This window comes from Volucribacter psittacicida, assembly GCF_004339025.1.
Lineage (GTDB): Bacteria > Pseudomonadota > Gammaproteobacteria > Enterobacterales > Pasteurellaceae > Volucribacter > Volucribacter psittacicida.
In genome coordinates this window covers 639,638-697,308 of the sequence record NZ_SMFT01000002.1, presented here as the reverse complement: position 1 = coordinate 697,308, position 57,671 = coordinate 639,638, and the positions used below count along the sequence as shown (strand labels likewise).

General features: G+C 39.4%; 60 protein-coding genes and 1 tRNA gene (2 of these 61 running past the window's edge). 25 read left to right on the top strand and 36 right to left on the bottom strand.

What is annotated here, in order from left to right; genetic code table 11:
- On the top strand, positions 1 to 279 hold the end of the coding sequence (gene trkA, locus EV694_RS06745) for a Trk system potassium transporter TrkA (RefSeq protein WP_132690786.1). The gene continues 1,098 nt to the left of window position 1, outside the view; 279 of the gene's 1,377 nt are visible here — the last part of the coding sequence; its start codon lies off the left edge, out of view; its stop codon occupies positions 277 to 279.
- Between the two features lie 159 nt (positions 280 to 438).
- The gene (gene mscL, locus EV694_RS06740; RefSeq protein ID WP_132690784.1) at positions 439 to 846 is read left to right on the top strand and encodes a large-conductance mechanosensitive channel protein MscL; all 408 of its coding nucleotides are present in this window, start codon (positions 439 to 441) and stop codon (positions 844 to 846) included.
- Positions 847 to 899: 53 nt separating this feature from the next.
- Here the strand turns inward: mscL and EV694_RS06735 are convergent, their stop codons facing one another.
- Together EV694_RS06735 and EV694_RS06730 are read right to left on the bottom strand one after the other, a co-directional pair.
- Complete coding sequence (locus tag EV694_RS06735; RefSeq protein WP_132690782.1) at positions 900 to 1,697, bottom strand: ABC transporter permease; 798 nt, start codon at positions 1,695 to 1,697, stop codon at positions 900 to 902.
- A 9-nt stretch (positions 1,698 to 1,706) separates the two neighbouring features.
- Entirely contained in the window at positions 1,707 to 2,393 is a 687-nt protein-coding gene (locus EV694_RS06730; protein WP_132690780.1) for an ABC transporter ATP-binding protein, read from the bottom strand.
- A gap of 341 nt (positions 2,394 to 2,734) precedes the next feature.
- Here EV694_RS06730 and asd point away from each other — a divergent pair, with 341 nt between their 5' ends.
- The 3 genes from asd to EV694_RS06715 all read left to right on the top strand — a co-directional run bounded on the left by asd (position 2,735) and on the right by EV694_RS06715 (position 5,824).
- The gene (asd, locus tag EV694_RS06725; RefSeq protein WP_132690778.1) at positions 2,735 to 3,844 is read left to right on the top strand and encodes an aspartate-semialdehyde dehydrogenase; all 1,110 of its coding nucleotides are present in this window, start codon (positions 2,735 to 2,737) and stop codon (positions 3,842 to 3,844) included.
- A 57-nt stretch (positions 3,845 to 3,901) separates the two neighbouring features.
- The gene (locus EV694_RS06720) at positions 3,902 to 4,843 is read left to right on the top strand and encodes an alpha/beta fold hydrolase (RefSeq protein ID WP_132690872.1); all 942 of its coding nucleotides are present in this window, start codon (positions 3,902 to 3,904) and stop codon (positions 4,841 to 4,843) included.
- 69 nt (positions 4,844 to 4,912) lie between these two features.
- Positions 4,913 to 5,824 (top strand): mechanosensitive ion channel family protein, encoded by a 912-nt coding sequence (locus EV694_RS06715; RefSeq protein ID WP_132690776.1) that lies wholly within the window; start codon positions 4,913 to 4,915, stop codon positions 5,822 to 5,824.
- 62 nt (positions 5,825 to 5,886) lie between these two features.
- On the opposite strand, the gene glmS is transcribed toward EV694_RS06715, so the two are convergent.
- The 6 genes from glmS to EV694_RS06685 form a co-directional block, all read right to left on the bottom strand.
- Positions 5,887 to 7,719, bottom strand: coding sequence for a glutamine--fructose-6-phosphate transaminase (isomerizing) (gene glmS, locus EV694_RS06710; RefSeq protein ID WP_132690774.1), 1,833 nt, complete (start codon positions 7,717 to 7,719; stop codon positions 5,887 to 5,889).
- Between the two features lie 17 nt (positions 7,720 to 7,736).
- The gene (locus EV694_RS06705; RefSeq protein ID WP_132690772.1) at positions 7,737 to 8,498 is read right to left on the bottom strand and encodes a DeoR/GlpR family DNA-binding transcription regulator; all 762 of its coding nucleotides are present in this window, start codon (positions 8,496 to 8,498) and stop codon (positions 7,737 to 7,739) included.
- A 317-nt stretch (positions 8,499 to 8,815) separates the two neighbouring features.
- Positions 8,816 to 10,198 carry an ABC transporter ATP-binding protein gene (locus EV694_RS06700; protein WP_132690770.1) on the bottom strand — a complete coding sequence of 461 codons (1,383 nt, stop codon included), beginning with the start codon at positions 10,196 to 10,198 and terminating at the stop codon, positions 8,816 to 8,818.
- Complete coding sequence (locus tag EV694_RS06695) at positions 10,198 to 10,986, bottom strand: ABC transporter permease (protein WP_132690768.1); 789 nt, start codon at positions 10,984 to 10,986, stop codon at positions 10,198 to 10,200. The genes EV694_RS06700 and EV694_RS06695 overlap by 1 nt, the downstream gene beginning before the upstream one ends.
- Positions 10,980 to 11,930: an ABC transporter permease gene (locus tag EV694_RS06690; RefSeq protein ID WP_132690766.1), complete on the bottom strand. Its 951-nt coding sequence runs from the start codon at positions 11,928 to 11,930 to the stop codon at positions 10,980 to 10,982. The genes EV694_RS06695 and EV694_RS06690 overlap by 7 nt, the downstream gene beginning before the upstream one ends.
- Positions 11,931 to 12,071: 141 nt before the next feature.
- Positions 12,072 to 12,548: a type III toxin-antitoxin system ToxN/AbiQ family toxin gene (locus tag EV694_RS06685; protein WP_132690764.1), complete on the bottom strand. Its 477-nt coding sequence runs from the start codon at positions 12,546 to 12,548 to the stop codon at positions 12,072 to 12,074.
- Positions 12,549 to 12,935: 387 nt separating this feature from the next.
- Between EV694_RS06685 and EV694_RS06680 the strand changes: the two genes are divergently transcribed.
- From EV694_RS06680 to EV694_RS06660, 5 genes are all read left to right on the top strand, one after another.
- Positions 12,936 to 15,113, top strand: a complete 2,178-nt coding sequence (locus tag EV694_RS06680; RefSeq protein ID WP_132690762.1) for a TonB-dependent siderophore receptor — start codon at positions 12,936 to 12,938, stop codon at positions 15,111 to 15,113.
- Positions 15,114 to 15,187: 74 nt separating this feature from the next.
- On the top strand, positions 15,188 to 15,646 hold the full coding sequence (locus tag EV694_RS06675) for a DUF3290 domain-containing protein (RefSeq protein WP_132690760.1): 459 nt from the start codon (positions 15,188 to 15,190) through the stop codon (positions 15,644 to 15,646).
- Between the two features lie 5 nt (positions 15,647 to 15,651).
- Positions 15,652 to 16,284 (top strand): YetF domain-containing protein, encoded by a 633-nt coding sequence (locus EV694_RS06670; protein WP_132690870.1) that lies wholly within the window; start codon positions 15,652 to 15,654, stop codon positions 16,282 to 16,284.
- 8 nt (positions 16,285 to 16,292) lie between these two features.
- On the top strand, positions 16,293 to 18,056 hold the full coding sequence (locus EV694_RS06665) for an ABC transporter ATP-binding protein/permease (RefSeq protein WP_132690758.1): 1,764 nt from the start codon (positions 16,293 to 16,295) through the stop codon (positions 18,054 to 18,056).
- Positions 18,057 to 18,235: 179 nt separating this feature from the next.
- Complete coding sequence (locus EV694_RS06660) at positions 18,236 to 19,165, top strand: DMT family transporter (protein WP_132690756.1); 930 nt, start codon at positions 18,236 to 18,238, stop codon at positions 19,163 to 19,165.
- A 5-nt stretch (positions 19,166 to 19,170) separates the two neighbouring features.
- Here the strand turns inward: EV694_RS06660 and EV694_RS06655 are convergent, their stop codons facing one another.
- The 5 genes from EV694_RS06655 to EV694_RS06635 all read right to left on the bottom strand — a co-directional run bounded on the left by EV694_RS06655 (position 19,171) and on the right by EV694_RS06635 (position 23,137).
- Positions 19,171 to 19,905 carry an AAA family ATPase gene (locus EV694_RS06655; RefSeq protein WP_243645988.1) on the bottom strand — a complete coding sequence of 245 codons (735 nt, stop codon included), beginning with the start codon at positions 19,903 to 19,905 and terminating at the stop codon, positions 19,171 to 19,173.
- A 26-nt stretch (positions 19,906 to 19,931) separates the two neighbouring features.
- Positions 19,932 to 20,294, bottom strand: coding sequence for a hemocin immunity protein (locus EV694_RS06650; RefSeq protein WP_132690754.1), 363 nt, complete (start codon positions 20,292 to 20,294; stop codon positions 19,932 to 19,934).
- A 98-nt stretch (positions 20,295 to 20,392) separates the two neighbouring features.
- Positions 20,393 to 21,949: an ABC transporter substrate-binding protein gene (locus tag EV694_RS06645; protein WP_132690752.1), complete on the bottom strand. Its 1,557-nt coding sequence runs from the start codon at positions 21,947 to 21,949 to the stop codon at positions 20,393 to 20,395.
- A 158-nt stretch (positions 21,950 to 22,107) separates the two neighbouring features.
- Positions 22,108 to 22,554 (bottom strand): DUF2846 domain-containing protein, encoded by a 447-nt coding sequence (locus EV694_RS06640; RefSeq protein ID WP_132690750.1) that lies wholly within the window; start codon positions 22,552 to 22,554, stop codon positions 22,108 to 22,110.
- Positions 22,555 to 22,603: 49 nt separating this feature from the next.
- The gene (locus EV694_RS06635; RefSeq protein ID WP_132690748.1) at positions 22,604 to 23,137 is read right to left on the bottom strand and encodes an opacity family porin; all 534 of its coding nucleotides are present in this window, start codon (positions 23,135 to 23,137) and stop codon (positions 22,604 to 22,606) included.
- Between the two features lie 162 nt (positions 23,138 to 23,299).
- Between EV694_RS06635 and EV694_RS06630 the strand changes: the two genes are divergently transcribed.
- A complete protein-coding gene (locus tag EV694_RS06630; protein ID WP_132690746.1) occupies positions 23,300 to 23,686 on the top strand; it encodes a helix-turn-helix domain-containing protein in 387 nt (128 codons plus the stop codon).
- Between the two features lie 29 nt (positions 23,687 to 23,715).
- Here the strand turns inward: EV694_RS06630 and EV694_RS06625 are convergent, their stop codons facing one another.
- Genes EV694_RS06625 through EV694_RS06610 form a run of 4 tightly spaced genes read right to left on the bottom strand, consistent with a single transcriptional unit; the run spans position 23,716 to position 30,015 of the window.
- A complete protein-coding gene (locus tag EV694_RS06625; RefSeq protein WP_132690744.1) occupies positions 23,716 to 25,134 on the bottom strand; it encodes an efflux transporter outer membrane subunit in 1,419 nt (472 codons plus the stop codon).
- An 8-nt stretch (positions 25,135 to 25,142) separates the two neighbouring features.
- The gene (locus EV694_RS06620) at positions 25,143 to 26,267 is read right to left on the bottom strand and encodes an ABC transporter permease (RefSeq protein ID WP_132690742.1); all 1,125 of its coding nucleotides are present in this window, start codon (positions 26,265 to 26,267) and stop codon (positions 25,143 to 25,145) included.
- Positions 26,268 to 29,018, bottom strand: coding sequence for a ribosome-associated ATPase/putative transporter RbbA (gene rbbA, locus EV694_RS06615; protein ID WP_132690740.1), 2,751 nt, complete (start codon positions 29,016 to 29,018; stop codon positions 26,268 to 26,270). It lies immediately after the preceding gene.
- 40 nt (positions 29,019 to 29,058) lie between these two features.
- Entirely contained in the window at positions 29,059 to 30,015 is a 957-nt protein-coding gene (locus tag EV694_RS06610; protein WP_132690738.1) for an HlyD family secretion protein, read from the bottom strand.
- 147 nt (positions 30,016 to 30,162) lie between these two features.
- On the opposite strand from EV694_RS06610, the gene EV694_RS06605 reads away from it, so the two are divergent.
- A complete protein-coding gene (locus EV694_RS06605; RefSeq protein ID WP_132690736.1) occupies positions 30,163 to 30,711 on the top strand; it encodes a TetR/AcrR family transcriptional regulator in 549 nt (182 codons plus the stop codon).
- Here EV694_RS06605 and selB read toward each other — a convergent pair whose 3' ends face one another.
- Both selB and selA read right to left on the bottom strand, forming a co-directional pair.
- Positions 30,712 to 32,568, bottom strand: coding sequence for a selenocysteine-specific translation elongation factor (selB, locus tag EV694_RS06600; RefSeq protein ID WP_132690734.1), 1,857 nt, complete (start codon positions 32,566 to 32,568; stop codon positions 30,712 to 30,714).
- A gap of 13 nt (positions 32,569 to 32,581) precedes the next feature.
- Positions 32,582 to 33,967, bottom strand: coding sequence for an L-seryl-tRNA(Sec) selenium transferase (selA, locus tag EV694_RS06595; protein ID WP_132690732.1), 1,386 nt, complete (start codon positions 33,965 to 33,967; stop codon positions 32,582 to 32,584).
- Between the two features lie 231 nt (positions 33,968 to 34,198).
- Between selA and EV694_RS10900 the strand changes: the two genes are divergently transcribed.
- Positions 34,199 to 34,293: transfer RNA gene (locus EV694_RS10900), tRNA-Sec, on the top strand.
- A gap of 88 nt (positions 34,294 to 34,381) precedes the next feature.
- On the opposite strand, the gene EV694_RS06590 is transcribed toward EV694_RS10900, so the two are convergent.
- The 13 genes from EV694_RS06590 to EV694_RS06530 form a co-directional block, all read right to left on the bottom strand.
- Positions 34,382 to 34,810, bottom strand: coding sequence for a F0F1 ATP synthase subunit epsilon (locus EV694_RS06590; protein WP_132690730.1), 429 nt, complete (start codon positions 34,808 to 34,810; stop codon positions 34,382 to 34,384).
- A gap of 40 nt (positions 34,811 to 34,850) precedes the next feature.
- Positions 34,851 to 36,224 (bottom strand): F0F1 ATP synthase subunit beta, encoded by a 1,374-nt coding sequence (gene atpD, locus EV694_RS06585; RefSeq protein ID WP_132690728.1) that lies wholly within the window; start codon positions 36,222 to 36,224, stop codon positions 34,851 to 34,853.
- 19 nt (positions 36,225 to 36,243) lie between these two features.
- The gene (atpG, locus tag EV694_RS06580; protein WP_132690726.1) at positions 36,244 to 37,113 is read right to left on the bottom strand and encodes a F0F1 ATP synthase subunit gamma; all 870 of its coding nucleotides are present in this window, start codon (positions 37,111 to 37,113) and stop codon (positions 36,244 to 36,246) included.
- 21 nt (positions 37,114 to 37,134) lie between these two features.
- Positions 37,135 to 38,676 (bottom strand): F0F1 ATP synthase subunit alpha, encoded by a 1,542-nt coding sequence (gene atpA / locus EV694_RS06575; protein WP_132690724.1) that lies wholly within the window; start codon positions 38,674 to 38,676, stop codon positions 37,135 to 37,137.
- 12 nt (positions 38,677 to 38,688) lie between these two features.
- Positions 38,689 to 39,222 carry a F0F1 ATP synthase subunit delta gene (gene atpH, locus EV694_RS06570; protein ID WP_132690722.1) on the bottom strand — a complete coding sequence of 178 codons (534 nt, stop codon included), beginning with the start codon at positions 39,220 to 39,222 and terminating at the stop codon, positions 38,689 to 38,691.
- A gap of 12 nt (positions 39,223 to 39,234) precedes the next feature.
- Positions 39,235 to 39,705, bottom strand: a complete 471-nt coding sequence (atpF, locus tag EV694_RS06565; protein WP_132690720.1) for a F0F1 ATP synthase subunit B — start codon at positions 39,703 to 39,705, stop codon at positions 39,235 to 39,237.
- A gap of 87 nt (positions 39,706 to 39,792) precedes the next feature.
- Positions 39,793 to 40,047, bottom strand: coding sequence for a F0F1 ATP synthase subunit C (atpE, locus tag EV694_RS06560; protein ID WP_132690718.1), 255 nt, complete (start codon positions 40,045 to 40,047; stop codon positions 39,793 to 39,795).
- A gap of 91 nt (positions 40,048 to 40,138) precedes the next feature.
- Entirely contained in the window at positions 40,139 to 40,939 is an 801-nt protein-coding gene (gene atpB, locus EV694_RS06555) for a F0F1 ATP synthase subunit A (RefSeq protein WP_132690716.1), read from the bottom strand.
- Positions 40,940 to 40,963: 24 nt separating this feature from the next.
- Positions 40,964 to 41,365: an ATP synthase subunit I gene (locus EV694_RS06550; protein ID WP_132690714.1), complete on the bottom strand. Its 402-nt coding sequence runs from the start codon at positions 41,363 to 41,365 to the stop codon at positions 40,964 to 40,966.
- Positions 41,366 to 41,535: 170 nt separating this feature from the next.
- The gene (rsmG, locus tag EV694_RS06545) at positions 41,536 to 42,162 is read right to left on the bottom strand and encodes a 16S rRNA (guanine(527)-N(7))-methyltransferase RsmG (protein WP_132690712.1); all 627 of its coding nucleotides are present in this window, start codon (positions 42,160 to 42,162) and stop codon (positions 41,536 to 41,538) included.
- A gap of 7 nt (positions 42,163 to 42,169) precedes the next feature.
- Positions 42,170 to 44,059: a tRNA uridine-5-carboxymethylaminomethyl(34) synthesis enzyme MnmG gene (gene mnmG, locus EV694_RS06540; protein ID WP_132690710.1), complete on the bottom strand. Its 1,890-nt coding sequence runs from the start codon at positions 44,057 to 44,059 to the stop codon at positions 42,170 to 42,172.
- Positions 44,060 to 44,518: 459 nt separating this feature from the next.
- Positions 44,519 to 44,965, bottom strand: a complete 447-nt coding sequence (gene mioC, locus EV694_RS06535; protein ID WP_132690708.1) for an FMN-binding protein MioC — start codon at positions 44,963 to 44,965, stop codon at positions 44,519 to 44,521.
- Positions 44,966 to 45,055: 90 nt separating this feature from the next.
- Entirely contained in the window at positions 45,056 to 45,928 is an 873-nt protein-coding gene (locus EV694_RS06530) for an AraC family transcriptional regulator (protein WP_165865506.1), read from the bottom strand.
- Between the two features lie 92 nt (positions 45,929 to 46,020).
- Here EV694_RS06530 and EV694_RS06525 point away from each other — a divergent pair, with 92 nt between their 5' ends.
- Positions 46,021 to 46,356, top strand: a complete 336-nt coding sequence (locus tag EV694_RS06525) for a carboxymuconolactone decarboxylase family protein (RefSeq protein ID WP_132690704.1) — start codon at positions 46,021 to 46,023, stop codon at positions 46,354 to 46,356.
- Between the two features lie 14 nt (positions 46,357 to 46,370).
- Positions 46,371 to 46,691 (top strand): rhodanese-like domain-containing protein, encoded by a 321-nt coding sequence (locus EV694_RS06520; RefSeq protein WP_132690702.1) that lies wholly within the window; start codon positions 46,371 to 46,373, stop codon positions 46,689 to 46,691.
- Positions 46,692 to 46,766: 75 nt separating this feature from the next.
- On the opposite strand, the gene EV694_RS06515 is transcribed toward EV694_RS06520, so the two are convergent.
- A complete protein-coding gene (locus tag EV694_RS06515; protein WP_132690700.1) occupies positions 46,767 to 47,153 on the bottom strand; it encodes a MerR family transcriptional regulator in 387 nt (128 codons plus the stop codon).
- 129 nt (positions 47,154 to 47,282) lie between these two features.
- Between EV694_RS06515 and EV694_RS06510 the strand changes: the two genes are divergently transcribed.
- Positions 47,283 to 47,891 (top strand): cation efflux transmembrane domain-containing protein, encoded by a 609-nt coding sequence (locus tag EV694_RS06510; RefSeq protein WP_132690698.1) that lies wholly within the window; start codon positions 47,283 to 47,285, stop codon positions 47,889 to 47,891.
- 94 nt (positions 47,892 to 47,985) lie between these two features.
- Here EV694_RS06510 and EV694_RS11050 read toward each other — a convergent pair whose 3' ends face one another.
- Both EV694_RS11050 and EV694_RS06505 read right to left on the bottom strand, forming a co-directional pair.
- A complete protein-coding gene (locus EV694_RS11050; RefSeq protein WP_279386850.1) occupies positions 47,986 to 48,114 on the bottom strand; it encodes a hypothetical protein in 129 nt (42 codons plus the stop codon).
- A gap of 110 nt (positions 48,115 to 48,224) precedes the next feature.
- Positions 48,225 to 48,581: a winged helix-turn-helix transcriptional regulator gene (locus EV694_RS06505; RefSeq protein WP_132690866.1), complete on the bottom strand. Its 357-nt coding sequence runs from the start codon at positions 48,579 to 48,581 to the stop codon at positions 48,225 to 48,227.
- 128 nt (positions 48,582 to 48,709) lie between these two features.
- On the opposite strand from EV694_RS06505, the gene EV694_RS06500 reads away from it, so the two are divergent.
- From EV694_RS06500 to EV694_RS06485, 4 genes are all read left to right on the top strand, one after another.
- Positions 48,710 to 49,180: a putative hemolysin gene (locus EV694_RS06500; protein WP_132690696.1), complete on the top strand. Its 471-nt coding sequence runs from the start codon at positions 48,710 to 48,712 to the stop codon at positions 49,178 to 49,180.
- 140 nt (positions 49,181 to 49,320) lie between these two features.
- Complete coding sequence (locus EV694_RS06495) at positions 49,321 to 49,869, top strand: NAD(P)H-dependent oxidoreductase (protein ID WP_132690694.1); 549 nt, start codon at positions 49,321 to 49,323, stop codon at positions 49,867 to 49,869.
- Positions 49,870 to 49,879: 10 nt separating this feature from the next.
- On the top strand, positions 49,880 to 50,515 hold the full coding sequence (locus EV694_RS06490; RefSeq protein ID WP_132690692.1) for a glutathione S-transferase C-terminal domain-containing protein: 636 nt from the start codon (positions 49,880 to 49,882) through the stop codon (positions 50,513 to 50,515).
- A gap of 184 nt (positions 50,516 to 50,699) precedes the next feature.
- Positions 50,700 to 51,392, top strand: coding sequence for a pirin family protein (locus EV694_RS06485; RefSeq protein ID WP_132690690.1), 693 nt, complete (start codon positions 50,700 to 50,702; stop codon positions 51,390 to 51,392).
- Positions 51,393 to 51,673: 281 nt separating this feature from the next.
- Here the strand turns inward: EV694_RS06485 and gyrB are convergent, their stop codons facing one another.
- Complete coding sequence (gyrB, locus tag EV694_RS06480) at positions 51,674 to 54,103, bottom strand: DNA topoisomerase (ATP-hydrolyzing) subunit B (RefSeq protein ID WP_132690688.1); 2,430 nt, start codon at positions 54,101 to 54,103, stop codon at positions 51,674 to 51,676.
- Between the two features lie 194 nt (positions 54,104 to 54,297).
- Here gyrB and EV694_RS06475 point away from each other — a divergent pair, with 194 nt between their 5' ends.
- The 5 genes from EV694_RS06475 to EV694_RS06455 all read left to right on the top strand — a co-directional run.
- Positions 54,298 to 55,047, top strand: coding sequence for an MlaA family lipoprotein (locus EV694_RS06475; RefSeq protein ID WP_132690686.1), 750 nt, complete (start codon positions 54,298 to 54,300; stop codon positions 55,045 to 55,047).
- A gap of 27 nt (positions 55,048 to 55,074) precedes the next feature.
- Entirely contained in the window at positions 55,075 to 55,569 is a 495-nt protein-coding gene (locus EV694_RS06470) for a YfbU family protein (RefSeq protein WP_132690684.1), read from the top strand.
- A gap of 84 nt (positions 55,570 to 55,653) precedes the next feature.
- Positions 55,654 to 56,724, top strand: coding sequence for a uroporphyrinogen decarboxylase (hemE, locus tag EV694_RS06465; RefSeq protein WP_132690682.1), 1,071 nt, complete (start codon positions 55,654 to 55,656; stop codon positions 56,722 to 56,724).
- Between the two features lie 8 nt (positions 56,725 to 56,732).
- Entirely contained in the window at positions 56,733 to 57,323 is a 591-nt protein-coding gene (locus EV694_RS06460) for a YjaG family protein (protein WP_132690680.1), read from the top strand.
- 173 nt (positions 57,324 to 57,496) lie between these two features.
- Positions 57,497 to 57,671 carry the 5' portion of an HU family DNA-binding protein gene (locus EV694_RS06455; protein WP_132690678.1) on the top strand. 98 nt of this gene lie beyond the right edge of the window, so 175 of the gene's 273 nt are visible here — the first part of the coding sequence; the start codon lies at positions 57,497 to 57,499; its stop codon lies beyond the right edge, outside the window.

Genomic DNA, 57,671 nt, shown 5'->3' with positions numbered 1-57,671 from the left:
ATTGTTAAAGTCGCTTCCCTACGCCACGGTTTTGCCGAAGCATTAGAAGCCATTGCCCATGGCAATAGCAATACCTCAAATGTGATTGGACGTAGCATTGGCGAACTAAAATTACCCACTGGGGCAGTGATTGGTGCGATCTTACGGCAAAATAAGGTCATAATGGCACGAAAAAACGTCATTATCGAAGAAAATGATCACGTTATTGTCTATCTTAGCGACAAAAAATATGTCAACGAGATTGAAAGATTATTCCAGCCTTCAGTGTTTTTTATCTAAAAAGAAAAGACCGCCTACCAAAGTGCGGTCTATTTTTTCTTTATTTTTCATAATATTTTAAATTGGGACAACGATAATCTTATCTTTTACTGTACTTATCCCATAAAGCCTCTATAATACGCCCGGACTTAACAATCATTTAACTTTAGAGGAAATTTTATGAGTTTTATTAAAGAATTCCGCGAATTTGCCATGCGTGGTAATGTCGTTGATATGGCAGTGGGTGTGATCATTGGTGGCGCATTCGGTAAAATCGTCAGTTCATTAGTTTCAGACGTGATTATGCCTGTATTAGGGGTACTCACAGACAATGTTGATTTTAAAGACCTAAAAGTCGTATTAGTACAAGCTGTGGGCGATACCCCTGAGGTAGCATTAAATTATGGTGCCTTTATCCAAACAGTTTTTGACTTTATTATTATCGCTTTTGCTATCTTTATGATGATTAAAGCCTTAAATAAATTAAAACGTGAAACACCAGCAGAAGAAGAAAAACCTGCAGAACCGTCCACAGAAGAAAAATTACTTACCGAAATTCGTGATTTATTAAAAGATAATCGTAGTTAATTTCAGACTAAAAAAGCAGTGTTAAACACTGCTTTTTATCGCTTAAATTAGCATCATTCACGATGAGATTTTGTTATTAAACGCTGATATAAAAAACAGCTTTTTTTATCAAAGAAGCGTTTAAAGGTAAACCAAACCGCAAGCATACTTCCTAAGGCTGCAGCAGCACATAAAAAGAACATCACAATAATCTGATAACGTACCGCTTGTTCTGGATCACCTCCTGCAAGGATTTGTCCTGTCATCATACCGGGTAGGCTAACAATACCGACCACTGTCATACTATTGATGGTTGGCAACATACCCGCACTAATTGATTGACGTGCAAGGCTACGAAAGGCTTCCCAAGGGGTTGCCCCTAAAGATAAATACATTTCAATGTTACTACGTTGATCTGCAAGAGCTTGAGTAATACGGTTAAAGGTTAATGCCACAGCATTAAGGGTATTGCCCAAAATCATACCTAAAATAGGAATAACAAATTGTGGCGAATGCCAAGGTTCAATGCGTAACACAAGGTATAACCCGATACAGGCAACTAACCAAGATGTTAACCAAACCGCCAATAAGGCATCATAACGCAAGCCTTGATAATGATAACGACTTCTTCCGCCAGCGGAAAAACCTGCCACTAAGGTCATAATAAGCACAATAACCATAATCCATTGAGGATCATCGGTGGCAAAAATATATTTTAAAATCATACCGATAGCACTAAGTTGGATCACTGTGCGTAATGCAGCGATAATAATTTGTTTGGTTAATCCTAATCGCAGTAGGGTTGAAATAAAGAGACTAATACAAACTAAAATAGAGGCGATAGCTAAATCCCAAGCACTGATATTATGCATAATCTTTCCTTAAGGTTCATCAAAATAAAGTTTACCAGCGTTCATTTTCCATTGCTGGCTGGCGATACGTTGTAATTGATCTGGATTATGTGAAATCCAAATGTAAGCTCGTTGAGGGTTATTTTGTAACCAATGATTGATGAGTTGTTCCACTTGCTGGGTTGATTCAGGATCTAAGGCAGAAGTAGGCTCATCTAATAATAAAACTTGAGGAGAAAGTTGTAATATCCGCATTAGGCAAACTAATTGCCGTTCGCCTCCCGAAAGATTTTCGCTTTCTTGACGTAAAAAATCCTCTTTGCGTTCAATCTGTTGTAACATTTTCAACCATTGTTGTGGATCAGCCTGTTGTTGATGATAGACGGCTAATTGGTAAGGTAAGCGTAGATTGTCTTCTACGCTACCATTAATGAGATTAGCTTGCTGTTGAACATAAGCCACTTGGGTACGATATTGTTGTACTGCTTTACCACTAAGCTGTGAAATAGGTTGATCTTGCCAATAAATTTCGCCACTAGAGGGGCAATTTAATAAAGCAAGGGTACGCAGTAAAACACTTTTACCACTGCCTGATAAGCCATGTAAACCAATCCGATCCCCTTGATTAACACGAATATTTGTTGGGTGTAACAGAATACGGTCATCGCTGGTTTGATAGCTGAGGTTTTGAGTAGAAAGTAAGGTGGATCTGTGCATAATTTTTCCAATTATAGTCGCCCACTCTTTAAAGTGAGACGCTTATATTATTAAAGGTGCTGATATTATACGGCAATTTTTACTGAATTTGGTTTTAGCAAATTCTTCTCATTTCGGTTTATCAGCAAACTTATGGAAAAAATCTTAAAATGCACCGCACTTTAATAATAACTTTACATCATAAAAATACCTACTCTCCTAATAACCATATAAAAAAGAATAAATAAAAACCACCTTTTGCTAAAAATCAAAAAACTACTTGCATTTATCCTCTATATCTTGTAATTAGTTAACTCTATGCAAACATCGATTTTTTAACGTTTAACCATAAGGAATATATTATGAAAAAAGTGGGTTTTGTGGGCTGGCGTGGTATGGTTGGCTCGGTATTAATGGATCGTATGGTAGAAGAAAATGATTTCGCTAATCTTCAACCAACCTTTTTTACGACTTCACAAGCAGGACAAAAAGCACCAACCTTTGCTGGTAAAGAGGCTGGCGTATTGTTAGATGCCAATGACATTGAAGCATTAAAAAGCCAAGATATTATTGTAACCTGTCAAGGTGGCGACTATACCAATGCGGTGTATCCAAAATTGCGTGCCGCTGGCTGGGACGGTTATTGGGTTGATGCCGCTTCTGCATTGCGTATGGAAAAAGACGCTATTATTGTGTTAGATCCTGTCAATCAACACGTGATTACAGAAGGATTACAACAGGGGATCAAAACCTTTGTGGGCGGTAACTGTACCGTCAGTTTAATGCTTATGGCAATTGGTGGCTTATTTGAAAAAGATTTGGTGGAATGGGTATCTGTTGCTACTTATCAAGCCGCAAGTGGTGCTGGGGCAAAAAATATGCGTGAATTGCTTGAGCAAATGGGATTATTGCGTGATGCAGTACAAACAGAATTAGCCGATCCCGCGGCTTCCATTTTAGACATTGAACGCAAAGTAACTAGCACAATGCGTGCTGATGATTTCCCAACGACCAATTTTGGTGCAGCATTAGGCGGTTCATTAATTCCTTGGATTGATAAATTATTAGATAGCGGACAAACTAAAGAAGAATGGAAAGGTTATGCGGAAACCAATAAAATTTTAGGATTAAGTGATAATCCGATTCCTGTTGATGGGTTATGTGTGCGAATCGGGGCGTTGCGTTGCCATAGCCAAGCCTTTACCATTAAATTGAAAAAAGATTTGCCATTGGCTGAAATTGAGCAAATTATTGCCAGCCATAATCAATGGGTTAAAGTTATTCCAAATGACAAAGAAACCACATTGCGTGAATTAACTCCAGCAAAAGTCACAGGAACACTGAGCGTGCCTGTTGGTCGTTTACGCAAATTAAATATGGGACCTGAATATTTAGCCGCCTTTACCGTTGGCGACCAATTATTATGGGGTGCGGCAGAACCTATTCGCCGTATTCTTACCCAATTAGTTTAATCTCGTTTTAGTACCTTAAGCCATAATGGGCGTAGCAATACGCCCTTATTTTTGACAATGAAAAAGCCTGATAGCCATTTTTCCCAATTCGCCTTACAAACCTTACTCCCTTTTGCGGAGCAATTTCCCCTGCAATATTTTCAAGGCAAAAAGGGGATCAACATTGCTTATCGTCATTTTATTCATACAGAGAGGGCAACCAAACTACTGATTGTCGCAAATGGACGCGCAGAAAATATTCTCAAGTGGACAGAGGTGGCTTATGATTTTTATCAACAAGGTTATGATGTATTATTGTTTGACCATCGTGGACAAGGTTATTCAGATCGCTTATTAAAAGAGAGACACAAAGGCTATATTGATGATTTCCGCTTTTATGTGGAAGATATGGCAAATTTAATTGAAAATGTGACCGCCCTTTATCCTTACCCACAACAATATTTACTGGCTCATTCAATGGGAGCATTGATTAGCAGTTTCTACTTAGCCAATTATTCCCATCATATTAACAAAGCCGTTTTTTCCTCTCCCTTTTTTGCTATCCCTTATCCTCGTCCTTATCGTGATGAATTGCTCATTAATCTTATGATGTTATGCGGACAAGGAAAGCGCTATGTTTTTGGTAAAGAGGGCTATAAACCTGCAAACCTAAAAAGTAATCCTTTAAGCACCTGCCGTACGAGAATATGCTGGCATAATCGTATCCAACGCAAATATCATCATTTACGTCTTGGCGGCCCAACATTCCGTTGGCTACATCTCTCCGCCATCGCAATTAAACAACTTAATACTATTTTACCTCGTATTGAGATCCCAATAATGATCTTACAAGCTGAAAAAGACAAAGTGGTGAATAACAAAACATTGCCAGAATTGACCGCCCTTCTACCACAAGGACAATTACAAGATATTTCCCAAGCGAAACACGAAATTCTTTTTGAACAAGATAAAATTCGAGCTCCTATAATAAAACGGATTAGTGACTTCTTTGCATATTGAACAGCAACAAAATTATCTATACAATGCCGCTCAATCAACCATCTCGCCCATTAAATAAAAGAGGATAGAATGAGCACAGAAAACAGCACTGAACAATTACAAAATCTAAATATTCAAGCAGAAACACGAGAATTTTTGCATATCTTAAAAAATCTCGATATGAACACCTTAATTTTTGATTACATCATTCCTTATGGCACCAAAATTTTACTCGCCTTTGTCATCTATTTTATCGGCAAAATGTTTGCTCGCTGGTTAAGTAAAGTGATGGGAAGAATTGCATTTCGTTCTACGCGTGATGAAATGTTACAAGGCTTTGTGGTGTCTATTTCCTATTTTCTCTTTTTATTAATGACCATTATTGCGGCATTATCACAACTTGGTATCAATACCGCCTCATTAGTAGCATTAATTGGTGCCGCTGGTTTAGCTGTAGGTTTAGCCCTACAAAACTCCTTACAAAACTTTGCCGCAGGAGTAATGATACTCATCTTCAAGCCTTTTGGTAAAGGCGATTATATTGAAGCAGGTGGCACAGCAGGAACAGTACGCCAAATGGGATTGCTTACCCTTGAGCTACGTACTGGCGATAATAAATCCGTATTAGTGCCTAATGGTAAAATCCTTGCGGATAAAATTACCAATTATTCTAAAAATATGACTCGCCGTATTGATCTCATCTTTGACATTGCTTATGAGGCAGATATTGCCGAAGCCAAAGCCATTATTGCACAATGCTTAAAACAAGATGAACGTATCTTAACTACGCCAGAACCTTTAATTGCAGTAGGCGCTTTAGCCACAAGCAGCGTGCAATTATTTGTTCGCCCTTGGGTAAAAACTGGGGATTATTGGGGAGTTTATTACAATATTACCGAACAAGTAAAATTAGAATTTGATAAAGCAAATATCGCGATTCCTTATGATCAAGTGGATATTCACTTCCCAGATGAAATTACGGTAAATAAAAAGTCAGCATAATTCTATAACCTTATCGTCGTTTCAATTTAATGTATCATTTAAATTGAAACGACAATAAAATCTTATTCCACCGTTACCGCTTTCGCTAAATTACGTGGTTGATCCACATCAGTTCCCTTAATTAAGGCAATATGATAAGACAATAACTGCAATGGCACTGTATAAAGAATAGGGGCTGTAATCATATCCACCTTAGGCATTAAAATGGTTTTCATGCTTTCACTTGGTTGAAAACCTGCTCCCTCATCCGCAAACACATAAAGCTGCCCCCCTCTTGCACGCACTTCCTCAATATTGGCTTTTACTTTTTCCAGCAAGTCATTCTCAGGGGCAACCACCACCACAGGCATATCATTATCAATCAAGGCGAGAGGGCCATGTTTTAGCTCGCCTGCCGCATAAGCCTCTGCATGAATATAAGAAATTTCTTTAAGTTTTAACGCTGATTCCATGGCAATAGGGTAATATTCGCCACGTCCTAAAAAGAGGGTATGATGTTTATCGGCAAAATCTTCCGAGAGTTTTTCAATCGCTTTATCATACACTAAGGCTTGCTCAATTTGAGCAGGCAAACGTTGCAACGCGTGGACAATATGCTGTTCTTGTTGTTCAGAAAGATTGCCTTTTAAACGTCCAAGGGCGGCGGTTAATAATAATAAACAGGTTAATTGTGTGGTAAAGGCTTTGGTTGAGGCGACCCCAATTTCTACCCCAGCTCGTGTCATAAAAGCAAAATCCGATTCACGTACTAATGATGAGCTGGCAACATTGCAAATGGTCATGGCAGACATAAAGCCTTTTTGTTTCGCTAACCTTAATGCCGCTAAAGTATCCGCCGTTTCCCCCGATTGAGAAAGGGTAATTAATAGGCTATTAGGACGGGTAACGAACTGGCGATAACGATATTCCGATGCAATTTCTACATCACAACTTACCCCAGCAATCCCCTCAAGCCAATAGCGAGCTACCATACCTGCATTATAGGAAGTACCACAAGCTACGATTTGAATATGTTCCACCTTGCTGAGAATGTGTTGTGCTTGAGGCGCAATCGCCTCTAACACCACTTTACCATTAGCAATACGCCCCTCAAGGGTATTCATAATGGCGACAGGTTGCTCAAAAATTTCTTTTTGCATATAGTGGCGATATTGCCCTTTATCCGCCGCATCAGTTTCAAAATTCCCCTCGTGAATTTCACGTTCCACTTGTTGCCCCGTTTTATCCCAAATCGCCACTTGACGGCGAGAAATTTGGGCAATATCCCCCTCTTCTAAATAAATAAAACGGCGAGTAACACTTAATAATGCGAGAGGATCAGAAGCAATGAAATTTTCTCCCACACCCAATCCTATCACAATAGGACTGCCAGAACGTGCCACCACCAAGTGATCAGGATCATCTTGTAACATCACCACCATACCATAAGCCCCACGCAATTTTTCTACAGAATTTTGCACCGCACTTAATAGATTATGGGTTTGAGCATATTGCTGAGCCACTAAATGGGCTATCACTTCAGTATCCGTTTGTGAAACAAATTCATAGCCTTGTTGCTGTAATTGTGTACGCAGTTGCTCATAATTCTCAATAATACCATTATGTACCACCGCAATTTTGCCACTACGATGAGGGTGAGCATTGATTTCTGACGGCTCACCATGAGTTGCCCAACGGGTATGAGCAATCCCCGTCCCCCCCAACAAAGGTTGTGCCTCAAGGGCCTCCTCTAAGGCGTTCACTTTGCCAAGTCGGCGAACAATATGCAAATGATGTTGCTGATCTAAAACCGCCACCCCTGCTGAATCATAGCCACGATATTCTAAACGATGTAACCCATCAATTAAGATTTCTGCTACATCACGTTGTGCCACAGCACCCACTATTCCACACATAATTTAATCCTTAATGTTTAGGCACAAATCACTTCCACATGATGTGCTTCTATTTGTTTTTTTATTTCTTTATCCAACAAATCATCAGTAATTAACCGATCAATTTGTTGCCAAGCTAATTCCAAATTCGGCATTTTTCGCCCTATTTTTTGTGATTCCACCATCACAATCACTTCTCGCGACACTTCCGCCATAACTTGACTTAACCCCACCAACTCATTAAAGGTCGTTGTACCTCGAGCCAAATCAATACCGTCAGCACCAATAAATAATTGGTCAAAATCATAAGAACGCAACACCTGCTCCGCCACCTTACCTTGAAAAGATTCCGAGCGAGTATCCCAAGTTCCCCCTGTCATCAACAAAGTCGGCTCATTTTCCAAAGCGGATAATTCATTTGCCACCGATAAAGAATTTGTCATCACAATTAAACCCTGTTTATGATTTAATTGGCTAATTAATGCCGCCGTTGTACTGCCACTATCCACAATAATACGATTATGATCACGAATACGCTCTGCGGCCGCTTTTGCAATGGCTAACTTTTGTTTCGAAAGATGTTGAGATTGAGGTTCATATAATAATTCACTGGGCATTAAAACCGCCCCACCATAACGGCGCAATAAAAAACCATTGCTTTCTAACACACTCAGATCTTTACGAATAGTTACTTCAGAGGTATCAAATAAGCTCACAAGTTGCTCTACGGACACTTCCCCTTGCTCTTGCAAAAGTTGCATAATGGTATGACGGCGTTGTTGAGTGTTACGTTTTGACATATTTTTATTTCGGTTAAGTTTTGAAACGAAATTCTATAGGGGAAAATATTAGATGTAAAGAGGGTTTAAAATTATTTTGGGTGGAGTGCGGTGGGTTTTTGAGATTTTTTCGATTTTGTTTCTGCCACAAATATATTTCAGCATATTCGTGCGGTTTACTTTCTTTACTTACACAAAGAAAGTAAACAAAGAAATTCCCCCTAGAAAAATTCTAGTCGCTCTACGTTAAAATAAGACAAAGCGGTACGGCGAGACGTACCAACGCTGTATCATTTTTAAATTGGAACGACTATATTTTAACTGTAATCCTATTCACACTATGTTCTATAATCCGTTAAATCAATCACTTGATCGCAATAATGTCTTACTAAATGGTGATCATGGCTGACGATAATCAAGGCACAACCTAAAGCAGCGCATTGTTCCACCAATAAATCCATGGTTTCTTGTTGGGTAATGGGATCGAGTCTTGATGTAACTTCATCAGCAAATAATAGGATCGGATCAAATAATAAGGCTCGTAAAATTGCTATACGTTGTAATTCTCCACCGGATACATTTTCCGCAGTACGTTGCAAAATGTCAGGGCTTAGTTTTAACTGCTCAAGTAAATAAGGGATACGGCTGCGATCAAGTCGGTGTTTATTAATCACATCATCAAGCAAAATACTTAATTTTATTTTCCCAGCAAAGGCGGAAGGCGGATCTTGATAGAGTTTTAATACTTGTTGTGGTTTAGGCTGAGTATGCCAGTGGATTTTGCCTTGACGTGGGGTTAATAAGCCACAAAGGGTGTCTCCCAATGAACTTTTACCTATGCCACTTTCGCCGACTAAACCTAGCACTTCGCCTTGACGTAAATGGAAATTAAGTTGTGAAAATAAGCAACCTTTGCCTCGCCCAACGCTCAAATCTTTTACGCTTAATAAAGGTGGCGTAGAGAGTACATTTTTTTGTCTTGCTTGCCAATTTTCTGGTGCAGCAGCAATTAATTGTTTGGCATAGAGGGAATGAGGGGCATAGAGTACCTGTTGGCTATCGCCTTGCTCCAAAAGTTTGCCTTTTTTCATCACCATGATATCGCCACCAAGTTGTTTAGCCACATCAATATCATGAGTGATGACTAACAATGCTCCGCCTTGTTGGGCTATTTGGGCTAATAATTGGATAACTTTTTGTTTGTTTTGTTCGTCTAGCCCTTTCGTGGGCTCATCGGCAATGACAATGTAAGCCCCGCAAGCTGTTGCCATGGCAAAAGAAGCACGTTGTGCCATACCACCAGAAAGCTGATGAGGGTAATAGGTCATAAATTTTCCCAAGCCAAGGGCGGTCAGTTTTTCTGATGTTTTTTGCTGTGCTTGTGCCTTATCCTGTTGTGCGACAAAATAGAAACTTTCCCAAACTTGTTGTTTAATGGACATGGTGGGATCAAGGGAGCGTGTAGGTTCTTGTGCTAACATTGCAATTTGTTTTCCCCATTGCCCTTGTGGTTTTCCTTCAATGGCTACCTCGCCTTGAACCATTAAACTGGTAGGCAATGCTCCCATAATCGCTTGTGCTAATAAACTTTTCCCTGAGCCTGTTTCGCCCAAGATAATCAAATTATTCCCTTTTTTTATACTAAGGCTAATGGGTTCAACCAAAACTTCCCCTGATTTTGTTTGCACTGATAAATGAGTGGTTTGAATAAGTACTGTCATTATCGCACCTTACCTGATAATAATTGAAAACTAAGCACCAATAAAAATACCGTTAAGATAGGCTGGATAAAAATCCAAGGGGCTTCATAGTAATAAGGAAATAATTCGGTCATCATTAAACCAAGCTCGGCGGTAGGCGGTCTTAACCCTACATTAACAAAACCCAAGGTGGCTAATGCCAATACGGCATTGCCTGCTGAAAACGCACTGAGGGTAAACACCACTGGCATAAGTTTAGGGAGAAAATGGCGTTTTAGGCAGTAAAAAAAGCCCATTCCCATTAATTGAGACGATTCAATTTCGCTACTGGTGGCAATGCTTCGGCTAATGGCACGAACGATGCGGAAAAACTCTACCCACATCACTAAGGAAATGCCAAGATATAAAGACCAAAATGTACCGGGGGCAATGGCTGCAAACAGTAAAATAAACAATAAACCCGGCAATGCCATAATAATTTCACTGATAAAATTCAATAGGCGATCAACCCAGCCACCTAAATAGCCTGCCATAATACCCAATAATAAGCCAAAGAATAGGGAAACACTGACTGATAATAAGATTAGCGAAAAAGATAATCTTATTGCAGCCGCAAGGCGAGCAAGCATATCACGTCCAAAGTGATCCGTACCGAACCAATAAAGTGCGGTCGGTTTTTGCAATGTTTTGCTAAGATTTTGCAATGCTTCGTCCATTGGGTAAAAGTAGGGTTGTAAATAGGCGAAAGCGAGTAACAAACATAATAAAAAGAGACCGCACTTTTGGGCTAAAGAAAAATTTTTTAACATAGGGCGTTTCCTTTGGCATTAATACGAGGATCAATCAAAGCGGTAAGTACATCAACCAGCATATTTAATAGGACAAATATTGCCCCCATAATCAATGCGGTACCTTGAATAAGAGGGATATCACGAGCAATGACGGCATGGACTAATGCATGCCCACTTCCCGGCCAAGCAAAAAGGCTTTCCACAATCACAACCCCTTCAACTAAATAAATGAGCTGTACGGAATGATAAGCCAGAATAGGGATCGCCACATTGCGTAAGCCATGGCGGTAGAAGCATTGCCATGGTGTTAAGCCTTTTAATTGTGCATATTGGTAATATTCTGTCTGTTTTACGCCCACCATAGCATGGCGACTGATCCGCACAGAAACGGCACTTAACCCTAAGGCTAAGGTTAAGGCTGGCAAAATAAAATGTATCCAACTGCCGTAGCCCGCGGCGGGGAGCCATTTCAATTTCACCGCAAAGAGGGTAATTAAACCAATACCAATAATAAAGGCAGGGATTGAACGCAATAGCGTACTTAATAATAAACTGGTTTTGTCTACCAAGCCATCAGGTTTGCGAGCTGCCCATAAGCCTAACGGCGGTCCAATAAAGAATGAAAGCAATAATGCCACTATCGCCAAGGCAAAAGTATGCCCAAATTGATGTCCAATTTCTTGCCAAACAGGGTGTCCACTAACTAGAGATTTCCCTAAATTTAATTGCAATAAATCCGCTAACCAAGAGAAATAACTTTGCCACCAAGGTAAATTTAAACCTAATTCAGACCGCACCAGTTCCGCTGCGACGGTATCCGTTTGATCATAACCATAACGGCTCGCGGCAATACGATAAGCCATATCGCCGGGTAAACTTCTTGTGAGAATAAAGGTCAATGTGCCTACTGACCAAATGACTAATAGCAGTTGGATAAGTCGTTTTGTAATAATCTTTAGCACGCCAATACCCCTAATTTGTTATCAAAAAGGGGGACAATGTAGCATAGATGAGAATACTTTGCATTAATTATTTTTCATTAAAAAATAAGTTTATGCTGTTGCTGTTCTGTTTTGGGGTAAGGGCGGTGGTTTTTGGGACAACTATAGATATGTTTCCATTCTTTGTTCTAGTTTCACAAAATCACAACAGAATTTCTCAAAATTAAATCTTTTAGTGACTGCATTTTTATAAGTTTTTGCTGCTATTTCGTAAATCCTCTCTTTATGTTGATTTATAAATAAATCTTCATTAATAAGTAGCGCCGTATATTTTTCATCTAATTTATATTCTTTTGTATAATCAATTTCAATTAATGCTTTTTCAACAATAGGGAACATATAAGCAAAACGAATACTAGATTTTTCTTCATCGCCTATTTTAATTTTAAAATCCGTTTGTCCTTTAGCTCTTTTAGATGATAGAGGGGCGATATATTTCATAGAATTAATAGAAAAAACGATACCAACAAAAGGTCTTGATTTACCATTATCTTTATTCATTGGAATTTTAGGTTCAATTTCTCGTAAAAAATTAAGGTAATCTTCAGAGATCCTATACAATCTTAGTCTATCGCTCATTATTATTTCCTCAAATTTAAATCAAAAAAAAAGATGCCTACAAGCATCTTTTTTTTCAGCACTACGGTAGCTTACACCTAATTAAGTAGCACTTATGGCAGCTTACGCCCAATTTAAGTAGCACTTATGGCAGCTTACGCCCTATGTATGCAATATAAGGTTTTCAGTGAATAATTGCAAGCGCTTTATAAAGAAAGTACATCACCAACGGCAACCCCTTTAGCCATTAACAGAGAAAATAACGAAAAAATCCAAAAAACTCACCGCCCTTTGCACTAAATAGCGCGAAAATGACTATTATTTACACAATATTTTCTTGTGATTGAGAATGATTTTCTATATACTCACGCCAATTTTTTGTTTAATCTTTAACCTAGGAGCGTCTTTATGAATAAGTTTAGTTTTAATCTTATTTATCTTTCCCTATTTGCTGGGATTTCTTTTCCCACCTTTGCTGAAACGAATCAGGTAGGAGATAGTACCCCTAATACTCAAAGGGTCAGTGAGTTAGAAAAAGATGATCAATTAGATGAAATTACAGTGTCAGAAAATGCCTTTGATACAGGTTTACAACAAAATGGTTATCAAGTTACAGGAACGTCCATTATGTCAAAAGCTGATGTGCCTATCCTTGATACCCCTACCACAGTGAATGTGGTTTCCAAACAGCTTTTACAAGATCGCCAGCCTACCGAATTAATCGATGCCTTATCTAGTGTGAGTGGTGTTAGCCAAGCCAATACCTTAGGCGGTATTTTTGATTCTATTCAAAAACGTGGTTTTGGGGGCAATCGTGATAATTCCATTATGCGTAATGGGATCCAAGCAGGTCCTTCTCATAATTTTGGACCGACAACAGATACCGTAGAGGTCTTAAAGGGTCCTGCGTCAGTGCTTTATGGTATTCAAGATCCAGGCGGTGTTATTAATGTGATTACCAAAAAACCCCTTAATCAGCCTCGTTATGTATTAAGTGGTACAGTGGGTAATCATAATATGTGGGGAACCCAATTAGATTTAACGGGTCCATTGGGTAACGGTTTCTCTTATCGTTTTATCTATGATAAAAATAAGAAAGATTATTGGCGTAATTTTGGGCAGTTTAAAAATACAACCTACGCACCGTCCTTAGCTTGGGAAAATGAAAATACTAAAGTATTGGTAGCTTACGAGCATTTAGATTATAAACAGCCTTTTGATCGTGGTGCGAATTTATTAACCTCAACAGGACAATTACCTGATATTCCTATTGAACGCCGTTTAGATGAACCCTATGATGTAACCAGTGGTAAAACAGATAATATTCAAGTCAAGATTCAACATCGTTTAAATGATAATTGGAAATTAAATGTAGATTATGGTTATGCTCGGGCAATTTATGATTATAATCAAGCGAGAATTACGCAAATTAATACTACTACTCGAACTGCAAGACGAACTATTGAAGCAATTCGTGATGCCGATCAACGTGTTCATTCAGGATCAATTAATACGGTTGGTGAATTTGCGATTGGTAATATTGCAAATCGGGTTGTCATTGGGGTTGATGCTACTCGTAATTATCGTAATTTAAAACGTTATCAAAACTCAGGTACATCAAGTATTGATATTGATAATCCAATCTATACCGATCCAACCATTACTTACACTGTAGCAAGTAACACAAACCAAACAAATAATGTTAAAACAGTAGGTGTTTATCTACAAGATACCGCATATTTAACCGATAAATTAATTGTTACGGGTGGGTTACGCTATGAATATTTTGATCAATTAGCGGGACGAGGATTACCTTTAACGGTCAATACGGATCAACATGGTGGTAAATTATTGTATCAATTAGGTTCTGTGTATAAGTTTACGCCAAACTGGACAGTATATGGCAACTATGCGGAATCATTCCGTCCGCAATATAGTATTGCCGCCTCGGTTAATTCAAGTTTAAAACCCGAAGAGGGTAAATCCTTTGAAATTGGTTCCAAATATGAAAATGCCTATCTTAGTGCGACTTTGGCATTATTCAATATTGATAAGAAAAATGTTGGTGAAACCAGAAATAATGTTCTCTATATTGTAGGAAAACAACGCTCAAGAGGGGTTGAATTAGATATTGATGGACAATTAACCGACAATCTCAGTGCCTCTCTTAGCTATACTTATACACGAGCAAAAACCTTAGAAAATGATGAATACCCTTTAGCAGTAAACAGCCAAATTTCGGGGGTACCAGAACATCAAGCTGCGCTATTCTTGGGGTATAATCTCGGCGAATTTAGTTTTGGTAGTATCCGTTTAGGTGGTGGGGCTCGTTATTTAGGTAGTTGGAATGCTTATAATTCAGATTATAGCAGTACTTATAAAATTCCTCATGCCGTAGTCGCTGATGCTTTTATCAATTATGCTACTAAAATTGCGGGTAAAAACGTGAGTTTCCAATTAAATGGGAAAAACCTATTTAATAAAACCTATTATCCATCAACCTCAGGAGATGCAACAGATTATGTTATCCCTGTGGCAGTAGGTTATAAACGAGAAGTATTTTTAACCGCAAAACTTGAATTTTAAGCTATAATTAACCACTTAATGATTGGAATAGAAGGGCATATTGCCCTTCCTTTATATCAATTTATTTAGGATTTATGAACTTTTACACCTACTTATACCTACAAAGCCAAACCTATTTTCAAGGATATATAAAATATCTCGCTATTTTTATTGCACTAATTATTATGTTAGTCGCCAATTTCCTCTATTTACGCCATAGAATGGAAACGAAATATCGAGATTTAAGTATTATTTTTCTCTTAATCGTTATTTTTCTGCTTGGCGTGCAATATAACTACTACTCGCTGAATATTTCCTATGCGACTGATAGCTCTCGTATGATCGCTTTTTTAGACTCGGTCATTCATAATCAGCAAATAGATAATCAAGATATTATGGTTAATAGCCGCACCCCCTCTAATGGTATGATTTTATCTATTAAAGATAATTACTATGAAGTACATTTTAATAATGATTTTTCGGCTTACTCCTTAGCTCCGATTAATTTAGTTAATCCTCATATTACTATCATTCAACCTACTACAGGGCATTAATGATGATCGAATCTTATTATTTACTCAGCCTAAAATTACTTATGGGCATTCTTGGTCTTGTATTACAAATTAATCTGATGGGAAAAGGTAACCTTGCTCCGACCTCTGCGATGGATCAAGTACAAAATTATGTCCTCGGCGGTATTATTGGTGGCGTAATTTATAACGATAATATCGGCGTTTTACAGTTTTCCCTTGTCTTAGTATTATGGACATTGCTGATTTTTTCCCTCAAGTTTATTAAAAACCATAATCATTTAATCAAAGGCATTATTGATGGTAAACCTGTTTGGGTCATTATGAATGGTAAAATTCAAGTGGGCGAATGTATGCGTAATGGAATTTCTGCCCACGATTTAATGTTTAAACTTAGATCGGCGGGTATTTATGAAATTGCTACTGTAAAACGTGCTGTATTAGAGCAAAATGGTCAACTTTCTATTATCCAATATGGCGATAAAAGTTTACGTTATCCTCTCATTCTCGCTGGGCGAATTGATAATGATATTCTAGATATTATTGGTAAAGATGAACAATGGGTTGAGCAACAACTGGAGCAACAACATACCAAATTAAATCAAGTCTATATTGGCGAATACTTAGATGGCAAAGTCGTTACCCATTTATATGAAGATTAATGAAGTAAATGAACTGGCAAACGGAACTTAATGATAGCTTTTATTGGCTAATTTCTTCACTTTTTTGGGTAAGCCTAACCCTAAGCCTTACCGCTTGGTTATTAAAATCTACGCAATTCGGCAAAAAATTTTGGTTAATTACCCGCCCTTGTGTACAGCAAAGCGGTGGCTATAAAATTTTGCTGATGATTGTTCTGTTGCTGACGCTGATTTTGCTTGAAGTCCGTATCAGCGTCCTTAATTCATTCTTTTATAATGGCTTATATAGCTCATTACAACAACAAGATGCCAATGCCTTTTGGTTCTTTGCGGGGATTAATGCCCTTTTAGTGTTAGTCAATATCACACGCTCCATTATCAACGATTTAGTCCGTCAAGTTTTTGAAATCAAATGGTTAGAGAAACTCAATGCGGTAATGTTGCAACGTTGGCTTGCGAATAAAAATTATTACCGCCTAAAATACGAAAAAACCTTGCCTGATAATATTGATCAGCGGATCGAGCAAGACGCACGAGAATTTATTACCGTTACCGTAGATATGGTGCGAGGGGTCATTAATGCCATTGTGTCCACCATTGAATTTACCATTATTTTATGGGGATTATCTGGTTTATTAGTATTATTAGGCGTTGCGATACCTAAAGGCGTGGTCTTTTTTATTTATATTTTTATTATTATTGCCACCGCCCTTTCTGTCTGGATTGGACACCCATTGGTTAAACTTAACTTTAATAAAGAAAAATTAAGCGGTAACTATCGTTATTCACTTATTCGGGTCAGAGATCACGCTGAAAGCGTTGCTTTTTATGCAGGTGAACAACAAGAACATCATTTACTCAAGGACAAATTCAATCAAATTATTAAAAATCGTTGGAAAATCGTATTAAAAATGTTGGGACTTGACGGCTTTAATACAGGGGTAACGGAAGTCGCCAAATTATTGCCCTTAATGTTACAAGCCCCTCGCTTTTTTGCTGGGCAAGTTACCCTTGGCGATATGCACCAAACGGTACAATCCTTTAACCGCCTAATGCGAGCCTTATCTTTTTTCCGTTTATTCTACGAAGAATTTACCCTTTACCAAGCACGATTAAACCGTCTATCAGGCTTTCTCGCTAAACTTGACGAATTAGATGATAACCAAATTTATCAGCCTACCGCTTGTGGCAACCAAGTTAAACTTTGCCAGTTTGGAATTAAAGACCAAAACGGTAATATCTTGCTTGCTAATCTGAATTTACAACTTAACGCAGGTGATGCTCTGTTAATCCAAGGCCCGTCCGGCACCGGCAAAACCACACTACTCAAAGCCATCGCAGGCATTTATCCCTTTGAAACGATGGGGTATGTGGAAACCCCTTGTGGTTGCCGTAGTTTATTCCTACCGCAACGCCCTTATATGCCACAAGGCACCCTATATCAATCTATTTGCTATCCTGATATTCAAGCCAGCAAATCCCAAGTTTGCAGTATGATGAAACGTTGTAAACTGGAAAAATACCTGAGTCATATTGATCAAGATCTTGATTGGCAAGCCACCCTTTCCCCTGGAGAATTACAACGTGTGGCTTTTATCCGTATATTACTTAGCCAACCTAGCGTGATTTATTTAGACGAAACCACCTCCGCCCTTGATGAACCTACAGAACAATGGCTTTATTCCTTAATTCGCACCGAGTTGCCACAAGCCATTATTATCAGCATTGGACACCGAGGCACATTACAAAAATTCCATAATAAACGCTTTGATATTACGGAAAAGTGCGGTTGATTTTTGAGAAGTTTTTTAATAAGAATAATATGATCGCTATATTTTCGTTATAACTCATAGCGTTACCTACCATATTAATAAAACATATATCTCATATCAGAATTTGTTATTAGACAAATCTTTCTCCCCTTTGGATAATGATCATCATTTCAATTCCAAATAAACCAAGAGAAAGATTTATGTTACTCATTTTCGGCATATTTATTGGTATGGGGCTTTCACTACAAACACTGATTAATTCTCGTTTACGCAGTTACAGCGAATCGCCCTTTATTGCCTCGCTAATTTCCTTTAGTATTGGGACGTTATTTTTGAGCTTGCTATTATGGTTTTATCCCCATTCATCAGACATCTCATTGAACCAACTTAGCTCCTTTCCTTATTGGGTATGGATTGGTGGGGCGTTAGGCGTGGTCGCTTTAACCACTAATATTTTGCTTTTCCCCTATTTAGGCGGCTTACAAACCGCCATAATGCCGATTTTGGGGCAAATTATCATGGGGCTAATCATCGATCAATTTGGTTGGTTTAATAGCCCTGTTCACCCCATTAATGGAATAAAATTCTTTGGGATTATTTTGGTACTGAGTGGTATTTTTTGTGCCGTCATATTACCGGAATTAAGACAACTCATCCGTTCATCAAATCAACAAACCAAAATGATCTGGTTATGGCGAAGTTTAGGCATTATCGCAGGTATGCTCAGCGCTACTCAAGCCAGTGTGAACGGAGAATTAGGGCGTTTATTGCACTCACCACTACAAGCTGCTTGGGTTTCCTTTAGTGTAGGCACATTGATTTTATTATTATGGGTCATCTATCAAGGAAAATTACCTAAACTCCGTCAATTACCTGTTCACAATATGCCAATTTGGGTTTGGACAGGAGGATTATTAGGCGGAATATTTGTTTTTGGTTGTAGCTTACTTGTTCCACAAATCGGCACAGGACAAACTGTTATCGCCACATTATTAGGTATGATTATTGGAGGATTAATTATTGACCATTTTGCAATATTAAATGCACCACAACGCAAAATCAAACCCATTCAATTATTGGGTATCCTGATACTTCTTACTGGCGTGATGTTTATTCGGTATTACGGATAATGCCATTAATCAAGATTAAGAATACTTTGTAAATAATCCGCCCCTTTATCCGACATAAGCTCACGATAAAGGTAATAAATATCTGTTTCAGCAAAATTAACCTTGTTTATCCCTTGCGGGGTAATTTGTAATAAATCCACCTCTGGCATTAACATTAATAATGGCGAATGAGTAGCAATAATAAATTGGCTACCCATTCGGCTTAATTTAATGATTTTCTCAATAAATTGAAGTTGATTGTGTATGGATAAGGCGGCTTCTGGCTCATCAAGAATATACAAACTCTCTGGATAAAAACGATGATGATATAAGGCTTTCATTGACTCACCATGGGACAAGGTATGCAAATCTTGATGACCATAATAACCATTAATTTTTGCCCCGCCCACCACTTCGCTATCTAACTTACGCATTTCGCTCATAAACGTATAAAAGGTTTCCGAACGATAAAAAAAGACATCTCTGGCTTGCTTATAGCCTTTGGTTACTCTTAATTGCGCAGAATAATCCAAATGGGTATCTTCCGTTTTAAAGTTGAAGTTTCTTGAGCCACCTTCCGCAGGACACCCCAAATGCACCGCCAAAGATTCAAGAATGGTTGACTTGCCAACACCATTATCGCCAATAAATAAGGTAATGGGTTTGGTAAAATAAATAGGATAAAGATGATTCACAAAATCATTTTGTTCAATCGGTGCTAATAACGCCATTTTTTGAATAAAAAGTGCATCAATATCCATGATTTTTCCTTTAAGAAATCGTTATTTTAATTTGAATTTGAAATTGATTTAAGACTATGTTGAACGAAATATTCTATATCATCAGGATGATAACCAAGCAAAGCACCGATTTTTCTATCAGCCTCTATATCTATACGAAAAGCACTTAATCTTATTATATTTTCTAATTCTTTCGCTTTATTAATATGCTCTAACCGAAAAATAATAAAATAAGTAATATCAAATTCATCATTAGACAACGAAAATGATCTCACTTTAAATGTTCCATTATCAATAAAGGGAAAAAATTCTTCTGGAATTTCACTATCAGTATAAAAAAGTGCGAGATCTTTCTTAAACTGTAACATCAATTCTAACTCTTTACCTACATGAGGACCTATCACACCCATATAATCAATTTCTCCCCTGTCATTTTAAATTGAAACAACTATAAATTAGCCCCACAATCATCGTGGGGCTAATCATAACATTAAAACTAATAGGCTAGTTACCAACTTAACTTATTTAAGTTAAAACTCCGCTCAAAAGGATCAAGCTCTAACCCTTTTAAATTTTTATGTGATGCCACATTTTGTTGATAAAACACAACTGGCGTAATTGGACGTTCTGTATAAATAATCTGAGCAATTTGCTGTTTTAACTCTCGTTGTTGGCTTGGATCAAAGGTCGTTTGTAACTGTTGCAAAGCCTGTGTTAATGACGAGTTTTGCCAATTCATTACCCCCCAATCTCCCCCTTCTGGTGCGAAATCTGTCAGTAAAGTCGCCATAGGATCTGGGATCATGCCATAATTACGTGCAAATAATGCCATCTCCAATGAGCCATCTTGATGCCCTGCAGGAATTTCTGAGAAATTACCAATAGACACATCCACATCAATGCCAAGCTGTTTCCATTGATTTTGTAACGCTGTCGCCACTAAAGGTAATTCTGGACGATCAGAAAAAGTACGCAAGGTAAATTTCACAGGTTTACCCTCTTTTTCTAATACCCCTTGTTCATTAAGCTGAAAACCTAAATCCAATAATCTTTGCTGTATTTGGCGATAATCAGGTTGCTGATAAGCAACATCTAAACGCCAATCGGCGAAAGCAGGTGGGAAAATTTGATCCGCCACACCTTCCTTAATACGCAATACCGATTGAGCAATACCTTGTCGATCAATGGCATCACTTAAAGCCTGTCTTACCTGAACATCAGCAAATAAAGGGTGAGCAACATTCACTTTATATTGAATTGTGCGAGCAATAGACTTTGTTTGCACCGATAAATTAGGATCTTGCTGTAACCGATTCACACTGGCGGCATCAAGATTAAACACCAAATAATTCGGCTTACTTTGTGCTAATAAGGTACGTGTTTCACTACGGCTATTCGCTAAATAATCAACACGTTCAATTTTAGCCGGCTCGCCCCAATAAGACTTAAAAGCAATTTGTTCTATTTTTTGAGGCGGCTCAATCTTAACCACTTGATAAGGACCTGTCCCAATAATTTGATGAACATTTTGTTGCTGATCAAAAGAGGATTTCGCCAAAATAATTGTGGTCGAATGGGCAAGATAAGCTGGGAAAGACACCAATCCTTGTTTTAAAGTAATTTGTACTTGTAAAGGATTAAGGGCTTTAATCTCCTCAATAAATGCTGATTTCAATGCGGTTGGCTTAGTTAAAGCCACTTGTAAACTATTAACCACATCATCAGCCGTTAATGGCGTATTATCGTGGAATTTTACCTCAGGACGTAGGTTAAACACCCAAACGGAAGCATCATCATTATGTTGCCAATCAGTAGCTAATCCCCCCACAAGACGTCCATCGTCCTCCACATCCACTAAGGTCTCCGCCAGTTGTAAACGTTGAAAAATATAGCCAGATTTACTTGGATCCGCTGAAGTGATTTCCCAAGGCGTAACCACCACTAAATGCTCGCTATTCTCCGTTATATTTTTATCCTCAAGGGTAGCAGTAACTTGTTGGCGTTGATCATCACAACCCACCAAGACCAACAATGCCGTTAAAATTGTGCAAAATACTTTTTTCATAATGATAAAAATCCTATTAGATTATTTATAAGTTATGGGCTAATAAAGAGTAACAGGCTAGCATAAAAAAGGGCATTATGCATTAATTATTTTTTAATAAAAAATAAGTGTTTATATTTTTGAATTGTTGATTGAATATATAAAACATTAGCATAATATTATTTTGCTAATGCTCTACGTAATTTGAAAATAGCATTTTTACCTTTTTCTTCAGAAACTTGTTCTAAATTTGCACCACCAACAAAAACCCCCATTCTAATATATTGACGAATAAAATAGTTTTTTCCAGATTCAGTATGAATACTTAAATCATTATTACTAAATTCTGATTCCGTAGAAATTTTATGAGGGCCTGCTTTAACTTGTTTATAAAAATAAACTTTCGGAGCAGACTCTCCGATAAAATCATCATCAATATATAGGTTCTTTTTTAATGCAGCACCAAAATGAGAATCACGATAAATATAGATACCAGACATACCTGTATTAGGTGTTTCAAATTGTTTAGCTTTCGCATCATTTTCAGCACTATCCATTACAGTGGTCGCACAACCTGTTAGTAACAAAGATAAGCTAATCAATAATATAGAGAAGAATTTTTTCATATTAAATCCTTAGAAAGTAAGGGTCTGCTTAAAACAGACCTCTATATCATTAGAAATTATAACGTAAACCCACTTGTCCACCGAATTGCCCAAAATCGGAGGCTAAGCGATTATATTCTAACCCTAAATTTAATGCGAGATTGTCCGCTAGTTTCATTTGTACGCCACCTAACACCCCAATACTACCACTGGTTTTACGTTCTGTTTCAGAAAAATAAAAATCATAATCAGTAATTTTAGCAATAGAATACCCGACTCTTGCACCAACATAAGGGGTAAATCTGGAACTATTACGGAAATCGTAAAAACCGCTAACCCCAAAAGATTGAATTTTAAAACTTACATCATAATCATCAAACTTAGCTTTACCAAAATTGGTATAATCCACCGCAATACGGAAACGCTCAAAGTCGTAACCTACGCTGATACGTTGAGTAAACACTGCTTTATTTGGAAGATCGTTATCTTCGGTATCAATAATATGTAAATTAGAGACGCCTAAATCCCCTTGTACATAAAAACCTTTGGCACTTACAGTTAAAGGTAATGCTGCTAATGCTGCGATAACAAATAATTTTTTCATAATAACACCTCTTTATAAAATTAGTTAAATGTGTAGAATAATTGGATACCTTGGTTTAAAGGTGATGATATTGTAAATTTGTTTAAATATATCCACTAGTATCAAATAAGGCGTATAACATACCGATTTCATCATTAAAATTGTTCTATTTGTGAGGGTAAAATGGAATTAAAAGAAAAAATTAGAATGTTTCGAGAGCTACATCATCTTTCGCAAGAAGAAATGGCAAATCGTATGAATATGTCATTAAGTGGTTATGCAAAATTAGAACGAGGAGAAACGAAATTACATTATGATAAATTGGTACAAATTGCCCAAATTTTTAATATTGATATAGTAGATTTGATCGATTCTCAAAAAGGCGTTGTCTTTTGTATGAATGAAAATAGTGATTATATTTATACCAATTATAACAATGCCAATGACTCGCTTGCCTTTGAAAATGAGAAATTAAAATTGGTTATTGCTCACAAAGATGAACTTTTAGCACAACAGCAAAAAGAAATTAAATCCTTGCAGAAAATTATTCAGTTATTAGAGAAAAAATAAAAAGTGCGGTAAAAACTACCGCACTTTTTTTATTTTCCATTGCCCCCCTCTTCCAACCACCCTCCTCCTAAGGCTTTATATAATCCCAGTAAACTTTTGGCGGTTTCTAGTTGTGATTGAATGAGTTGTTGCTGGTAATGTAATACGGAAAGTTGGGCGGAGATGGTGTTGTTAAAGGTTTGATCGCCGTATTGGAATAGGCGTTTTGCGTCTTTGCTTTGTTGTTGTGCTTGTTGTAGTGCTTGGTTAAGTTTTTGATTTTGTTGGCGTAAGGCGTATTGTTGTTGGTAGGCGTTATCCACTTCTGCGAGGGCGGTTAGGAGGGTTTTATCGTATTGGATTAGGGCTTGTTGTAAGCGGGCATCGCTGGCGTCAATATTGGCTTGGATTCGTCCGTTGGTAAAGAGGGGGAGTTGTATGCCAAGGCTGAGGAAGCTGCCGATGCCTGATAAATAGGAGAGGTCGTTGTTTACGTCTATGCGTCCGCCTTGTCCTAAGAATTGTAGGTCAAAGCGTGGCAAGAGGTCGGCTTTGGCACTGGCAAGTTTTGCCGCTGCCGCTTGTATTTGTTGGGCGTTGGCGGAGAGGTCTGGGCGGCGTGCTAGCACTTCTGCGGGCAGTTGTCCTGTGGGTATGGCGGGTAGGTTCACAAGGGGGTTGCCTTGTGTGGTTAGGCGGAATTGTTGTGGTGATTGTCCTGTGAGTGTGGCGAGTTGGCGTTGTATGCTGTCTCGTTGTGCTTGTAAGGTGGCTTGTTGGGCTTGTGCGCCACTGATTTGTTTTGCCACTTCTTGTTGTTCATAGGCGTTGATTTGCCCTGCTTGAAAACGTCCTGTGAGGTAACGTTGTAATTGTTGTAGGGCGTTAATTTGTTGTTTTAATAGGCTTTGCTGTTGTTCTATGGCGTAGATGGTGAAATAGCTTTCGGCGATTTGGGCTGTGATGAGTAGTTGGGCGGCATAAACTTGTTGTTGATAACTTAAGACAACGGCTGCGGCGGCATCACGATCGCTGCGTTTTTGTCCAAAGAAGTCGGGTTCCCAACTGGCGGTCAATCCGCCAAAGAGAGCGTGGCTGCGGCTGCTGTCTGGGTTGATGATGCCTGTATCTAGATTGTTATAGCCTATGCCTGCTGTTCCGCTGACACCCACATTTGCACCTAATTCGGCATTTGCCATGCGGCTTTGTGCTTGGGCTTCAGCCAGCCTTGCTTTGGCGAGGGCAAGATCGAGGTTATGTTTAAGCCCTTGTTCTATGAGGCGGTTTAGCTGGGGATCTTGCCAGTTTTGCCACCATTGTTGGATATTTTGCTGGCTTTGCCCTGCTTGCTGTTGGCTAAATGCCGTAGGGATTTCTATTTTAGAGGATAATTCCAGTTGGGTTTGGCTGCAACCGTTTAGCAGAATAAATGCACAAGCAAGTGCGGTCAGTTTTAGATTTTTTTTCATAATATTTTTTATCCTTGTCGAGAAAGCATGGTTTTAAATTGAATAAGGGCAAGGGCGAGAAAACCGCCACCTAATGCCGCCATTTGTAATAATTTTTGCCATACATATTGTATGCCTGCATCACGAAAGAGCACATCTTGCGTATAGGCGGCAAAAATGGTGGTGGGTGAAAACTGGGTGAGTTTTTGCACCAGTTCAGGCATATTTTCAATGGGGGAATTTGCCCCTGATAAGAGGTATAGCACAAGATAAGTAGGCACACATAATAAGCCAAATTGTGGCATGGTGGGGGCGATAATGGCTAATAATATCCCTAATGATGAAATAGAAAATAAAAAGGTGATAAATCCTATGGCAAATAAGGGGATTGAATGGTTATGAATAGGGACGGCAAGTACGCCTTTAATAATAAATATCAGTGAGAGAATGGCAACGCAAAGTAAGGCTAAGCCATTGGCAACAATTTTTGAGACGGCGATTTCACTGGCATTGACGGGCATCACCAGTAAATGTTCAATGGTGCCTCGCTCACGCTCACGAATGACCGCTGCCCCGACCAGCAATAATACCAACAGCGTGGAATTGCCAACGATAGTCATTGTCCCCATTAGCCATTTACTGGAATAATTGGGGTTGTAAAGCACATTGCTCACCACTTCCACTGGCAGCGCGCTTGCGGATTGTCCTAAAAATTGGCGAAGCTCGTCCGCAAAAATTTGACTAATATAAGCGGCGCCAATACCTGCTTGGGTCATTGCAGTGGCATCAACCAGCAGTTGTATTTGTGGCGATTGTCCCAATAAGATATTTTTTTCATAATTGGCAGGTATGGTCAGCACAAAGGTATATTTGCCTTGATCCATCGCGCGATCGATTTGGCTAAGTTCAATTTCTTCTACCGCTTTAAAACTGGGTTCAATTAAGCTGTCGCGTAACTGATAGGATAAATTGGAACGATCTAAATCCACCACCGCCACTGAGCCATTTTTCATTTCCGTTGTGGGCATATTGGCAATGGTAATCAATGCCACTGAAAACATATAAACAATTAACACCAATAGCACAGGATCAGAAAATAAACTGCGTAACTCTTTGCTGGATAAATAGCCAACATTTTTAAACCAACGTAACATTTATTTCTCCTGTTTCTTCAGAAATTGCGTGGCAAGCACAAGATACACCGTATAAATTGTCAAGAGGGCAAGATAGCTGTTGATAAAGTCCGCAAAGCCAAGTCCTTTGGTAAAGCCCCCTAAGCTAATTAACTGAAACCAAGCCCCCGGGAAAAGATGAGCAATAAGATACACATGAGTATCTAAATTGGCAGTGGGATACATCATGCCTGAGAAATTCATGGTCGGTACCATCATAATAATAGCGGTGGCGAATAAGGCGGCAATTTGTGATTTCACAAAACAAGACACCAATAAACCAAAGCCTGTTGAGGCAAAAATAACCATTAATGCCCCCAGAAACATCGCCCACGCCGAGCCTTTAATAGGAACACCAAAAATAAACATTGCCACTAACACTAAGACAAGATAGCTGATAAAAGCCAATGCCACATAAGGAAGTTGTTTTCCCAAGAGAAATTGTAGTTTACTGGCTGGCGAACCATAAAGGTTCATAATAGAGCCAATTTCTTTTTCTCGCACCACGCCTAACGCGGTCATAATGGAGGGAATCATTAACATGGCGAGCATAATGACCCCCGGCGTCATCGCAAAAATACTTTTAAAATCCTGATTATAAACAAAACGTGTGGCTAAAATATCAGAGGCTGCCTGAAAAGAATTTATCCCCTGCTGTTGTAAATAGTCATTGAGATATTGGGCAATCACACCATTAGCAGAGTTTTTGAGATTTTCGGCGGTTGAGGGAAACGCACCATCAATAAAAATCCCAATGGCAGGTTGTTCACCCTTGAGCAAATTTTTGCCAAAGTCGGCAGGGATTTCTAGCACCATTTTTGCCTCACTGCTTTGCAATACCCTATTGACTTCATCGGGTTGATAAAGGGTTGCCACATGAATAAAATACCTTGACCCCTCAAAATGCTCGATCAGCTTTTGGCTTTCGCTACTGTGATCAAAATCTAATACCGCAAACTTCATCGGATTAATATCAAAAGAGATGCTAGACGCCATGGCTAATAACAATATTGTCGGTCCACCAATGGCAAAAAAGAGACGGATTTTATCACGCAATAACTCCCTTCCTTCTCTTAAGGCAAAAGTCCAAACAATGGCTAACCATGCCCAAAAACCTTGAGTAACAGGGGAAAGTTCACCTTGTTGTTCGGCGGCTTTTTTTCTTTCCTCTTTACTTGGCATGGCGGTGGTTTCATCATCTTGTTCTTCAAGATAAGTAATAAAGGCTTCTTCTAATGTTTCCGCCTTTTTTGCTTTGCGTAATGCTTCTGGTGTGCCTACGCCTAATACTTTGCCTCGATGCATAAAGGAAATGCGATCACAACGAGCCGCCTCGTTCATAAAGTGGGTCGTAATAAAAATCGTGATTTTTTCCTCACGAGAGAGCTTGATTAAATATTGCCAAAACATATCTCGTGCCGCAGGATCAACACCAGAAGTGGGCTCATCTAAAATTAATACTTCGGGCTGATGTAAACAAGCGGCGGCCAGCTGTAAACGTTGACGCACGCCTAAGGATAAGGAAACAGGGGTAACATCAGCTAATTTAGTCAAATGAAATTGTGCCATTGCCCGTTCAACATAGTCATTCCATTGTGTTTTATCAATTTGATACAACTTGGCGTGCAGTTCTAAATTTTGTCGTACCGTTAATTCCTCATAAAGGGAAAAGGCTTGCGACATATAACCCACTTTTTTACGAGTTTCAATATCGCTTGCATCAATAGGTTGCCCTAATAATTGCGCGGTGCCAGAAGTGGGTTCTAATAGCCCTGTTAGCATTTTCATTGTGGTGGATTTACCACAACCATTTGACCCCAAAAAGCCAAAAATCTCGCCACGTGGAATGGTAAAACTCACATTATCTACTGAAACAAAATCGCCAAATTTTTTGGTTAAGCCTTCCGCCTCAATCGCTGGGGGTTCATTGGGATCAGGCTTAAAGGGCGGAATGGTTAAGCCGTCCTCAGCCCCACGTTTTTCCTTAGGCAATAGCCTAATATAAGCCTGCTCCAAAGTATCGCATTGGGTTTCAGCCATCACTTTTTTCGTGAAATCATTGGCGATTAATTTGCCATCGTCCATCGCCAATAAATATTCAAACCCCTCCGCCTCATCAATATAGGCGGTTGCCACCATCACCGTCATATTGGGCGATTCTTGGCGTAAATCATCAACCAACTGCCAAAATTGACGGCGAGAAAGGGGATCAACCCCAGTAGTCGGTTCATCTAAAATCAATAAATCAGGATGATGAATTAAGGCACAACATAAACTTAATTTTTGTTTCATTCCGCCTGATAATTTACCCGCCGCTCTATCCGCAAACGGAGCTAATCCTGTTGCCGCTAATAAACGTTGAATACGTTGTTGACGTTGCTCGGCAGGTAAACCAAATAAACGGGCATGAAATTCAATATTTTCGGTAATGGATAACGTCGGATAAAGATTTTTGCCTAAACCTTGTGGCATAAAAGCAATTTTGTGTGAAAGGCTTTCTCGTTGTGCGGTTTGGGCAATATCTTGATCAAATACACGAATTTCACCAGATTGTAAAATTTTTACCCCAGCAATTAAAGACAACAATGTGGATTTTCCCACACCATCAGGGCCAATTAACCCCACCGTTATGCCTTGAGGTATGCTCAAACTGATTTCATCTAATGCTTGCGTGTCGCCATAATGATGACTGACACCAGACACATCAACCGCCATTTTTTGCTGTTCTACCATCGCTTTCCTACTTCTTTCAAAGGCTTATTGATTAAACACATTATCGCAATGTTTCAGGCCACTCCGCTTCAGCCTGATACTTCACATAGCCCATCGCCGTCATTCCCCCTTTTAATAAAGACGAATGTTGTTGCACCACCTCGCGTGGAATTTGCAATTTAATTTTAAACATCAATTTTGTCCGCTCTTCCGCCGTTTCTACGGATTTTGGCGTAAATTGCGCATTAGCCGCCACATAAACCACCTTAGCAGGAAAGGCTTTATCCATACCGTCCACCAAAATACGTGCATCATCATTTAATTTGACCTGATTAGAAATGGGAGCTGGTAAGAAAATATTGATATAAACATCTTCTAAATCTAAAAGGCTGACCACTTTCGCCCCTGCTCCAATCACATTACCCATTTCCACTAAACGATATTCAACCCGTCCCGCCAATGGTGATTTAATGATCAAATCCTGATGAATATCCGCCACCTCATCAATTTGTGCCTGCGCTTGTAAAACATAAGCCTCCGCCTCAGCTTTCGCCGCCTTTGCCCCAGAGAGTTCCGCCTGTGCCGCTTGATAAGCTGCTTCACGACGTTCTAACTCCGTACTGGAAATTAATTTATCCTTGCGTAATTGTTGGGCATTCGTCCATTCTAACTTCGCCACATCAAGCTGCTGCTGACGAGCAAGCTCCTGTGCGTTGGCTCTTTCTACCGCCTGCTCCGCTTGTTTTTTCCCAGCTTGAGCCTGAGCCAACTTTGCCATCACTTGACTATCAGATAAGCGAACCAAAGGCTGATCTTTCTCAACATTCTCGCCCTCATCTACATAAACTTGTTCCACTCTCCCCGCATAAAGGCTTGCAACATCAATACGTTCTACGGTTAAACGTCCGTTCATAGCTGAAATGCCTGGGGGTAAATCATCTGCATTACGGTTGACTAACCAATATACGACACCAGCACCAATTATCACCAATAACACAATTAAAATGAGTTTTTTCATTAGCGTTTCCTGTTTAGAGATAAAAAATCTCATTCAGTGTAAATAATGTTGTTTTTATCTTCAATCATCAATAAACAATAAAATATTGCTTAAGCAACAAAATAAATTAAAATGTTGGTTATTTCACTTTAAAAGAATGGAATAAAAATGGAAAAAACGGATATTCGGATCATTAAAACCCAACGCAATATTAAAAATGCTTTTCGTCAGCTATTAGACAAAAAGAACTTTGAGGATATTACCGTACAACATATTATTGATTTAGCTGAAATTAATCGTACGACCTTTTATAAGCATTACCTCAATAAAAATGCCTTAGCAACCCAAGTCATCGATGAATTTAAACAACAAATATTTCTGCCCATATTAGAGAAACGTTTTTCTTCCTCTTCCTATGAATTTGCACAATATATGGCTACAGTGCTTGCGAATTTTAGACAAGAGCTTAAATTACTTTGGAAAATTAATACTCCTAAAATCCATCTAAAACAGGATATTTATCAAATCATTAAAGAAAAATATATTGAGGAATACAAAAAAAGCCAACCTAATGATGCGAATATTACCTTTCAGGCTCATATTTTTGCCTCAATTTCGTTGGCTGTAACAAATTATATTATTGAACAAGATACGCTTTCCTATCCACCAGAATTACTGAAGAATATACAATTTGTTTTTAATCGATTATTAGAATAATTAAAAATCAAAAATATCCTGATCACGCAATAAATGTTGATTGCCCTTGCGTCTTAAAAAGCCGATTCGGTCATAATATTCCATTAATTGTACGGTTAATTTACGCCCAAAGCCTAGCTTATCTCGTAGCTGGTTGACACTAATACTGCCCTGTTCAGCAATAATTTGTTTAATAAAACCAGCATAATAATAAATATGTTCGGTGAGAAAAAAACGGTCTTTGACGACGGCGGTTAAATAACCCAATTTTCCTGCTTTATACATAAAATTTCGCATTTGGGTTTCTTCTATGGCTAATTTCGTTGCAACTTCTCTTACCCATAATGCCTGCCCTTCTTTTTCCTCAAATAATTGAAATACTTGCTGCCATAATTGGTATTCATCGGGGGAAAATTGCAATTTGTGTTCGGGCAAATGTAGCCAACCTCGATGTTGTTGGAGCTGACCTTGTTGTAACATTTGCTCAATAAAATGATAAATTAATTTTTCTGGCTGTCCTAAACAGGCAATGCGATAGAGGCGTGCTTTGCCTAGCCCAAGTTGATCTGGGTGTTGTTGATGATAATTTTGTAAGGCATTAAGCAAATGCGTTTTTTGTTGTTGCATAAAATGTGAATTAAAACACCAATCTTGAAAATGTATATCGCCGTTTTGCTGTAAAATCTGTTGTAATTGTTGTGTGGTTAATTGTTCAATCCAACAAAGCTGTTGAAAAGAACGTGCTTGAGATTGTAAATATAACCCTATTCGTTGTGCGGCGTTCGCTGCTTGAATTAAAAATTTTAAATAATTCAACCGCTCTTCTTGTCGTTTATAACGTTTAGGCGAATCAATTTCCACGACTTTTGCCCCTGCAATCACTTTTTTGGCATCCCCACTACGCAAAATTAATTTATCGCCATAGGCTAAAAATAAAGGGGTATCGAGGATTAATTCTGCTAAGCCCTGTTGTTGGCTGCTGAGTTGTTTGTGGGTTAATAAATTTAAACGGGCGGTGGTTTTGGTTGCCGCATGATAAAGATGCACAGGTTGGCTTTCTGTTAAATTCTCTTGGCTATTAAGCCAAATTGTAATACGTTCCGTCGCTGAGCCAGGGCGGCAAAATAACCAGTCGCCACGCTGAATAGGGTAGCGATCTAAATCAATATGGAGATTTAAAGCTAAACGTTGTCCTGCCAATCCTTGTTGGCTCGGTTGATTTTGGGCGTGAATATTTTTTATTCTTATTTTTTGTCCAGTAGAAAGATAAAGTTCATCATTAACCGATACGCTCCCCGCAAAAGCTGTTCCTGTTACCACTGTTCCTGCCCCTTTGAGGCTAAATACACGATCAATGGCGTAACGAAAAGGTTTCTCAATTTGCCCTTGGTAAGAAAGATGTTGTAAATAATCTCTCAGTTGAGCAATGCCTTGTCCTGTGTGAGCTGAGGTAACAAAAATGGGGCTATGGGCTAAAACAGGGTAATTTTGCTTTAATTGGTTTTTTAATTGTGCGATTTGATTATCATCAGCACGATCCGCTTTGCTAATCACCACCATAATTTGCTCAATTTGCAATAAAGTTAAAATGGTAAGATGTTCTTGGGTTTGTGGCTGAATCCCCTCATCGCTTGCCACCACTAGCATGGCATAATCAATGCCACCTAGTCCTGCCAACATATTCGCCAGAAATTTTTCATGCCCCGGCACATCAATAAAACCAAGCACCTTATCCGCCACTGGCAAATAAGCATAACCTAAATCGATGGTCATTCCTCGTTTTTTTTCTTCGGGTAAATGTGCGGTATTTGTGCCTGTTAATGCTTGTAATAATGCAGTTTTACCATGATCTACATGACCTGAAGTAACAATAATCATTATACTGTTCCCACTAATTTATATTTATGTTTTCAACGCTATTTAATAATCCTTGCAAATCTGCCACGCTACGCAGATCAAGCCAAATTTTATCTTGTTCTAAGCGACCAATAATCGGCTCGGGTAAAGATTTAAAATGTGCCATTAGATGTGTTAAATGTTTGCCTTGAATGGTTACCGCCACAGAAGGAATGCGTGCCATTGGCTGCGAACCACTGCCGATTTGGGCTGAATTTGGTTCAATATTTAATGAATATTCAGAATTTAATTGTTTTTCTAACCGCACTTTTAACTGTTGTGCTTGTTCGTTTAATAATTGGTCAGATACCGTTAATCGGGTTAAAGTTGGTAACCTTTCCAATAATTTTTCTGGTTGTAAATAAAGTCTTAAGGTGGCTTCTAATCCTGCCAAAATCACTTTATCGCAACGCAATACACGTTTAAGCGGATGTGCCTGTAATTGATCAATCAAGGCTTTCTTGCCCACAATAATTCCCGCTTGAACACCACCTAATAATTTATCCCCAGAAAAACTCACTAAATCAACCCCTTGGGCAATTTTTTCTTGCACTGTAGGTTCATAAGGTAAACCATATTGACGTAAATCGATCAATGCCCCACTGCCTAAATCACTGATAACGGGCAAATTATAGGATTTAGCCAATGCCACTAATTGCTGTTCATCGACCGCCGCCGTAAAACCACAAATTTGATAATTGCTACTATGGACTTTCATCAACAAAGCGGTATCCTCATTGATAGCTTTTGCATAATCACTTAAGTGAGTGCGGTTGGTTGTCCCTACTTCCCGTAACTGACAACCTGCCTGTTGCATAATATCAGGGATACGAAATGCCCCACCAATTTCAATCAACTCACCTCGAGAGATAATGACCTGCTTGTCCTTCCCTAATACGGCTAACATCAGCAACACTGCCGCTGCATTATTATTCACTACACAAGCCGCTTCTGCTCCCGTAAGCTGACAAAGTAACTCACTAATATAATTATCACGATGACTACGTTGCCCTGCTTGCAAATCATATTCCAGCGCCACATTATTACGCATCGCATTAAGCCCTGCCTGCTGTGCTGCTTCTGACCATAATGCCCGCCCTAAATTGGTATGTAATACCGTCCCTGTGAGATTATGCACGACTTGGATTTTAACTTGCTGACTGTGTTGCAATTTATCTGCCACTGCCTGTAAGAATACTTGCTCATCAGCACAAAAGTGCGGTAGCTTTTGCGAAAATTTTATTTGTTGTCGTGCTTGTTGCAATAATTCTCGGCAAACACGCACCATAGCACTATGCCCAAATTGTTCATTAAGTTGCTGTCCTCTTGTGGTTTTTAATAACTTATCCACCGAGGGTAAATGTTGAAACAATTTTTTCATTGTTATCCTTTTTTATTTTCAAATAGGGCGACTATTAGTCATTTCAATTTAAAATGAGACAAGGCGGTATGTCGAAGACAGTACAAATAGTACAGCGAGACGTACCAACGCAATATCATTTCTAAAATGGGACAACTATATAATAAGCCCAAATGGACTGATTACCAATATACGCCGAGATTTTATTGCAAGTTACCTTTTTTTCAGTTAAAGTTCACAAGTTCGTTAAAAGGAAGGTCGTCGTATCCGGTGATGCGGCAGGACTTCAAATCCTGTTAAGGCTGCCAGCAGTCTTGGGTGGGTTCAACTCCCATGGCCTTCCGCCAGATAATTTCCCCACATATTGATATTACACCGAATAAAATCATTATATTTACCATAAGAAAAAACCACCTTTCGGTGGTTTTTTTAGAATTAACGTTTATTTTTAACCAGTTTTTCGGTAAGTTCGTAAGCGCGTAATTTTGCTAATTCTTTGGATAGTTTAGAGGCAAGGATTTCATAATTTGCATCTTTTGCTGCAGCAACAATATTTTGTTCGGCTTTACGTTTAGCCTCTAAAATACGATCACCATCAAGCTCTTTTCCTCGAATAGCCACATCAGCAAGTACGGTAACAACATTGGGTTGTACTTCTAAAAAACCACCAGAAACATAGATAACTTCTTCTTGGTCATTCTCAAGTACAATCTTAACAATACCCGGTTTTATTGCGGTAAGTAAAGGAATATGCCCAGGTAAAATACCTAATTCCCCTTCACTTCCCGTTACCTGAATACGTTTTACTTCTCCGCTAAAAATGCTTTGTTCTGCACTGACTACTGTTAATGTTACTGTTGTCATTTTATTCTCCTTCAAGTTTTCTATTTAACACTTGAAGTGATTACATTTTTTTCGCTTTTTCTAGCACTTCTTCAATAGAACCAACCATATAGAACGCTTGCTCTGGAATATGGTCATATTCACCATCTAAAATACCTTTGAAACCACGAATTGTATCTTTCAATGACACATATTTACCCGGTGAACCTGTAAAGACTTCTGCCACAAAGAAAGGCTGTGATAAGAAACGTTCGATTTTTCTCGCACGAGCAACCACTAACTTATCTTCTTCAGAAAGTTCGTCCATACCAAGAATGGCAATAATATCTTTCAACTCTTTATAACGTTGTAAGATACCTTGTACACCACGAGCAACATTATAATGTTCTTCCCCGACCACTAATGGATCAAGCTGTCTTGAAGTAGAATCAAGTGGGTCAACCGCTGGGTAAATCCCTAAAGAAGCAATTTGACGGCTTAAAACCACTGTTGAATCTAAGTGAGCAAAGGTTGTAGCTGGTGACGGGTCTGTTAAGTCATCGGCTGGTACATAAACCGCTTGTACAGAGGTAATAGAGCCTGTTTTGGTTGAAGTAATACGTTCTTGTAATACCCCCATTTCCTCAGCTAAAGTTGGTTGATAACCTACCGCTGAAGGCATACGACCTAATAAAGCGGATACTTCTGTTCCCGCTAAGGTATAACGATAAATATTATCCACGAAAAATAAAACATCTCGTCCTTCATCACGGAATTTTTCCGCCATGGTTAATCCTGTTAAAGCCACACGCAGACGGTTACCTGGTGGTTCATTCATTTGTCCATAGACAAGAGAAACTTTATCTAAGACGTTAGAATCCGTCATTTCATGATAGAAGTCATTACCTTCACGGGTACGCTCACCTACCCCTGCAAACACAGAATAACCTGAGTGTTCAATGGCAATATTACGGATTAACTCCATCATATTAACGGTTTTTCCTACTCCAGCACCACCAAACAAACCAACTTTACCCCCTTTTGCAAACGGGCAAATTAAATCAATAACCTTGATACCTGTTTCTAATAATTCTGTACTATTAGATTGTTCTTCATAACTCGGTGGCGCACGATGAATTGACCAACTTTCTTCTGCACCAATTTCGCCTTTTTCATCAATAGGTTCGCCTAATACATTCATTATGCGTCCTAAGGTTTTTGTTCCTACTGGAACAGAAATCGGTTTTTTCGTATCTGTAACCGATAAACCACGTTTTAAACCGTCCGATGATCCCATTGCGATACAACGAACAACCCCGCCGCCTAATTGTTGCTGAACTTCAAGCACTAAGCCTGTTTCTACATTAAGGGCATCATATACTTTTGGTACTGCATCTTGTGGAAATTCAACGTCAATAACCGCACCGATGATTTGTACAATTTTTCCAGTTGCCATTACCGTTCCTCTAATTGACCTAAATTGCTGCTGCACCTGCAACAATTTCATTTAATTCATTTGTAATACTTGCTTGACGTGCTTTGTTATACACTAATTGTAATTCTTTGATTAAATTAGTTGCATTATCTGTCGCCGCTTTCATCGCTACCATTCGCGCTGCTTGCTCAGAAGCCAAGTTTTCGACTACCGCTTGATAAACTTGCGATTCTAAATACCTTACCAATAAGCTATCCAATAATGTTTTCGCATCAGGTTCGTATAAATAATCCCAAGTTTGTGTTACTTCGCCTAAATTATCTGTTTCTAATTCTGGCAAGGGAACGAGCTTTTGTAGTATAGGTTTTTGCGACATGGTATTAATAAACTTATTATAAGCAATATAGATCGCATCTATTTTGCCTTCTCGATAAGCCTCAAATAATCGATTTGCAATACCAATTAACTCTTCTAAGGAAGGGTTATCGCCCATACCAGAATGCTGCGCTTTAATCTCTAAACCTAACGAATGGAAAAAATTAATCCCTTTAGCACCCACTAAGCCTAAAACGGTATCAATATTATTATCATTCCATTCTTTAATTTGATTAAGTGCGGTCTTAAATAAATTAATATTCAGTCCACCACATAATCCACGATCAGTAGAAACTACCAAAACCGCAACACGTTTAATTTCTCGTTCCTGTAAAAACGGATGTTTATAATCAACATTAGCTTTTGATATATGGCTGATGACTTTGCGTATCGCCTCAGAATAAGGACGTGATAAGGACATTCTATCCTGAGTTTTACGCATTTTAGAAGCAGCAACCATTTCCATTGCCTTAGTAATCTTTTGAGTACTTTGCACACTGGAAATTTTGGTTCTTATTTCTTTTGCGCCTGCCATTTTCTTTCTCCGTTAGTTGAATTACCAAGAACTGCTTGTTTTGAATTTATCTAAAATACCTTGTAAAGTATTTTTGATTTCATCATTATAATTACCAGTTTGGGTTAATTCAGCCATAAATTCAGCATAATTTGCCTGAGCAAATTCTAATAAATTCTGCTCAAAAGAAGCAATGCGATCTAATTCAACATCATCAAGATAGCCAAACTCAACAGCAAATAATACTAATGCTTGTTGTGCCACAGAAAGTGGAGAATATTGTTTTTGTTTCAATAATTCTGTTACTTTTTGTCCATGAGATAACTGTTTACGCGTTGCATCATCAAGATCTGAAGCAAACTGAGCAAAAGCCGCAAGTTCACGATATTGTGCTAATGCGGTACGAATACCCCCAGCTAATTTTTTTATTACTTTTGTTTGTGCGGCACCACCTACCCGAGAAACCGAAATACCTGGGTTTACCGCAGGACGAATCCCCGAGTTAAACAAATTAGATTCAAGGAAAATTTGTCCATCAGTAATCGAAATCACGTTAGTTGGTACGAAAGCAGAAACGTCCCCCGCTTGGGTTTCAATAATAGGTAGTGCAGTTAATGATCCTGTTTTACCTGTTACTTTACCTTGGGTAAAACGCTCAACATAATCTTCATTCACACGAGAAGCACGCTCTAATAAACGAGAGTGTAAATAGAATACATCGCCTGGGAATGCTTCACGACCTGGTGGACGACGCAATAAAAGCGAAATTTGACGATAAGCCACAGCCTGTTTAGATAAATCATCATAAACAATTAACGCATCTTCACCGCGATCACGGAAATATTCGCCCATAGCACAACCCGCATAAGGGGCTAAATATTGTAACGCCGCAGATTCAGAGGCAGAAGCCACTACCACAATGGTATTTTGTAATGCACCATGTTCTTCTAATTTACGCACTACATTAGCAATAGTAGAAGCCTTTTGTCCAATAGCCACATAAATACATTTAATGCCAGAGTCTTTTTGATTAATAATTGCATCAATGGCTAAAGCGGTTTTCCCTGTTTGACGGTCACCGATAATTAACTCACGTTGACCACGTCCAATTGGCACCATAGAATCCACTGCTTTATACCCTGTTTGTACAGGTTGATCTACCGATTTACGATCAATAACCCCTGGTGCAATCACTTCAATAGGTGAAAAACCATCATTTTCAATTTCACCTTTACCATCTATAGGTTGTCCTAAGGTATTTACCACACGCCCTAACAAACCTCGACCGACAGGCACTTCAAGAATACGGCCAGTACATTGTACTTCCATACCTTCAGCTAAATCCGTATAAGGCCCCATCACCACAGCACCAACGGAATCACGCTCTAAGTTTAAAGCTATTGCATATTTATTTCCCGGTAATGCAATCATTTCGCCTTGCATTACATCACTTAAGCCATGGATATGAATAATTCCATCGCTCACTGAAACGATTGTCCCTGTATTGCGAGGTTCATTCTCAATATCAAATTGGGCAATTCGTTTTTTAATCAGTTCACTAATTTCTGTTGAATTGAGTTGCATTTTTTGTTCCTCTTATAATTGCAACGCATTTGCCAGACGGTTTAATTGACCTCGGCTACTGCCATCAATCACCATATCATCCGTACGAATAATCGCCCCAGCGATTAATTCCTTATCTACGCTACAATTTAATTTCACTTTAGCCGCCAGTTTCTTTTCCATTGCTTGAGCAATTTTTTGTTGTTGAGCTTGGGTTAATGGTTGAGCAGAAATGACTTTTACTTCTTTAATAGATTGATATTCAGCCACATAAGATAAGAATTGCTGAAATACGGTAGGAAGTAACATTAAACGATGATTTTCAGCCATTAACTGAATAAGGTTTTGTCCATATTGATCAAGCTGATCATCACAAAGATTGATCAAGGTTTCTGCTGTTTTTTGGGCAGAATTTACACCAGATAAAAGTAATTGCAGTTCAGGTTGTTTAACCAATTCGGCCATAAAATTCAACATCACTGTCCATTTTTCCAATGTTTGCTTTTCAAGGGCAAAATCAAACACCGCTTTTGCATAAGGACGAGCTATAGTTGTTAATTCCGACATAGGCTTTTCCTTCTATAAATCCGCAACAAGTTTATCAATAATGTCATTATTTGCCGCTTCATCAATGGTGCGACCAACAATTTTTTCTGCACCCGCGACAGCTAAAGAAGCCACTTTAACGCGTAATTCTTCTTGTACTCGCTTACGCTCAGATTCAACCTCAGCGTAACCTTGTGCAATAATTTTAGCTTTAAGTTGCTCAGCTTCCGCTTTGACTTCCTCTAAAATTTCATTACGGCGTTTATTGGCTAAATCAACAATCTCTTGAGCTTGGGTTTTCGCTTGAGCTAATTCTTGTTCAACCAATTTTTTGCTATCAGCTTGTTCTTTTTTAGCCGCTTCCGCAGAAGCTAAAGCATCAGCAATTTTTGCCTGACGTTCTTCAATAGCTTTAATAATTGGTGGCCAAACGTATTTCATACAAAAAAGTACGAATAAGACAAAAGCGACTGTTTGCCAAATTAATGTTGCATTTAAATTCACAACGACCTCCTCGAGTTGGGATTAGCTTATTAGCATAGATGACAAAATAAGCTAATTTAAATGATTAATGGTAAGTCCAACTCTCTTTTATTGTAATAAACCAATAAATGGATTTGCGAAGATGAAAAGTAAAGAAATACCTACTGCAATCATAGAAATCGCATCTAATAAACCTGCAATAATAAACATTTTTGTTTGCAAGCTACTTGCTAATTCAGGTTGACGAGCTGAAGACTCTAAAAATTTGCCACCTAATAGTGCAAAGCCAATCGCCGTACCAAAAGCCGCTAAAGCAAGTAAAATAGCAGAAGCAATGATTGTTGTAGAAATTACAGTTTCCATAGTTTTCTCCGTAAGGTTTAAAGAATCTAGCTAAACGCTAGGGTTAAGTTAAACAAAGTAATAATAAAAGAATATTAATCCCTATTTTTAATTAATGTTCTGCTTTGTTATAAGCAATACTTAAATAAACCACTGTCAACATCATAAAAATAAAGGCTTGTAAGGTAATCACTAAAATATGGAAAATCGCCCAAATTAAATGTAAAGGAACACCTAACATCGCAATTAATCCATTCGCACCATAAATAACCGCGATTAACACAAAAACAAGTTCACCAGCATACATATTACCAAATAAACGGAAAGCCAATGAAATCGGTTTTGCTAATAAGGTAACAGTTTCAAGTAATAAATTAACAGGAATTAATAAAGGATGATTAAAAGGATGAAGGGTATATTCTTTAACAAAACCTTTTACCCCTTTAGATTTAATTGTGTAGTAAATAATTAAGAAAAAGACACCAATCCCTAACGACAAGGTAATGCTAATATCCGCTGTCGGTACCGCCCGTAAATAATCAATGCCTGTCATTTTTGCCGTTTCAGGTAAATAATCGACTGGTACAAGATCGATTAAATTCATAATAAAAACCCAGCAGAAGATGGTTAAGGCTAAGGGAGCAACAGCATGACGCGGCCCATGGAAATTTTCTCTGACAATACCATCAACCCATTCGACAATCATTTCAACAAAACATTGTAATTTACCCGGTACGCCACTGGTGGATTTTTTAGCGACTTTATAAAAAAGCGTAAGAAAAATAAGACCAGAAATCACACTAAAGAAAAGCGAATCAAGATGAACAGACCAGAAAGAATCTCCTGAGGCAAGAAATTGCAAATGGTGCTGAATATAGCCAGTCGCGGTTAATTCTGATGAATGAGCTGCCATAATAAATTTATCCTATAAAATAAATTAACTAATAGGGTTTCTCTGCTGTTTTATCAGCAAAATCATAGGTAATGCCACATTTAAAATCAAAAAAACAATAAACCCAATAAAAAAATAAACAAAATGAATTTTTTTATAAAAAATAAACACTAATGCAATAATAAGAATAGTGAATAAAAATTTTACCCCTTCACCTTGATAAAGTGCGGTGGTTTTATTGGTTAAATATTGTGATTTTTCGCGAAAAAAAACAAAACCTATTAATAATACTTGTGGGATAACACTTGAAATTGCACCAAATAAAAAAGAAATGCCGTAATGTTGTTGATAAAGGGTTAATAATAAAGAAAATACGCTCAGTAAAATGGCTTCAATGATGATGACCTTTCCGTATAAAGCCCTTGTATTTCCTAGCACCCTAGACATTCTTTATTCGCTTTAACTTATCCTTACAAATACTTCCGAATTATACGTTACTCTTGCGGTTATTCAACTGTTAAATACAAAAAAAGTGTTAACTACTTAACATTTCTGGAAAAAATTTAACATTTTTATTAATAAGCAAAATTGAAATTAACCTTAAAGTGTAAAAATGATCATTTGTTAAGCAAAATCAAATGACGCTCAGCCCTTAATTCTGGTACTTGCAAGGGAATCACTTGCTCAATTTTCATCATAGGATCAAGCTGTTCCACTTCTTGTTGGTGATATTGCCCTTTTAACGCATAAAATTTCCCATTTGGAGCTGGCAAATGATGACACCAATCCACCATATCCTTCAAGCTAGCGAAAGCGCGACTCAATACCCCATCAAATTGGTGATCGGGTTGATAAACTTCCACTCGGCTTAGAACGGTTTCAACATTATTCAAGCCAAGTTCACGAATGGCATTACGAATAAAACTAATACGCTTGCCCAAACTATCTAATAAAACAAAGTGTTTATCAGGATTAACAATGGCTAAAGGCAAACCGGGCAAGCCGGGGCCTGTGCCTACATCAATAAACCGCTGTCCTTGTAAGTAAGGGCTAACCACTAAACTATCCAAAATATGCTTAACCAACATTTCCATCGGATCACGCACAGAAGTTAAATTATAGGCTTTATTCCATTTCACCAATAATAGCACCAACTTAACAAGCTGTTGTTTTTGTTGATCGGTTATCGAAAGTGCGGTCTGTTTTAACAATAAATTTAATTTTTCCGCTAATGCTGTTGTCATACTTTGCTTATTCACCCCGTTTCAACATCCCTTGTTTTTTCAAATAAACCAACAAAATGGAAATCGCTGCAGGCGTTACCCCTGAAATACGGCTCGCTTGCCCAATGGACACAGGGCGATGCTGTTCCAATTTACTGCGTACTTCATTAGATAACCCCGCCACACTGGCATAATCAAAGCTGGCAGGAATTGCGGTATTTTCGTGGCGTTTTTGTTTTTCAATTTCTTCTAATTGATGTTCAATATAACCTTGATACTTAATGGCAATTTCCACTTGTTCCGCGGCTTCGTTATCCGCTAATGGCGGTTGATAAGGGGTAAGTGCGGTCAATTTTGCATAAGAAATTTCTGGACGGCGTAACAAATCCTCGCCACTTGCTTCACGCACCAATGGCGAACCTAAAATGGCATTGGCTTCCGCTAAATACTCACTACGCGGATGCAACCAAATACTACGCAAACGCTGTCTTTCGCGTTCAATATTTTCCATTTTTTGATTAAATCTCGCCCAACGTTGTTCATCAATTAAACCTAATTGATGAGCAATCGGGGTTAAACGCATATCCGCATTATCTTCACGCAATAATAAACGGTATTCTGCTCTTGAAGTAAATACACGATAAGGTTCTTTTGTCCCTAAAGTACAAAGGTCATCAACCAATACCCCAATATATGCCTGATCACGACGTGGATACCAAGCCTCTTTTTGTTGAACTTGTAAGCCAGCATTAATGCCAGCTAATAATCCTTGTGCCGCCGCCTCTTCATACCCTGTTGTACCATTAATTTGCCCCGCAAAGAATAAACCTTGGATCGCTTTGGTTTCAAGAGTCGGTTTTAAATCTCTCGGATCAAAATAATCATATTCAATAGCATAACCTGGTTTAACAATACGCGTATTTTCTAGCCCTTTCATTGAATTGACGATTTTCATTTGTACATCAAAAGGCAGGCTAGTAGAAATCCCATTTGGGTAAACTTCGTTACTGGTTAAGCCCTCAGGTTCAAGGTAAATCTGATGAGCATTGCGTTCAGCAAAACGCATTACTTTATCTTCAATAGACGGACAATAACGCGGACCGATCCCCTCGATGATCCCTGTGTACATTGGGCTACGATCCAAATTCTGACGGATCACCTCATGGGTTTGATCATTAGTATGGGTAATATAACAAGGGATCTGGCGAGGGTGTTGATCTACGGATCCCATAAAAGAAAAAACAGGCAAAACCTCATCGCCAAATTGTTTAGCAAGCACATCAAAATTAATGGTACGAGCATCTAAGCGAGGCGGTGTTCCTGTTTTTAAACGATCAACACGCAAATTAAGATCTCTTAACCGATCCGCCAATAAACTTGAGGCAGGATCCCCAGCTCGTCCCCCTGTATAGTTTTCTAACCCAATATGGATCTTACCCGCTAAAAAAGTACCTGCGGTTAGGATCACCGCTTTAGCCTGAAATTTTAAGCCCATTTTGGTTACTACGCCCGCAACCCGATCCTGTTCTAAAATAATATCAATTACTTCTTGCTGAAAAAGATCCAATTTGGCTTGATTTTCTAAAGCTACACGAACCGCTTGACGATAAAGTACACGATCCGCTTGAGCTCTTGTCGCTCTTACGGCTGGGCCTTTAGAACTATTTAGGGTACGAAATTGGATCCCAGCTTGGTCAGTGGCCGTTGCCATTAATCCGCCCATAGCATCAATTTCTTTGACCAAATGCCCTTTACCAATACCACCAATAGCAGGATTACAGGACATTTGCCCTAAGGTATCAATATTATGGGTAAGTAACAGGGTTTTTAATCCCATTCTTGCTGGGGCAAGGGCCGCTTCTGTACCAGCGTGTCCGCCACCAATCACAATGACATCATATTTTTCCGTATAAAACATAAAAACCTTTTTGATCGACAATTTCGATCTTCAATAGATAACAAATAATTGGCGGCTATTCTACTGAAAATTGGTTGAGCTTAAAAGTAGATTATATCTTTTATTGAAAAGGATCTTGTTAAAAAGGCTAAGCTCATTATTAATAGATCTTTATTTATCTATAAAGATCTTATTATTCTGATTATTAGATCTTTGGATCCTTGTGAATAAGATCCTTTTTTTGAATAAAATAAAGAAGTTAGATCATTTTGATCATTGTTAAGATCTTTTCCAAGTAAAAATAATTTATTGTGGATAACCTTAGAAGTTATCCACATTGAATTTTAATGAAAAAGTTATTATTTGGCTAAAAACAAGTTTTTTACAGGGTTTTTATAAAGTTATCCACAGTACTAACTGTTTTTTATTTCTACAAAAAAAGCCGATCTTAGATCAGCTTTGTTTCCGGTTGAGGGGAAATTAAACCAGTTGCTGGGTAAAACAAGGTAACCAATCTTCAGCACATTGATCATGATCGAACTCATTAACCACATCAATACGCAATGAAGGACAAAGCAATTTTGCTCCCTTATCTTGTAGAATATTCTCAACCTTATCAACGGCAAAACAAAAGGTATCATAATCCGAACTTCCAAGTCCGACTACTGCAAATTTTAATTCACTAAGATCCACTTCACTTTGCTGAATTTGCTCAAATAAAGGATTAAGATTTTCAGGAATTTCGCCAGCCCCATGGGTTGAGGTAACCACTAACCATAAAGGTTGTTCAATCACTTCATCATAATTTGCCCCATGCAACATCTCAGTTTGCCAACATTGTTGTTGTAATAGTTGTTCGAGATGTTCTGCCACATATTCTGCACCGCCCAAGGTGCTACCTGTAATAAGACAAATTTGAGGTTTCATATTGTTTCCTTATATTGTGCTGAAATTAAAGGCAATATAACAAAAGTGCGGTCTATTTTAAAAAAATTTTTGCAAAACAGACCGCCCTTTTTACTCATTTCCCCTCTTATACACCGCAGGGCTACAGCCCATATATTTTTTGAAAATGCTGTTAAAGGTAGAAAGCGATTGATAGCCGATGGCTTCGGCGGTGGCGGCGACGCTGAGTTGTTGTGCTTTGAGCAGTTGGCTGGCAAGGGATAGGCGTAGGTGTAAATAAAAGGTTTGCAGGTTCATGCCGCTGAGTTGGTGAAAACGGCGGTTAAAGGCTTGTCTTGAGCAATGGGCGAGGTTTGCCAGTTCGTCTATGGTGTAATGTTTGCGGGGATTGGCAAGCAGGGCGTAGAGGGCGGGCGCAAGGTGTTTGTCGCCAAATAAGGGCAGATAGGGGTGTAGCGATTGGGTTGGGGGCTGACGTAGGGCAAATAACAGCAGCAGTTGGCTGAGGTCGCTGATGACTTTTTGACTGCCTGCTTGCGGTTGGCTGGCTTCTTGATAAATCAGTTGTGCCAGTGCGTGCAAATTGGGTTGTTTGGCGAGGGAGACAATAAGTGGTTTGGGAAAAAGGTTGAGTAGGGTGGCGGCGGCTGGGTTGTTGGCGAGAAAGCGTCCGCAAAGAATGGCGATTTCTTGCCCTGATTGGCGATGGCGGAGATGATGAAAATGCTCGTGAATGCTTGGTGCTTTGCCTTGACTGCTTAGGCGATGGGCTTCGTTGCCGAGCCAGAGGCAAAAATCCCCTGTTTTTAGCGGATAAGATTGCCCTTGTGCGTTATGTAATTGGCATTTTCCTTGTAACATCAAATGAAAAAATAAGCTGTTGGCTTGGGGCGCATGGGGAAAATCAAAGCCTTTGGCAAGTTGGCAAAAGACATCAATTTCTGTTTGTAAATCTAAACGCTGAATAAAGGTGGCAATAGGCATATAAAATCGCATTTTTTAGGGTTGAAATAGACTGTTTTGTATCAAAACACGCTGGCATAATATTGTCAATCGTTCATTGATCGGAGCAAAACATGTTAGATTGGAAAAAATACAAAACGCAATTAAGGCAACGTTTAGGGCGATTTGCTCAATTATCGCCTGATACGATGACAGGCTATCAAACCTTAGCCAAAGCCAACGCAGACGGCGTATTAGACGATAAAACGCGCGAGCTGATTGCTTTGGCTTGTGCGGTAACCACGCGTTGCGATGGCTGTATTGATGTGCATACCGCCGCTGCCATTCAGGCTGGCTGTAGCGAGCAAGAAATCAGCGCCGCTTTGGGTGTGGCGGTGGCGATGAATGCAGGCGCGGCGATGGTTTATTCCGCGCGCGTGCTAGATGCTTATGAAACCTTAAAATCTTAAACACGGAGCCAACCATGAAAGCCTTATTGATGACTTTCGCTTTGCTGTTTGCCCTGCCCAGCTTTGCCAAAACGGTGTGGATAGACGTGCGTACGCCGCAGGAATACGCCAGCGGGCATATCCTAAACGCCAGTAATATGCCTCATCAAAGTATGGTGCAACAAGCCGCCGCCGCAGGTTTACAAAAAGACGATCGGATTTTGTTGTATTGCCGCAGCGGCAATCGCTCCGCCATTGCCAAAAAAGCCCTAGAACAAGCAGGTTATCGCCATGTGCAAGATTTGGGCGCTTATGCGGATTTGGTGGAGACAGGGGCGGTAAAAGTAAAAAAATAAAGCGATTTGTTTTGAAATCCCTCAATGTGAAGTTGGGGGATTTTTTCAGGCTGCCTGAAATTTTTCAAAAACAAACTACCGCTGTTGTAACCCCTGCAACAAATGACAATCGGCGACTTTTTCGCCTTGACAACGGCTAAAATGTTTTAATTGGGCTTGGATTTGTTGTAATTGCAAGATTTTTTGTTCAATATTTTGCAAATGTTGCGCTAATAATTGATCGGCATTATGGCATTGTGCATTCGGGGTTTGGCAAAGTTGTTGCAGTTGACGAATATCGGTAAGACTAAAGCCCAACGAACGACAATTTTTAATAAATAGTAATTGTTCAACCGCTTGCGGACTAAAATTGCGATAACCATTGGCGTCCCTTTGAGGAGAGGAAATTAAACCGATTTTTTCGTAATAACGAATGGTGTCTAGTGGTATGTGCGTTTGTTGGCTAAGTTGTTGAATTTTCATATCATTATTTCCTATTTGCTATGGCTATCTGATTTTAACCGATAACAAGGATAAAATCCGCTTGACCTTAGAGTTACTCCAAACCTTATCCTAATTTTGTTGATAAATCAATAAATTTAGGAGGTCAAAATGACTTGTTGTCAACAAACGATGGGGCAAGCGGTTCAACCTATTTATCGTCGGATATTGTGGGTGGTATTGCTGATTAATTTTGCCATGTTTTTAGTGGAAATCTTAGGGGGCTTGCTTTCTGGTTCTACAGCATTATTGTCGGACGCTTTGGATTTTTTGGGGGATGCGTTTAACTATGGTATCAGTTTATGGGTATTAAATCGGGCGTTAGTCGTGCGGGCTAAGGCATCGTTATTCAAAGCCTATAGCTTAGTGGCATTTGCACTTTTTGTGCTGGCAACCACGTTTTATCGATTGTTTTGGGGCGAAGTGCCTCGCCCTATTGAAATGTCGCTGATCGGCGTTTTAGCGTTGTTGGCAAATGTGATCAGCGCCGTTTTGTTATACCGTTATCGGCAAGGCGATAGCAATATGCGTAGCGTTTGGCTTTGCTCGCGTAATGATGCGATAGGGAATATTTTGGTGGTATTGGCATCGGTAGCGGTATATTACAGCCAATCCAATTTACCAGATTTATTGGTCGCAGGCGTGATGGCTTGGCTGGCATTGCAAGCAGGTCGCCGTATTATTTACCAAGCTAAACAAGAATTAAAAGGGACGGTGTGAAATGTGTTGAAAATAGACCGTACTTTTTAGAAATAAACAAACATTCAGGCAGCCTTGCTGCCTGAAAAAATTTCACCAAAACTCACCGCCCTTTTTACCGCCGCTTTTTCAATCTCCAAGCGATAACCCCTGCTAACACCAACCACAACGCAAAGCCTGCCCATAAATGTCCAAACAACTCCGCACGTTCTAGCCGTGTAATCAATAGTATATTGAACATCATCACCAGCCCCGTGCACACAGCTCGCGTCCACTCACCGCCGTAACAACGCAAGCAAAACGCTAGTCCAGCAGCCAACACAATAAAGCCATACCACAGCCAAAGCAACAACATCACGCCTCCTTAACACGCCACCGCTCGCCCCAAACGCACACCGCGTCCAGCACAGGCATCAAACTCTCCCCCTTTGCCGACAAACGATACTCCACCTTAGGCGGAATTTGCGGGTATTCTGTGCGTACCACCAAACCGTCTTGCTCCAATTCCTTGAGTGTGGCAGCCAAAGTTTTATGCGAAATTCCTTGCATTTCTCGTTGCAATTCATTGAAACGCATACAAGACGTCTGCCATAACCAATATAAAATCAATGCCTTATATTTTCCTGAAATCAACGACAAGGTGTAATAAAACCCCATTTCCTGAAGCCCAATACCTCGTAACGTTGTTAAATCGCATTCTTGTTCACGCATCATACTGCCTCTTATTTAACTGACCTATTGGTATACTTTTATTTACAATAAGACGAGGGGCATTTCAAGAGGAACGGCGATAAAATGGCGTTATTACGCTTGAAAAACGTTTCTTTGGAGTACATAAAATGAAAAAATGTTTAACGATAAGTTCAATTTTAACCCTGTCTGCGTGCAGTCAATTCACACCAAATGCCACCCCTCCCGCACTGGGTATGGCAAACCCTGCCTCTGTGTATTGTGAACAACAAGGAGGAAAATCGGAAAATCGTCGTGATGCGGCAGGGAATGAATACGGCGTTTGTTTGTTGCCCAATGGGGAGCAGGTGGACGAATGGGATTTTTATCGCCAACAATTAGCGATTGATAAACAAGCAAATTCTGAGCGTTCAAAGGTTCTCATTCTATATTATGATGTCACTCAACGGGATAAGGTTTTGGAGGCGGTTGCCAAATATGGAGCAAGCGTTGTTTACGATTATCAAAACTTCTCTGGTTTGGCTATTCAAACGGCACAACCTGAGGCAACCAAAGCCGCTTTAGAAAAAGTGAAGGGAGTTTTAGCCGTTCAATTTAATCAAGTTCAGCAGCTGCAATAACAGGCTAAAGCGATGTATTCATCGCTTTTTTTGGCTAACACTTACCTCCACGTAACCCACGCACCCACGCGTACGTACTTGTTTTTACACCAATTTTAACCTATCCTCTGCCCAATCGTTCATCAAAAAAGGATAGACCCATGAAAACCCTTATTTTACTTAACCACCCCAATATTGAGCAATCCATCGTCAACAAACGCCTTGCCCAAGAAGTCGCCAAACACCCCAACGACTTCACCCTACACCACCTAGACCAAGCCTACCCCGACGGCAACATCAACATCGCCGCCGAACAACAATTAGTTGAACAACACCAAGCCATCGTCTGGCAATTCCCCCTCTACTGGTTCAGCACCCCGCCCCTGCTCAAACAATGGCAAGACCAAGTGCTCACCTACAACTGGGCATACGGACGCCACGCCAAAGGCTTTAAAAACAAACCCCTCGCCATTGCCATCAGCGCAGGCGTATCCGAGCACAGCTACCAAACCAACGGCGACTACGGACACCGCCTAGACCAAATCCTCCTGCCCATCGCCCTCACCGCGCGCTACATCCATGCCGACTACCGCACCCCCTTTGTATTCTACGGCATAGACAGCACCGTCGGCACCGACGACACCCACCTAGCGCGCCTAGAACAAGCCAGCCAAGACTATATCCACTATTTACAACAACTAACCGCATAAGGAATAAATCATGTTAAAACTCTACTGCAGCTCCGTCACCTGTGCCCTCTCGCCCCTCATCGTCATAGAAGAAACAGCACTGCCCTACCAACTCCTTGACGTCTCCCTCAAAGACAAACGCGTCCGCACCGACGGCAGCGACTACCTCAACATCAACCCACTGGGCTACGTCCCCGCCCTCGTCCTTGCAGACGGACGCACCCTACTAGAAGGCGTCGCCATCATCCAATACCTCGCCGACCTCGTCCCCGAAAAACAACTTGCCCCCGCCAACGGCAGCTTTGAACGCTACCAACTGCAAGCCCTACTCAACTACATCGCCACCGAACTGCCCAAAAACTACGAATACTTATTTGACAAAACCGCCAGCGAAGAAGTGCGCACGCAAGGCAAAAACGCCCTAGACAAACACCACCGCCACCTAGACCAACGCCTCGCCCAACAGCCCTACTTAGGCGGCGAACACTACAGCATCGCCGACGCCTACCTTTACACCGTCAGCAACTGGGCGCGCTACATCCACTACGACCTAACCGCCTACCCCCACCTCTGGCAATATCTACAAAACCTACACCACCGCCCCGCCATACAACGTGCCATGGCGATAGAACAGGCACATGGGGGAAAAAGTGCGGTGGCTTTTTAAAAAATTTCGACAGCCCTAAGGCTGCCTGAAAACGTTTTAAAAACCCACCGCCCTTTTCTTTTTGATTCAGCAAAGGAATGCGATGATTATTTACTCACAGTAAATAATCCTTTTCCTTATCTCTACTTTTTCGCCTCCCTCTTTTGCCATACACTGACAAATAAACAACAAACAAGGAATAATGATGTACCAATTACGCAAAGCCCATGAACGTGGCAAAGGTGAAAGCGCTTGGCTTAAAAGCTACCATAGCTTTTCCTTTGCGGATTATTACGATCCCAAATATCTGCATTTTTCTCATTTGCGAGTGATTAATGAAGATACCATCGCCCCTAAAGGTGGATTTCCGATGCATCCCCATCAAAACATGGAAATTTTGACCTATGTATTACAAGGGCGTGTGGCGCATCAAGACAGTATGGGCAACCAAACCCAAGTGCAAGCAGGGGAATTTCAAATCATGTCCGCAGGGACCGGGATTTATCATGCCGAATTTAATCCAAGCGATGAAGACCCCTTACATCTCTATCAGATTTGGATTTTGCCCCAGCAAAAAAACATCACGCCACGCTATGAGCAAGGGCAATTTGCCGACCAAGTCGGCGGAACACTGATTTTATCGCCCAACCCACAAGGACAGGCTTTTCAAGTGTATCAAGATATGCAGTTATGGCGTTATCAATACCCTGCCGATTATCCCCCTGTTCGCCTTGAGCTCAATGCCAAACGGCGTTATTGGTTGCAAATGGTCAAAGGGGAATTGACACTCGCCGAGCTGAAATTAACCGCAGGCGATGGATTAGCCATTAGTCAAGAAACTCGCTTAGAGATAAGTCCACTGAGCGACTGTGAGTTTTTATTGTTTGATTTGGTATAAACAGGTTACCTAAAATTCTTTGAAAATAGACCGCTCTTTTAAAGTGGGACGTATATTTTTTAATTTTGCGGCATAAGGATTTTTCTTTGCGTGGCTAAAGTCATATTCTGCTTTCATTAAATCCTCCTTTGATATTGTGTGGCTTCTCGTTTTGTTGATATGCCTCGCCTTATTGTAAATTCTTTAAAAATTCACCGCCCTTTAATAAAACCTCAGGCAGCCTTTTTTCAAAACTGCCTGATATTTTTTCAAAATTTGACCGCACTTTTTGTGCGTGGGGATTAAATATCTAAGTTTGCGTATAGGGCATTACTTTCGATAAATTCACGGCGTGGTTCTACTTCATCGCCCATTAGGGTGGTGAAGAGTTGATCGGCGGCGACGGCGTCTTTGATGGACACTTTTAACATACGGCGTGCGTTAGGATCCATGGTGGTTTCCCATAATTGTTCCGCATTCATTTCGCCTAACCCTTTATAACGTTGAATGGTTAATCCTCGGCGTGATTCTTTGACTAACCAATTTATGGCTTGTTCAAAGGAAGTAATGGCTAATTTGCGTTCGCCTCGTAGGATATAAGCACTGTCATCTAACAAGCCTTGTAATTGTTGCCCTAATTTTACAATGCGGGCATATTCTGAGCTTTCGGCAAAGTTAAAATCCAGTGGGTAGTCAATGTCTATGCCATGGGTGCGTACGGTAAGCAACACTTGATAAAGCTGACGTTCGCCATTGTAATCAATGCGATAGCTGTAATGATTGCCACTGGCACTGGTTTCTTGTTCCGTTAATTTTTCTACTAACTGGTTCGCCCATTGTTGTAATGCCGTTTCATTTTGCATTAATTCAAGGCTTAAAGTTGGTTGGTAGATAAGTTGATTAAGTAATGCACTTGGATAACGGCGGTTAAGACGTTGGATCATTTTTTGTACATTATTGTATTCCGACACTAGTTTTTCTAGGGCTAAGCCATTCATCGCTGGGGCATTTTCATTCACATACAAAGAGGCACCTTCAAGGGCGATAGCCAGCTCATATTGGGTCATAGCCTCATCATCTTTGATATATTGTTCTTGTTTGCCTTTTTTCACTTTATAAAGTGGCGGTTGAGCAATATAAACGTGTCCACGTTCAATTAACTCTGGCATTTGGCGATAGAAAAAGGTCAATAATAGGGTGCGGATATGTGAGCCGTCCACGTCCGCATCGGTCATAATGATAATACTGTGATAGCGTAATTTATCGGGATTATATTCATCACGTCCGATACCACAACCCAGTGCGGTGATCAAGGTTGCTACTTCTTGCGAAGAGAGCATTTTATCAAAGCGCGCTTTTTCTACATTAAGGATTTTTCCTTTTAATGGTAAGATCGCTTGGTTTTTGCGGTTACGCCCTTGTTTTGCTGAACCGCCCGCAGAATCGCCCTCCACTAAGTAAAGTTCGGATAAGGCGGGATCACGTTCTTGGCAATCGGCTAATTTACCTGGCAAGCCACCTAAGTCTAACGCCCCTTTACGGCGAGTCATTTCTCTGGCTTTGCGAGCCGCTTCTCTGGCTCGAGCGGCATCTTGGATTTTGCTTACCACAATTTTGGCATCATTTGGATTTTCCAATAAGTAATCTTGGAAACGTTCGCCCATCGCAGACTCCACTGCCCCCTTGACTTCAGAGGACACCAATTTATCTTTGGTTTGTGAGGAAAATTTTGGATCAGGTACTTTAACGGAAATAATCGCCACCAAGCCTTCACGAGCATCATCGCCTGAAGTGCTGATTTTATTTTTCTCTTTTTTGCCCGCATTGTCTTCCATATATTTATTTAATACACGGGTCAATGCCCCTCGGAAACCTGCTAAGTGCGTACCGCCATCACGTTGTGGAATGTTGTTGGTAAAGCAATACACATTTTCGTTATAACCATCATTCCATTGCAAGGCGACTTCCACCCCAATACCGTCTTTTTCGGTGGAAAAATAAAAGGGTTTTTGATGAATAGGGGTTTTATTTTTATTGAGATATTCTACAAAGGCTTGGATACCGCCCTCATAATGGAAATGATCTTGTTTATCAGTGCGTTTGTCCAATAATTTAATGGATACCCCTGAATTTAAGAAAGATAATTCACGCAAGCGTTTGGCTAAAATATCATATTCAAATTCAACATTGCTAAAAATGGTTGGGCTTGGCCAAAAACGTACGGTTGTCCCTGTTTGTGAGGTTTCGCCAATAACAGCTAAAGGCGCTTGTGGTTCGCCTAATTGGTAAAATTGTTCGTGGACTTTGCCCTCACGGCGGATCGTGAGTTGGAGCTTATCGGATAGGGCATTCACCACCGAAACCCCTACGCCATGTAAGCCACCAGAAACTTTATAGGAATTATCGTCAAATTTTCCCCCTGCATGTAACACCGTCATAATCACTTGTGCGGCAGAAACGCCTTCTTCTTCGTGAATCCCCACAGGAATACCACGTCCATCATCTTGTACTGAAACGGAATTATCAGAATGAATGGTAACAATAATATCCTTACAATGCCCCGCTAAGGCTTCATCAATGGCATTATCCACCACTTCAAAGACCATATGATGTAACCCTGTTCCATCATCCGTATCTCCAATGTACATTCCGGGACGTTTGCGTACCGCATCAAGCCCTTTTAATACTTTAATGCTTGATGCACCATAAGAATCTGGCGTGTTTGTTGACATAATTTTCTCTGTTGTAAAATGATAAAAATTAGCCGAGATTATAGCAGAATTTGTGATTATTATCATCTTCTTAATTGTTATTGCTATTTATAATCTTGGATAGCAGATCTTGAGGGGAAAATTCCCTTAAATGATTTGTAGTTATGGGCTAACTTGTTTACAATGCTTAACAGATTTATGCTTGAGAGAAAATTATGCGAAAAAATCCTCTTTTAATTGTCCTTTTATTGGCAGCCAGTTTAGTAACAGGTTGTTCTAGTATTAATCCTGAAACGGGAGAACGTAATGATCCTATTCAAGGTTTTAACCGAACTATGTGGGATTTTAACTATAATGTGGTGGATCCTTATGTGTTAAAACCTGTGGCAACAGGTTGGAGAAATTATGTACCTCAGCCAGTAAGAACGGGATTGGTAAATGTGGCGAATAATCTTGACGAACCTGTGAGTTTTGTGAATCGCTTACTTGAGGGCGAAGGGAAAAAGGCCCTTGTGCATTTTAATCGGTTCTGGATTAATTCCGTCTTTGGTTTAGGGGGATTAATTGATTGGGCAAGCTATAGTGATCCGCTCAAAATTGATGGCGATCGTACCTTTGGCGATACCTTAGGCAGTTATCATGTAGATCCGGGTGTTTATATTATGTTGCCATTATATGGTGCAACCACGCCGAGAGAAGCAACAGGTGCGGTGGTGGATAGTGCTTATACTTATGCTTTTTATGATTGGGTCGGCGGGCCTTGGGCATTAGTCAAATGGGGCGTGCAGGGTATTGATAAGCGAGCCAAAGCCATTGACCAAGAAGCCTTGCTAGAGCAATCACAAGATCCTTATATCACGTTCCGAGAGGCTTATTATCAAAATCTTGAGTTTAGAGCCACTGATGGTAAGGGCGGAGAAATTAAAGAAACCTTATCAGAAGAACAATTACAACAAATTGATTAATTTATTCTATTGTATTAGGGGTATGTTATGGAAATGACCGCAACGCAACGTCTTATTTTAGCCAATCAATATAAATTAATGGCATTATTGGACAGCGATAACGCACAAAAATATCAACGTTTAGAAATTATTGTACGTGGTGGATTTGGTTTAGAACTCAAAGAGTTAGATAAAGAATTTTCGGATTTATCCGAACAAGATTGCCGTTTAGTGTTAGATACTTTAGAAATGTATAATGCCTTACAAGTGTCTTACAATCATCTTAAAGATAAATCAGCAATCAGTGAACATCGCTTAACTTTCCCGGGATATTGTGCGGTTCGTGAGAAAAAATATTTGAACTATTTACGCTTTATTACTGGGGTTGAGGGCAAATATACCGAGTTTATGCACTGTACTCATGGTTGTGATTCACAAATTCCCATGAATGAAAAATATCGCAAAATGCTTGAGGCATTGCGTGCTTGTCCACATGAATACCATCTCAGTGCTGCCGAAATTCAGAAAATTTTAGATGCCTAAAAAATTATAAAAAAATATACCGCACTTTTTGTTGTGGTATATTTTTTTGTTCGTCTTATCACAATTAAATTTTGAGTAATTATTATGGTTTTTCCATTAAAAAATGATCGTTATCTTCGTGCCTTATTACGCCAACCTGTGGATATGACTCCCGTATGGATGATGCGTCAAGCAGGGCGTTATTTACCTGAATATAAAGCCACTCGTGCCACAGCAGGGGATTTTATGGCATTATGCCGTAATGCCGAGCTAGCTTGCGAAGTTACCTTACAGCCATTACGCCGTTATCAGCTTGATGCCGCCATTTTATTTTCCGACATTTTAACCATTCCTGATGCCATGGGATTAGGGTTAAGTTTTGGCGCTGGCGAAGGTCCTAAATTTGCCAAACCTATTCAATCTAAACAAGATATTGAACAGTTACCCATTCCTGATCCAGAACAAGAACTACAATATGTGATGAATGCGGTGCGAACCATTCGCCGTGAATTAAAAGGCGAGGTGCCTTTAATCGGGTTTTCGGGTAGCCCTTGGACATTAGCCACTTATATGGTTGAAGGGGGATCAAGCAAAGCCTTTACCAAAATAAAAAAAATGTTGTACGCTGAACCGCACTTACTTCACCAGCTACTAAACAAAATTGCTGAAGCCGTGATTTTATATTTAAATGCCCAAATCAAAGCAGGAGCCCAAGCGGTAATGATCTTTGATACTTGGGGCGGCGTCTTATCTCAACAAGCCTATTTAGAGTTTTCTTTGCATTATATGCACAAAATTATCAACGGACTTATCCGAGAAAATGAAGATCGTAAAGTGCCTGTTACCCTATTTACCAAAGGGGGCGGTTTATGGTTAGAAGCGATTGCCGAAACAGGTTGTGATGCCATAGGATTGGATTGGGCAATAGATATTGCACAAGCTCGAGCCAGAGTAGGGCATAAAGTTGCCTTACAAGGCAATATGGATCCTAGTGTGCTTTATGCGCCAGCAGCGCGTATTGTGCAAGAGGTTCAAACCCTCTTAACCGCGTATGGACAAGGTAGTGGGCATATATTTAACCTTGGGCATGGTATTCATCAAGATGTGCCAGAGGAAAGCCCTAAAATTCTTGTGGATACCGTTCATCAATATTCACAACAATTTCATTGCAAATAGGAATAGCCATGAGAAACCCAATTCATAAGCGCCTAGAAAAATTTGCCAGTTGGCAACATTTAACCTTTATGGCTTGTTTATGTGAACGAATGCAACCTAATTTTACCTTGTTTTGCCAAATGACCGAACAAGAAAAACAAGCCATGGTTTATAAAAATATTCTTAATCTCGTTTGGGAATATTTAACCGTTAAAGGTTGTAAAATTAATTTTGATCAACAATTAGAAAAATTTGAAGCCATTATTCCTGATATTAACCATTATGATTTTTATGGTGTAGAACCCGCTATTGATGCTTGCGAAGCCTTATCTGAATTATTGCACGCCATCATTGGCGGCGAATATTTGCAACATGCTATCAGAATAAGTCAAAACTCCCTCAAAACCGTCGCAAACTACTTAGCCTTAACGCAACAACGAGAATTGTCTGAGCAAGAATTAAAAGATAGCGAAGAAATCCAAACGGAACTTGATGTGCAATGGGCAATTTACCGTGATTTAAATGACTGTGAAGAAAGGGATTTAGACGTGATTTTATCCCTTAAAAATGCCCTGCGAGCGGAAGAAATCAGTAATATCGGCATAAAAATTGATGAATAATGTGATTTTTTTAACATTTTTAGTAGATAGTGCTTTGCTTTCTTTAAAAGTTAGATTAAGCTAGTTACCGCTGTAGATAACAGTTAAAAGTAAATTTTAGACAGAAAGGAATTTGATTTCTTTTTCGGCTTAATTTAGTTTTTTTATAAAAAGTCTAGAGGGTAATTATTATTATGAATAAAACTGATTTAATCGATGCAATTGCAAGTGCAGCAGAGTTAAACAAAAAACAAGCTAAAGCTGCCTTAGAAGCAACTTTAGATGCGATTACTGAAAGCCTAAAAGCAGGTGATTCAGTACAACTAATTGGTTTTGGTACATTCAAAGTCAACGAGCGTAAAGCCCGTA

Bases quoted from the DNA above. Each gene is read 5' to 3' on its own strand.
- mscL (WP_132690784.1), top strand. From the start codon at position 439: ATGAGTTTTATTAAAGAATTCCGCGAATTTGCCATGCGTGGTAATGTC.
- EV694_RS06735 (WP_132690782.1), bottom strand. From the start codon at position 1,697: ATGCATAATATCAGTGCTTGGGATTTAGCTATCGCCTCTATTTTAGTT.
- EV694_RS06730 (WP_132690780.1), bottom strand. From the start codon at position 2,393: ATGCACAGATCCACCTTACTTTCTACTCAAAACCTCAGCTATCAAACC.
- asd (WP_132690778.1), top strand. From the start codon at position 2,735: ATGAAAAAAGTGGGTTTTGTGGGCTGGCGTGGTATGGTTGGCTCGGTA.
- EV694_RS06720 (WP_132690872.1), top strand. From the start codon at position 3,902: ATGAAAAAGCCTGATAGCCATTTTTCCCAATTCGCCTTACAAACCTTA.
- EV694_RS06715 (WP_132690776.1), top strand. From the start codon at position 4,913: ATGAGCACAGAAAACAGCACTGAACAATTACAAAATCTAAATATTCAA.
- glmS (WP_132690774.1), bottom strand. From the start codon at position 7,719: ATGTGTGGAATAGTGGGTGCTGTGGCACAACGTGATGTAGCAGAAATC.
- EV694_RS06705 (WP_132690772.1), bottom strand. From the start codon at position 8,498: ATGTCAAAACGTAACACTCAACAACGCCGTCATACCATTATGCAACTT.
- EV694_RS06700 (WP_132690770.1), bottom strand. From the start codon at position 10,198: ATGACAGTACTTATTCAAACCACTCATTTATCAGTGCAAACAAAATCA.
- EV694_RS06695 (WP_132690768.1), bottom strand. From the start codon at position 10,986: ATGTTAAAAAATTTTTCTTTAGCCCAAAAGTGCGGTCTCTTTTTATTA.
- EV694_RS06685 (WP_132690764.1), bottom strand. From the start codon at position 12,548: ATGAGCGATAGACTAAGATTGTATAGGATCTCTGAAGATTACCTTAAT.
- EV694_RS06680 (WP_132690762.1), top strand. From the start codon at position 12,936: ATGAATAAGTTTAGTTTTAATCTTATTTATCTTTCCCTATTTGCTGGG.
- EV694_RS06675 (WP_132690760.1), top strand. From the start codon at position 15,188: ATGAACTTTTACACCTACTTATACCTACAAAGCCAAACCTATTTTCAA.
- EV694_RS06665 (WP_132690758.1), top strand. From the start codon at position 16,293: ATGAACTGGCAAACGGAACTTAATGATAGCTTTTATTGGCTAATTTCT.
- EV694_RS06660 (WP_132690756.1), top strand. From the start codon at position 18,236: ATGTTACTCATTTTCGGCATATTTATTGGTATGGGGCTTTCACTACAA.
- EV694_RS06655 (WP_243645988.1), bottom strand. From the start codon at position 19,905: ATGGATATTGATGCACTTTTTATTCAAAAAATGGCGTTATTAGCACCG.
- EV694_RS06650 (WP_132690754.1), bottom strand. From the start codon at position 20,294: ATGGGTGTGATAGGTCCTCATGTAGGTAAAGAGTTAGAATTGATGTTA.
- EV694_RS06645 (WP_132690752.1), bottom strand. From the start codon at position 21,949: ATGAAAAAAGTATTTTGCACAATTTTAACGGCATTGTTGGTCTTGGTG.
- EV694_RS06640 (WP_132690750.1), bottom strand. From the start codon at position 22,554: ATGAAAAAATTCTTCTCTATATTATTGATTAGCTTATCTTTGTTACTA.
- EV694_RS06635 (WP_132690748.1), bottom strand. From the start codon at position 23,137: ATGAAAAAATTATTTGTTATCGCAGCATTAGCAGCATTACCTTTAACT.
- EV694_RS06630 (WP_132690746.1), top strand. From the start codon at position 23,300: ATGGAATTAAAAGAAAAAATTAGAATGTTTCGAGAGCTACATCATCTT.
- EV694_RS06625 (WP_132690744.1), bottom strand. From the start codon at position 25,134: ATGAAAAAAAATCTAAAACTGACCGCACTTGCTTGTGCATTTATTCTG.
- EV694_RS06620 (WP_132690742.1), bottom strand. From the start codon at position 26,267: ATGTTACGTTGGTTTAAAAATGTTGGCTATTTATCCAGCAAAGAGTTA.
- rbbA (WP_132690740.1), bottom strand. From the start codon at position 29,018: ATGGTAGAACAGCAAAAAATGGCGGTTGATGTGTCTGGTGTCAGTCAT.
- EV694_RS06610 (WP_132690738.1), bottom strand. From the start codon at position 30,015: ATGAAAAAACTCATTTTAATTGTGTTATTGGTGATAATTGGTGCTGGT.
- EV694_RS06605 (WP_132690736.1), top strand. From the start codon at position 30,163: ATGGAAAAAACGGATATTCGGATCATTAAAACCCAACGCAATATTAAA.
- selB (WP_132690734.1), bottom strand. From the start codon at position 32,568: ATGATTATTGTTACTTCAGGTCATGTAGATCATGGTAAAACTGCATTA.
- selA (WP_132690732.1), bottom strand. From the start codon at position 33,967: ATGAAAAAATTGTTTCAACATTTACCCTCGGTGGATAAGTTATTAAAA.
- EV694_RS06590 (WP_132690730.1), bottom strand. From the start codon at position 34,810: ATGACAACAGTAACATTAACAGTAGTCAGTGCAGAACAAAGCATTTTT.
- atpD (WP_132690728.1), bottom strand. From the start codon at position 36,224: ATGGCAACTGGAAAAATTGTACAAATCATCGGTGCGGTTATTGACGTT.
- atpG (WP_132690726.1), bottom strand. From the start codon at position 37,113: ATGGCAGGCGCAAAAGAAATAAGAACCAAAATTTCCAGTGTGCAAAGT.
- atpA (WP_132690724.1), bottom strand. From the start codon at position 38,676: ATGCAACTCAATTCAACAGAAATTAGTGAACTGATTAAAAAACGAATT.
- atpH (WP_132690722.1), bottom strand. From the start codon at position 39,222: ATGTCGGAATTAACAACTATAGCTCGTCCTTATGCAAAAGCGGTGTTT.
- atpE (WP_132690718.1), bottom strand. From the start codon at position 40,047: ATGGAAACTGTAATTTCTACAACAATCATTGCTTCTGCTATTTTACTT.
- atpB (WP_132690716.1), bottom strand. From the start codon at position 40,939: ATGGCAGCTCATTCATCAGAATTAACCGCGACTGGCTATATTCAGCAC.
- EV694_RS06550 (WP_132690714.1), bottom strand. From the start codon at position 41,365: ATGTCTAGGGTGCTAGGAAATACAAGGGCTTTATACGGAAAGGTCATC.
- rsmG (WP_132690712.1), bottom strand. From the start codon at position 42,162: ATGACAACAGCATTAGCGGAAAAATTAAATTTATTGTTAAAACAGACC.
- mnmG (WP_132690710.1), bottom strand. From the start codon at position 44,059: ATGTTTTATACGGAAAAATATGATGTCATTGTGATTGGTGGCGGACAC.
- mioC (WP_132690708.1), bottom strand. From the start codon at position 44,965: ATGAAACCTCAAATTTGTCTTATTACAGGTAGCACCTTGGGCGGTGCA.
- EV694_RS06530 (WP_165865506.1), bottom strand. From the start codon at position 45,928: ATGCCTATTGCCACCTTTATTCAGCGTTTAGATTTACAAACAGAAATT.
- EV694_RS06525 (WP_132690704.1), top strand. From the start codon at position 46,021: ATGTTAGATTGGAAAAAATACAAAACGCAATTAAGGCAACGTTTAGGG.
- EV694_RS06520 (WP_132690702.1), top strand. From the start codon at position 46,371: ATGAAAGCCTTATTGATGACTTTCGCTTTGCTGTTTGCCCTGCCCAGC.
- EV694_RS06515 (WP_132690700.1), bottom strand. From the start codon at position 47,153: ATGAAAATTCAACAACTTAGCCAACAAACGCACATACCACTAGACACC.
- EV694_RS06510 (WP_132690698.1), top strand. From the start codon at position 47,283: ATGACTTGTTGTCAACAAACGATGGGGCAAGCGGTTCAACCTATTTAT.
- EV694_RS11050 (WP_279386850.1), bottom strand. From the start codon at position 48,114: ATGATGTTCAATATACTATTGATTACACGGCTAGAACGTGCGGAGTTG.
- EV694_RS06505 (WP_132690866.1), bottom strand. From the start codon at position 48,581: ATGCGTGAACAAGAATGCGATTTAACAACGTTACGAGGTATTGGGCTT.
- EV694_RS06500 (WP_132690696.1), top strand. From the start codon at position 48,710: ATGAAAAAATGTTTAACGATAAGTTCAATTTTAACCCTGTCTGCGTGC.
- EV694_RS06495 (WP_132690694.1), top strand. From the start codon at position 49,321: ATGAAAACCCTTATTTTACTTAACCACCCCAATATTGAGCAATCCATC.
- EV694_RS06490 (WP_132690692.1), top strand. From the start codon at position 49,880: ATGTTAAAACTCTACTGCAGCTCCGTCACCTGTGCCCTCTCGCCCCTC.
- EV694_RS06485 (WP_132690690.1), top strand. From the start codon at position 50,700: ATGTACCAATTACGCAAAGCCCATGAACGTGGCAAAGGTGAAAGCGCT.
- gyrB (WP_132690688.1), bottom strand. From the start codon at position 54,103: ATGTCAACAAACACGCCAGATTCTTATGGTGCATCAAGCATTAAAGTA.
- EV694_RS06475 (WP_132690686.1), top strand. From the start codon at position 54,298: ATGCGAAAAAATCCTCTTTTAATTGTCCTTTTATTGGCAGCCAGTTTA.
- EV694_RS06470 (WP_132690684.1), top strand. From the start codon at position 55,075: ATGGAAATGACCGCAACGCAACGTCTTATTTTAGCCAATCAATATAAA.
- hemE (WP_132690682.1), top strand. From the start codon at position 55,654: ATGGTTTTTCCATTAAAAAATGATCGTTATCTTCGTGCCTTATTACGC.
- EV694_RS06460 (WP_132690680.1), top strand. From the start codon at position 56,733: ATGAGAAACCCAATTCATAAGCGCCTAGAAAAATTTGCCAGTTGGCAA.